General features: G+C 62.5%; 57 protein-coding genes (2 of these 57 only partly in view). 23 read left to right on the top strand and 34 right to left on the bottom strand.

Features of this window, described 5'->3' with window-relative positions; genetic code table 11:
- Together U5782_RS21205 and U5782_RS21210 are read right to left on the bottom strand one after the other, a co-directional pair.
- Positions 1-58 carry the 5' portion of a M20 aminoacylase family protein gene (locus U5782_RS21205; RefSeq protein WP_322045899.1) on the bottom strand. The gene continues 1,109 nt to the left of window position 1, outside the view, so 58 of the gene's 1,167 nt are visible here — the first part of the coding sequence; it begins with the start codon at positions 56-58; its stop codon lies off the left edge, out of view.
- A gap of 38 nt (positions 59-96) precedes the next feature.
- Positions 97-1,314, bottom strand: a complete 1,218-nt coding sequence (locus tag U5782_RS21210; RefSeq protein WP_322045842.1) for a diaminopropionate ammonia-lyase — start codon at positions 1,312-1,314, stop codon at positions 97-99.
- Between the two features lie 157 nt (positions 1,315-1,471).
- On the opposite strand from U5782_RS21210, the gene U5782_RS21215 reads away from it, so the two are divergent.
- On the top strand, positions 1,472-1,966 hold the full coding sequence (locus U5782_RS21215) for an Lrp/AsnC family transcriptional regulator (protein ID WP_322045843.1): 495 nt from the start codon (positions 1,472-1,474) through the stop codon (positions 1,964-1,966).
- 13 nt (positions 1,967-1,979) lie between these two features.
- Positions 1,980-2,393, top strand: coding sequence for a VOC family protein (locus tag U5782_RS21220; protein WP_322045844.1), 414 nt, complete (start codon positions 1,980-1,982; stop codon positions 2,391-2,393).
- Between the two features lie 13 nt (positions 2,394-2,406).
- On the opposite strand, the gene U5782_RS21225 is transcribed toward U5782_RS21220, so the two are convergent.
- The 4 genes from U5782_RS21225 to U5782_RS21240 form a co-directional block, all read right to left on the bottom strand.
- Positions 2,407-3,408 (bottom strand): zinc-dependent alcohol dehydrogenase family protein, encoded by a 1,002-nt coding sequence (locus U5782_RS21225; RefSeq protein WP_322045845.1) that lies wholly within the window; start codon positions 3,406-3,408, stop codon positions 2,407-2,409.
- Positions 3,409-3,442: 34 nt separating this feature from the next.
- Positions 3,443-4,348: a LysR family transcriptional regulator gene (locus U5782_RS21230; RefSeq protein WP_322045846.1), complete on the bottom strand. Its 906-nt coding sequence runs from the start codon at positions 4,346-4,348 to the stop codon at positions 3,443-3,445.
- 88 nt (positions 4,349-4,436) lie between these two features.
- The gene (locus U5782_RS21235) at positions 4,437-6,542 is read right to left on the bottom strand and encodes a pyridoxamine 5'-phosphate oxidase family protein (RefSeq protein WP_322045847.1); all 2,106 of its coding nucleotides are present in this window, start codon (positions 6,540-6,542) and stop codon (positions 4,437-4,439) included.
- Between the two features lie 65 nt (positions 6,543-6,607).
- Positions 6,608-7,222 carry a glutathione S-transferase gene (locus tag U5782_RS21240; RefSeq protein WP_322045848.1) on the bottom strand — a complete coding sequence of 205 codons (615 nt, stop codon included), beginning with the start codon at positions 7,220-7,222 and terminating at the stop codon, positions 6,608-6,610.
- A 270-nt stretch (positions 7,223-7,492) separates the two neighbouring features.
- Between U5782_RS21240 and U5782_RS21245 the strand changes: the two genes are divergently transcribed.
- Positions 7,493-8,383, top strand: a complete 891-nt coding sequence (locus U5782_RS21245) for a TauD/TfdA family dioxygenase (protein WP_322045849.1) — start codon at positions 7,493-7,495, stop codon at positions 8,381-8,383.
- A 45-nt stretch (positions 8,384-8,428) separates the two neighbouring features.
- On the opposite strand, the gene U5782_RS21250 is transcribed toward U5782_RS21245, so the two are convergent.
- Positions 8,429-9,151: a TetR/AcrR family transcriptional regulator gene (locus U5782_RS21250; RefSeq protein WP_322045850.1), complete on the bottom strand. Its 723-nt coding sequence runs from the start codon at positions 9,149-9,151 to the stop codon at positions 8,429-8,431.
- A gap of 119 nt (positions 9,152-9,270) precedes the next feature.
- On the opposite strand from U5782_RS21250, the gene U5782_RS21255 reads away from it, so the two are divergent.
- The 8 genes from U5782_RS21255 to U5782_RS21290 all read left to right on the top strand — a co-directional run bounded on the left by U5782_RS21255 (position 9,271) and on the right by U5782_RS21290 (position 17,877).
- On the top strand, positions 9,271-10,842 hold the full coding sequence (locus U5782_RS21255) for a bifunctional 3-(3-hydroxy-phenyl)propionate/3-hydroxycinnamic acid hydroxylase (protein WP_322045851.1): 1,572 nt from the start codon (positions 9,271-9,273) through the stop codon (positions 10,840-10,842).
- Between the two features lie 54 nt (positions 10,843-10,896).
- Positions 10,897-11,838, top strand: coding sequence for a VOC family protein (locus U5782_RS21260; protein ID WP_322045852.1), 942 nt, complete (start codon positions 10,897-10,899; stop codon positions 11,836-11,838).
- A gap of 52 nt (positions 11,839-11,890) precedes the next feature.
- Entirely contained in the window at positions 11,891-12,760 is an 870-nt protein-coding gene (locus U5782_RS21265; protein ID WP_322045853.1) for a fumarylacetoacetate hydrolase family protein, read from the top strand.
- 51 nt (positions 12,761-12,811) lie between these two features.
- On the top strand, positions 12,812-13,741 hold the full coding sequence (locus U5782_RS21270) for a 3-keto-5-aminohexanoate cleavage protein (protein ID WP_322045854.1): 930 nt from the start codon (positions 12,812-12,814) through the stop codon (positions 13,739-13,741).
- 502 nt (positions 13,742-14,243) lie between these two features.
- A complete protein-coding gene (locus U5782_RS21275) occupies positions 14,244-14,750 on the top strand; it encodes a nuclear transport factor 2 family protein (protein ID WP_322045855.1) in 507 nt (168 codons plus the stop codon).
- Between the two features lie 118 nt (positions 14,751-14,868).
- Positions 14,869-16,119, top strand: coding sequence for an MFS transporter (locus U5782_RS21280; RefSeq protein WP_322045856.1), 1,251 nt, complete (start codon positions 14,869-14,871; stop codon positions 16,117-16,119).
- Positions 16,120-16,258: 139 nt separating this feature from the next.
- The gene (locus tag U5782_RS21285; RefSeq protein ID WP_322045857.1) at positions 16,259-17,365 is read left to right on the top strand and encodes a porin; all 1,107 of its coding nucleotides are present in this window, start codon (positions 16,259-16,261) and stop codon (positions 17,363-17,365) included.
- 158 nt (positions 17,366-17,523) lie between these two features.
- Positions 17,524-17,877 carry a Rap1a/Tai family immunity protein gene (locus U5782_RS21290; RefSeq protein ID WP_322045858.1) on the top strand — a complete coding sequence of 118 codons (354 nt, stop codon included), beginning with the start codon at positions 17,524-17,526 and terminating at the stop codon, positions 17,875-17,877.
- Positions 17,878-17,925: 48 nt separating this feature from the next.
- Here U5782_RS21290 and U5782_RS21295 read toward each other — a convergent pair whose 3' ends face one another.
- Both U5782_RS21295 and U5782_RS21300 read right to left on the bottom strand, forming a co-directional pair.
- The gene (locus U5782_RS21295) at positions 17,926-18,342 is read right to left on the bottom strand and encodes a hypothetical protein (protein ID WP_322045859.1); all 417 of its coding nucleotides are present in this window, start codon (positions 18,340-18,342) and stop codon (positions 17,926-17,928) included.
- A gap of 155 nt (positions 18,343-18,497) precedes the next feature.
- Positions 18,498-18,932: a hypothetical protein gene (locus U5782_RS21300; RefSeq protein WP_322045860.1), complete on the bottom strand. Its 435-nt coding sequence runs from the start codon at positions 18,930-18,932 to the stop codon at positions 18,498-18,500.
- A gap of 378 nt (positions 18,933-19,310) precedes the next feature.
- Here U5782_RS21300 and U5782_RS21305 point away from each other — a divergent pair, with 378 nt between their 5' ends.
- Entirely contained in the window at positions 19,311-19,487 is a 177-nt protein-coding gene (locus tag U5782_RS21305) for a hypothetical protein (protein WP_322045861.1), read from the top strand.
- A 95-nt stretch (positions 19,488-19,582) separates the two neighbouring features.
- On the opposite strand, the gene U5782_RS21310 is transcribed toward U5782_RS21305, so the two are convergent.
- Together U5782_RS21310 and U5782_RS21315 are read right to left on the bottom strand one after the other, a co-directional pair.
- Positions 19,583-21,241: an NRAMP family divalent metal transporter gene (locus U5782_RS21310; RefSeq protein WP_322045862.1), complete on the bottom strand. Its 1,659-nt coding sequence runs from the start codon at positions 21,239-21,241 to the stop codon at positions 19,583-19,585.
- A 56-nt stretch (positions 21,242-21,297) separates the two neighbouring features.
- Positions 21,298-21,438: a hypothetical protein gene (locus tag U5782_RS21315; protein WP_322045863.1), complete on the bottom strand. Its 141-nt coding sequence runs from the start codon at positions 21,436-21,438 to the stop codon at positions 21,298-21,300.
- 1,341 nt (positions 21,439-22,779) lie between these two features.
- On the opposite strand from U5782_RS21315, the gene U5782_RS21320 reads away from it, so the two are divergent.
- Entirely contained in the window at positions 22,780-24,135 is a 1,356-nt protein-coding gene (locus U5782_RS21320; RefSeq protein ID WP_322045900.1) for a carbohydrate porin, read from the top strand.
- 28 nt (positions 24,136-24,163) lie between these two features.
- Here U5782_RS21320 and U5782_RS21325 read toward each other — a convergent pair whose 3' ends face one another.
- The 8 genes from U5782_RS21325 to U5782_RS21360 form a co-directional block, all read right to left on the bottom strand.
- Positions 24,164-24,373: a YXWGXW repeat-containing protein gene (locus U5782_RS21325; RefSeq protein WP_322045864.1), complete on the bottom strand. Its 210-nt coding sequence runs from the start codon at positions 24,371-24,373 to the stop codon at positions 24,164-24,166.
- Between the two features lie 142 nt (positions 24,374-24,515).
- Complete coding sequence (locus tag U5782_RS21330; protein ID WP_415914375.1) at positions 24,516-25,664, bottom strand: DUF1501 domain-containing protein; 1,149 nt, start codon at positions 25,662-25,664, stop codon at positions 24,516-24,518.
- 5 nt (positions 25,665-25,669) lie between these two features.
- Positions 25,670-27,121, bottom strand: a complete 1,452-nt coding sequence (locus tag U5782_RS21335) for a DUF1800 domain-containing protein (RefSeq protein WP_322045865.1) — start codon at positions 27,119-27,121, stop codon at positions 25,670-25,672.
- A 111-nt stretch (positions 27,122-27,232) separates the two neighbouring features.
- Positions 27,233-27,757, bottom strand: a complete 525-nt coding sequence (locus tag U5782_RS21340; protein ID WP_322045866.1) for a periplasmic heavy metal sensor — start codon at positions 27,755-27,757, stop codon at positions 27,233-27,235.
- Positions 27,754-28,233 carry a hypothetical protein gene (locus U5782_RS21345; protein WP_322045867.1) on the bottom strand — a complete coding sequence of 160 codons (480 nt, stop codon included), beginning with the start codon at positions 28,231-28,233 and terminating at the stop codon, positions 27,754-27,756. Before U5782_RS21345 ends, U5782_RS21340 begins: the two co-directional genes overlap by 4 nt.
- On the bottom strand, positions 28,230-28,856 hold the full coding sequence (locus tag U5782_RS21350) for an RNA polymerase sigma factor (protein WP_415914376.1): 627 nt from the start codon (positions 28,854-28,856) through the stop codon (positions 28,230-28,232). Before U5782_RS21350 ends, U5782_RS21345 begins: the two co-directional genes overlap by 4 nt.
- A 270-nt stretch (positions 28,857-29,126) precedes the next feature.
- Positions 29,127-29,426 (bottom strand): YXWGXW repeat-containing protein, encoded by a 300-nt coding sequence (locus U5782_RS21355; RefSeq protein WP_322045869.1) that lies wholly within the window; start codon positions 29,424-29,426, stop codon positions 29,127-29,129.
- A 117-nt stretch (positions 29,427-29,543) separates the two neighbouring features.
- Positions 29,544-30,467 carry a LysR substrate-binding domain-containing protein gene (locus U5782_RS21360; RefSeq protein WP_322045870.1) on the bottom strand — a complete coding sequence of 308 codons (924 nt, stop codon included), beginning with the start codon at positions 30,465-30,467 and terminating at the stop codon, positions 29,544-29,546.
- 88 nt (positions 30,468-30,555) lie between these two features.
- Here U5782_RS21360 and U5782_RS21365 point away from each other — a divergent pair, with 88 nt between their 5' ends.
- From U5782_RS21365 to U5782_RS21375, 3 genes are all read left to right on the top strand, one after another.
- Positions 30,556-31,482, top strand: a complete 927-nt coding sequence (locus tag U5782_RS21365) for a carbon-nitrogen hydrolase family protein (protein ID WP_322045871.1) — start codon at positions 30,556-30,558, stop codon at positions 31,480-31,482.
- Positions 31,483-31,685: 203 nt separating this feature from the next.
- Positions 31,686-33,239, top strand: a complete 1,554-nt coding sequence (locus U5782_RS21370) for a DHA2 family efflux MFS transporter permease subunit (protein WP_322045872.1) — start codon at positions 31,686-31,688, stop codon at positions 33,237-33,239.
- Between the two features lie 531 nt (positions 33,240-33,770).
- Entirely contained in the window at positions 33,771-34,925 is a 1,155-nt protein-coding gene (locus U5782_RS21375; RefSeq protein WP_322045873.1) for a porin, read from the top strand.
- Positions 34,926-35,087: 162 nt separating this feature from the next.
- Here U5782_RS21375 and U5782_RS21380 read toward each other — a convergent pair whose 3' ends face one another.
- Entirely contained in the window at positions 35,088-35,768 is a 681-nt protein-coding gene (locus U5782_RS21380) for a polysaccharide pyruvyl transferase family protein (RefSeq protein ID WP_322045874.1), read from the bottom strand.
- A 55-nt stretch (positions 35,769-35,823) separates the two neighbouring features.
- Positions 35,824-36,279 (bottom strand): hypothetical protein, encoded by a 456-nt coding sequence (locus U5782_RS21385; RefSeq protein WP_322045875.1) that lies wholly within the window; start codon positions 36,277-36,279, stop codon positions 35,824-35,826.
- A 145-nt stretch (positions 36,280-36,424) separates the two neighbouring features.
- Between U5782_RS21385 and U5782_RS21390 the strand changes: the two genes are divergently transcribed.
- Positions 36,425-36,823, top strand: coding sequence for a PPC domain-containing DNA-binding protein (locus U5782_RS21390; RefSeq protein ID WP_322045876.1), 399 nt, complete (start codon positions 36,425-36,427; stop codon positions 36,821-36,823).
- Between the two features lie 90 nt (positions 36,824-36,913).
- Here the strand turns inward: U5782_RS21390 and U5782_RS21395 are convergent, their stop codons facing one another.
- The 3 genes from U5782_RS21395 to U5782_RS21405 all read right to left on the bottom strand — a co-directional run bounded on the left by U5782_RS21395 (position 36,914) and on the right by U5782_RS21405 (position 40,814).
- Positions 36,914-38,086 (bottom strand): porin, encoded by a 1,173-nt coding sequence (locus tag U5782_RS21395; RefSeq protein ID WP_322045877.1) that lies wholly within the window; start codon positions 38,084-38,086, stop codon positions 36,914-36,916.
- A gap of 318 nt (positions 38,087-38,404) precedes the next feature.
- Complete coding sequence (locus tag U5782_RS21400; protein ID WP_322045878.1) at positions 38,405-38,581, bottom strand: DUF1328 domain-containing protein; 177 nt, start codon at positions 38,579-38,581, stop codon at positions 38,405-38,407.
- Positions 38,582-38,723: 142 nt separating this feature from the next.
- Complete coding sequence (locus U5782_RS21405) at positions 38,724-40,814, bottom strand: glycoside hydrolase family 28 protein (RefSeq protein ID WP_322045879.1); 2,091 nt, start codon at positions 40,812-40,814, stop codon at positions 38,724-38,726.
- A gap of 1,058 nt (positions 40,815-41,872) precedes the next feature.
- Here U5782_RS21405 and U5782_RS21410 point away from each other — a divergent pair.
- On the top strand, positions 41,873-42,838 hold the full coding sequence (locus tag U5782_RS21410) for a helix-turn-helix domain-containing protein (RefSeq protein ID WP_322045880.1): 966 nt from the start codon (positions 41,873-41,875) through the stop codon (positions 42,836-42,838).
- 47 nt (positions 42,839-42,885) lie between these two features.
- Here U5782_RS21410 and U5782_RS21415 read toward each other — a convergent pair whose 3' ends face one another.
- The 9 genes from U5782_RS21415 to U5782_RS21455 form a co-directional block, all read right to left on the bottom strand.
- Positions 42,886-43,716: a hypothetical protein gene (locus U5782_RS21415; RefSeq protein WP_322045881.1), complete on the bottom strand. Its 831-nt coding sequence runs from the start codon at positions 43,714-43,716 to the stop codon at positions 42,886-42,888.
- Positions 43,717-43,818: 102 nt separating this feature from the next.
- Positions 43,819-44,406: a tetratricopeptide repeat protein gene (locus tag U5782_RS21420; RefSeq protein ID WP_322045882.1), complete on the bottom strand. Its 588-nt coding sequence runs from the start codon at positions 44,404-44,406 to the stop codon at positions 43,819-43,821.
- A 413-nt stretch (positions 44,407-44,819) separates the two neighbouring features.
- Positions 44,820-45,116, bottom strand: coding sequence for a YciI family protein (locus tag U5782_RS21425; protein WP_322045883.1), 297 nt, complete (start codon positions 45,114-45,116; stop codon positions 44,820-44,822).
- A gap of 14 nt (positions 45,117-45,130) precedes the next feature.
- The gene (catC, locus tag U5782_RS21430; RefSeq protein WP_027819040.1) at positions 45,131-45,415 is read right to left on the bottom strand and encodes a muconolactone Delta-isomerase; all 285 of its coding nucleotides are present in this window, start codon (positions 45,413-45,415) and stop codon (positions 45,131-45,133) included.
- Positions 45,416-45,470: 55 nt separating this feature from the next.
- A complete protein-coding gene (locus tag U5782_RS21435; RefSeq protein WP_322045884.1) occupies positions 45,471-46,796 on the bottom strand; it encodes a short-chain fatty acid transporter in 1,326 nt (441 codons plus the stop codon).
- Between the two features lie 82 nt (positions 46,797-46,878).
- Entirely contained in the window at positions 46,879-47,844 is a 966-nt protein-coding gene (locus U5782_RS21440; protein WP_322045885.1) for a 3-hydroxyacyl-CoA dehydrogenase, read from the bottom strand.
- Positions 47,845-47,846: 2 nt separating this feature from the next.
- Positions 47,847-48,548, bottom strand: coding sequence for an SDR family oxidoreductase (locus U5782_RS21445; protein ID WP_322045886.1), 702 nt, complete (start codon positions 48,546-48,548; stop codon positions 47,847-47,849).
- A 137-nt stretch (positions 48,549-48,685) separates the two neighbouring features.
- Positions 48,686-49,738, bottom strand: a complete 1,053-nt coding sequence (locus U5782_RS21450; protein WP_322045887.1) for a cyclase family protein — start codon at positions 49,736-49,738, stop codon at positions 48,686-48,688.
- 68 nt (positions 49,739-49,806) lie between these two features.
- Positions 49,807-50,550 carry an IclR family transcriptional regulator gene (locus U5782_RS21455; RefSeq protein ID WP_322045888.1) on the bottom strand — a complete coding sequence of 248 codons (744 nt, stop codon included), beginning with the start codon at positions 50,548-50,550 and terminating at the stop codon, positions 49,807-49,809.
- A gap of 224 nt (positions 50,551-50,774) precedes the next feature.
- On the opposite strand from U5782_RS21455, the gene antA reads away from it, so the two are divergent.
- The 4 genes from antA to U5782_RS21475 all read left to right on the top strand — a co-directional run bounded on the left by antA (position 50,775) and on the right by U5782_RS21475 (position 54,852).
- Positions 50,775-52,184, top strand: a complete 1,410-nt coding sequence (antA, locus tag U5782_RS21460; RefSeq protein WP_322045889.1) for an anthranilate 1,2-dioxygenase large subunit — start codon at positions 50,775-50,777, stop codon at positions 52,182-52,184.
- Positions 52,185-52,187: 3 nt separating this feature from the next.
- Entirely contained in the window at positions 52,188-52,685 is a 498-nt protein-coding gene (gene antB, locus U5782_RS21465; RefSeq protein WP_322045890.1) for an anthranilate 1,2-dioxygenase small subunit, read from the top strand.
- A 12-nt stretch (positions 52,686-52,697) separates the two neighbouring features.
- Positions 52,698-53,726: an anthranilate 1,2-dioxygenase electron transfer component AntC gene (gene antC, locus U5782_RS21470; RefSeq protein WP_322045891.1), complete on the top strand. Its 1,029-nt coding sequence runs from the start codon at positions 52,698-52,700 to the stop codon at positions 53,724-53,726.
- A gap of 115 nt (positions 53,727-53,841) precedes the next feature.
- Positions 53,842-54,852, top strand: coding sequence for an AraC family transcriptional regulator (locus U5782_RS21475; RefSeq protein WP_322045892.1), 1,011 nt, complete (start codon positions 53,842-53,844; stop codon positions 54,850-54,852).
- A gap of 31 nt (positions 54,853-54,883) precedes the next feature.
- On the opposite strand, the gene U5782_RS21480 is transcribed toward U5782_RS21475, so the two are convergent.
- The gene (locus tag U5782_RS21480; RefSeq protein WP_322045893.1) at positions 54,884-55,819 is read right to left on the bottom strand and encodes a LysR family transcriptional regulator; all 936 of its coding nucleotides are present in this window, start codon (positions 55,817-55,819) and stop codon (positions 54,884-54,886) included.
- 121 nt (positions 55,820-55,940) lie between these two features.
- Between U5782_RS21480 and U5782_RS21485 the strand changes: the two genes are divergently transcribed.
- Positions 55,941-56,294, top strand: the start of a protein-coding gene (locus tag U5782_RS21485; RefSeq protein ID WP_322045902.1) for an oxidoreductase. It continues 504 nt past the right edge of the window; only the first 354 of its 858 coding nucleotides appear in the window; it begins with the start codon at positions 55,941-55,943; the stop codon falls past the right edge of the window.

Raw genomic sequence — 56,294 nt, forward strand, 5'->3', positions numbered from 1 at the left:
GACGCTGATGCAGATAATGACGCCAGCTTTTTAGCTGGCTTTGCAGCGTGCTTTCCATGAGCGTGTCCTTGGCGTCTTCGTGTATGGTCGATGGGGTCATTGTGCAAGTTGGGCGAGGTGTTCGTCGCGGCGCGCTGCTACTGTGTCAGCCTCAACACCCACCAGCGACGCATAGACCCCTGGCGCGGTCGCGCCTTCGGTGCTGATGAGCAGAACGCGCGAATGCTGGTCGAGACCGGCGGCGTGCGCGAGTTCCGCACGCCCCATGAGTTTGACCAGCGCGGCGAGACCGGCTGCGCCCGATTCGCCCGAGACGATGGGCACGTCGCCATTTTCGCCGGCTGCCAGCGTGCGCATGGCGGCTACTGCGTCGTCGTCTTCGATCAGCATGAAATGGTCCACGCACGCTTCGAGTATCGTCCACGCGAGCGGCGACGTTTCTCCGCAAGCGAGGCCGGCCATCACCGAATCGACGGAACCGGTCGCTTTGGCCGCATGCCCTGCAATGGCGCTCTGGTAGAGGCAATCGGCCTGGCGCGGCTCGACTACGATGAAGCAGGGCCGCGTTTCGCCGTGGATTTCCCACAGATAACTGGCGACGCCTGCCGCGAGCCCGCCCACGCCGCCTTGCAGAAAGACATGGGTGAACGTGCCCACGCGCGTCTGCTCAATGATTTCCGCTGCAATCGTGCCGTAGCCCTGCATCACATCGCGCGGGATTGCCTCGTAACCTTCATACGAAGTATCGGAAACGACATGCCAGCCATTGGCATGCGCAAGCTGGGCCGCATGTTCGACCGATTCGTCGTAATTGCCCGCGATCCGCACGATGCGCGCGCCATAGGCCGCAATCGCCTGCTCGCGCTCGACGCTCACGTTTGCGTGCAGCACGATCACGCACGCGCAGCCCATCGACTGCGCGGCGGCGGCCAGCGCCTTGCCGTGATTGCCGTCGGTGGCGCTGATAACCGTGAGATGCGTGAGCATCTCTCGATAGCGGCCTTGAATCAGCGCCTTGGGATCGAGCGCGTGGTCAGGCCACAGACGCAGGACGAGACGCATTAGCGCGATCGGCGCGCCCAGTGCCTTGAAGCTGCCCAGCGGCGAGCGCAACGACTCGTCTTTCACGCTCACGCTTGCCACGCCGAGTTGCGCGGCCACACCGGGCAGGCCGAAGATCGGCGTGGGCTGCGCGTTGATCGCCTCCCAGTTCGACAGCCACGCGCGGCTTTCATTGCCGCCTGCCACGTTGAGAATGCGTGCGAGCGAGTCGGGATACGAGCGGCGCTGCGCGCGCGAATTGGCAATCAGCATAAGACGATGCTCCAGGGCGACGAGGCCCGATGACGTTAAGCGGCGCGCTGCGAAACGCGCCTTGGGTGTCGAAATGATATTGCGCAGCCCGCGTGAAAAAATCGCATAATCGCTGGGCTTGACGCAAAAAAATCTCGTTTCTCCAGAGGCCTGCTATATGGCGACCAAACTCGACGCCTTCGATTGCAAACTTTTGATGGAGGTGCAGCGCGACGCGCAGACGCCGCAAAACGAGTTGGGCGCGCGTGTCAATCTCTCGACGGCTGCCGTGAACCGGCGCTTGCGCCGTCTCTCGGACGAAGGCGTGATCGATCGTTACGCCGCCATTGTCTCGCCCGAGAAAACCGATCATCCGATCACGGTGATTGCAAACGTCGAAGTGGAGAGCGAACAGATCGACCTGCTCGACGCGATGAAGCGCGCTTTCGCGCGCTGCCCGCAGGTCCAGCAGTGCTATTACGTGGCGGGCGAATGGGATTTCGTGCTGATTCTGGCAGTGCGCGACATGGACCAGTACACGGAACTCACGCGCCAGCTATTCTTCTCGAACAACAACGTGAAGCGCTTCAAAACGCTGGTGAGCATGAGCCGCGTGAAGGTGGGGCTGGAGGTGCCGCTGCTATCTTCCGACGAATCGAACGTCACAGGGTGAAAGGAGGCAGTACATGAGCACGGAAACGCTGACGGCAGGCATCGATCACATCGGTCTGACTGCGAGAGATCTCGCAGCTACGAGTGCGTTTTTCATCGATTGCCTGGGCTGGAAGAAGGTAGGCGAGAAGCCCGACTATCCGGCCGTTTTCGTCTCGGACGGCCATGCGCTCGTGACGCTCTGGCAGCGCACGCAGCCGGATAGCGGCGTCGATTTCGACCGCAAGGCCAATATCGGCCTGCATCACCTGGCGTTGCGCGCTGCCAGCGAAGCGGCGTTCGAAACGATCTTCGAACGCGTCTCGAGCTGGCCGGGCGTGCGGGTCGAATTCGCGCCGGAATTATTGGGCCAGGGCCCGAAGCGGCACATGATGGTGTACGAGCCGGGCGGCATACGGATCGAATTCGACGTCACGCCGGTTCCGTGAAGCGCGTGAAGCATTAACCCGCGATATCGATCACGACCTTTCCTTCGGCCTGACGTGTTTCAACGAGCGCATGCGCGTCGTCCACGTTCGCGAGCGTGAAGCGGCGCGCATCGAGCGTCACGTCGATCTTGCCCTGTTGCGCAAGCTTGCCGACTTCGTGCAGGATCTCGCCGTGCGCCGCGCGGCCTTCGCCGCTTAGCAGCGGCAGCAGCGTGAATACGCCGGAATAGCTGGCGGCACGGAAGGAAAGCGGGGCGAGTGCATGGGTGCCCCAGCCGAGCGCGCTCACGACGTGACCGAAGCGCGCGACGGCATGAAACGCGCGATCGAGACTTTCACCGCCCGCGGTGTCGTACACGACGTCGAAGCCGCGCCCGCCGGTATGTTGCGCGACGATCTCCGCCATATCGAGTGTGGGCGAGCTATCAATGCTTTGTACACCCAGGCGTTCCACGCTCGAGCGACGTGATGCGCCGGCCGTGGCGTATACCTGCGCGCCCAGCGCCTTCGCAAGCTGAATGGCCGCCTGGCCGACCGCGCCGGTGCCACCTAGAACGAGCACGGTTTGACCCGCCTGCACGCGCGCGCGATCGACGAGCCCTTCCCACGCCGTGATGTACGCGAGCGGCAACGTCGCCGCTTCGCGCAGGCCAAGATTGGAGGGCGCGGGGGCGAGCAAACGCGCATCGACTGCAGCGAATTCGGCCAACGAGCCTTGAACACCACCGACCCCGCCCGTCATGCCATAGACCTTGTCGCCCGCCTTGAATGCCGTGACGCCATCGCCCACTTCGGCCACAACGCCTGCTGTATCGATGCCGAGAATCGCGGGCAACGGATGCCGCGCGTGACCTGCCGCGCCGCGCCGGATCTTGGTATCGAGCGGATTCACCGCGCTGGCATGGATGCGCACCAACACTTCGCCCGCACCAGCGCGAGGGCGTGGCACGTCGGTCAGCGTGAAGGCGGCATTGGGCGCGTTGAGCAGCGCGGCTTTCATGGTGTCGAGCGGCATGGGATCTCCTGGGAACTTGCAGAATTCGTGGGGACTACTGACGATTCAACGAAGCATTGGCGCGCAGCCGCTCGATTGCCAGATCGAGAAATGCGCGCACCTTGCGCGTGGCGTGACGGCCCTCGCGATGCAGGACGTGAATCGGTAGCGGCGACGGCTCGTATTCGGCCATCACGATCTGCAACTGCCCGGCTTCGAGCTGCTGCGCGACCTGATACGACAGCGCCTGGGTGAGACCGAAGCCATCGGCAGCGGCCGCGATCGCGGAATCGTTGGTCGTGGTGGACAGGCGTGCACGCTTCTGGGCGGTCACGCGCGGCGCACCCGCGCCAAAGCGCCATTCGGGCAGCGACGACGCGCCGCTTACCGTAATCAGTACATGCCCGTCGAGTTTGTCGGGGCGCTCCGGCACGCCGTGTTTTGCCAGATAGTCGGGCGACGCGCACACTACGCGCCGCACACTGCCCACGCGCACTGCCTGCATCGACGAATCCGCCAGCTCGCCGATCCGCACGCCCACATCGATGCCTTCGTCGATCAGATTGACGACGCGATCGAGAAACCAGCAGCGCACGTCGGCGTCATCGTAGGCGCGCAGATATTCGAGGACGATGGGCGCCACGAAGATCCGTCCGAACAGCACCGAGGCGGTAATGCTCAGGAGTCCTCGCGGCACTTCCAGGCTGCCTGCGACGGCATGATCGGCTTCCTCGATATCGCCAAGAATGCGCCGGCAGCTTTCCGCATAGCCCGCGCCCGCTTCGGTCACGCGCACGATGCGCGTGGTGCGGGTGAGCAGGCGCACGCCCAGTGTGTCTTCCAGTTCGCTCACGATGCGTGTGACCACCGAGGGCGAGACCTGGAGTTTGCGCGCCGCGGCGGCGAAGCCGCCGTTATCCACGACCGAGAGGAAAGCGGTCATCGCCTGCAAACGGTCCATAGCGGGTCGGGGTCCGCGCGAGCGCGGAGCGAGGGTGGCAGATGCCCGCAGTATACAGTGGGGTGTCATCGGAAAGGGGCTCATCTGGCTAGAGATCGAGCACGAGCGGGCTTGCCCCACCGTTATCGCCAGCGGCCGGCACTGCGCAGCAGATCAACGCCTCTTGCTCGCCGTGTGTCGCGGATGGAGGTTGATCCGGGTAGGCAACCGCACCTTCCAGAATGCGCGTGCGGCAGGTTCCGCAACTGCCGCTCCGGCAACTGAATTCCGGTGCGAGTCCATTCGCTTCGGCCAGATCGAGCAGCGTGCCGCTGGTCTGCGGCGTCCACTGCGTTTCCTTGGCGGTGCGCGAGAAGCGCACCGGCACGGCGACGGCGGCAGGTGCGCGCGGTGGCGTGGCGGGCTCCACGCCAGGGTCGGCCCGGCGCTTGAGCGCAGCCGGGCCGAACGCTTCCGCATGAATGCGTGTATCGGCGACATTGAGGCCGCGCAGACCGTCGTAGATCGACTGCATGAAGCCGCCAGGGCCGCAGAGATAGAAGTCGTAATCGTTGAACGGCAGCACTTCGCTCAACATGGCCATGTCGATACGGCCGAGCGCCTGATAATCGCGGCCTGAAATCGCTTCGCTCGAATCGCTGAGCACATTGACGAGCGTAACCGCACCGCCCGCGGCGCGCACGAGTGCCTGTAGTTCTTCGTCGAATGCGCGTTCGGCTTTGCTATGGGCCGCATAGAGAAACCACGTCGGGCGGATACGGCGCGTACGCAAGCCTTCGTAGATGATATGGCGCAGCATCGCGAGCATGGGCGTCACGCCCACGCCAGCCGCAAGCAACACCGCTGGTCTGGTTGCGTGCGCATCGATTATGAAATCACCAGCAGGTGCGCGCGCTTCGATGCGATCGCCCACTTTCAGCGCATCGTGCAGATAGCTCGATACGCGCCCCTCGCGCTTCACGCTGATGCGATACCGCCCATCCGAAGGTGCGACCGAGAGCGTATAAGTGCGCAACGTCGGCTTCGTGTCGCCGGGCAGCGTGACGCGGATCGGCAGATGCTGACCGGCTTCGTGGCGTACGAGGCCGGCGTTGTCGGCGGGCTGGAGATGGAACGAGCGGATCGTGCGGCTCTCGTCGACGATGCGCTCGACCGTGAATGGCCGCCACGCATTCGCCAGCGCTTGCGCCTTGAGACGTTCGGCGGCCTCGGACCAGTCGCCTGTCAGTTGCGCGTTGGGCGAAGCGCCGTTGGCGCGCGAGGTCCAGCGCAACGGCAACGCGCCCGCGCGAAAGACCACGCGCTGAGGCGTGAAACGCCACAGGCGCTCCGCGCCCTGAAACGCGGCGATTTCTGGGGAATCGAGCAGCACCTCGGCCGCGCCGGTCAATTGCAGCAGATCGCCGGTGACGTAGTCGACGAACACCAGACCTGCACGCGAGTTCGCGAGGATATTGCCAAGCGTGTTGAAGAATAGATTGCCCGCGAAGTCGGGTACGGTGAACACGCCTTGTGGGTCCACGCGCACGAAGCCGGGCTTGCCGCCGCGATGCGAGACATCGACCTGGCGGTGGCCGTCTTCACGGTCTACATAGGAGGCGACGAAGAAGGAGTCGGCACGCGCGACGATGTCGCGCGCACGGTCGTCGAGTCGATCGCTCACGGCGGGCGCGATGTCGCTGCGCAGATCGGGATCGCGCACGAATTCGGCATCGCGCTGGAAGATGTACTGCGGGCAGTTTCCGTAGCTATGCTCGACCAGCAGATCGAACCCCATGCCGTCCATCGCACGGCGTACGGTGCCGTTGAGACGGTTGCGTCGGCGCGTCGGCAATTCGATGCCGAGCAGGGCGAGCGCGGCGCCGTCGTGCATGCCGGCGTCGGCGGGATCGTCGGGGTCGTGATCGAGAGAAACGTGCAGGCGCTTTTCGTCGGGCGCCTGCAGAAAACCGGGCCGATGTGCACGCACGGTGGCCCAGACATCGCCCGCAGGATCGACCGCGCCCAGCACGACAAATGGCAACTGCGGGTAGAAAAGCCGATGCTGCTCGATCAGATGGTCGCGCAAGTTGCGCCGCCCGACTGCGTCCATGCGGGACTCGACACCGGCCGCGCGCTGCATCGCCAATTCGCCAGCATGCCAGGGGGAGGGCGTGGCGACGACAGTAGCGGAGGGAGCGGTGGCGGTGTCCATGATCGAATGTCCTTCGGTGAGCGGCGGGTACGCTAGCTCATCGGCGAATTAATAAGGTTTCCAGATTATCTGGCTCGCAGGCCGAGTTCGCTTTGCGGAAACGGTACGAAACGCGGTAATGCTTCGACGCGTTTGAGCCAGGCCTGGATGTGCTCGTAGGCGCTGATATCGACATTGCCTTCAGGAGCGTTCGCGATATAGCTGTAAAGCGCGATATCGGCGATGGTCGGATGCGCGGCGGCGATCCAGTCGCGTTGCGCGAGTTCGGCGTCGATAATCGTCAGGCTCGCGTGTGCGCGGGCGATCACCTCCGGCGCATCGAACGGCGCGTTGACCAGCGTAATGAGCCGCGCGGCACATGCGCCATAGGCAATCTGGCCCGCCGCGACGGACAGCCAGCGCTGGACCTGTGCCGCTCCGGCAGGCGTTTCAGGCAGCCAGTCGGTGCGTTCATACTTATTCGCCAGATAGACGAGAATGGCGTTTGAATCGGCGATTACGATCTCGCCGTCTTCCAGCACCGGCACCTGGCCGAAGCGGTTCAGCGCAAGAAACGCCGGCGTCTTGTGCTCGCCGGCCGCGAGGTCGACCGGCACGAGTTCATGTTCGACGCCAAGCAGCGCCAGGAACAGTTGTGCGCGATGCGCGTGGCCCGACAGCGGTGTGTAGTGCAGCTTCATGAGGCGATGTCCTCGACTGGATCGTGATGGGGGCAAGGCGCGGAATCAACCGCGATGCCAGCCAGTCTAGGCAAGCGCGTGAGGGAACAGAATGGGCCGCGGCGCGATTTCACTATTGCGCAAACGCGAATGGTGGGGCGTATGCGATGGGGGCGTATGCATTAGCAGCGCCTTTATGACCGCAACGGATAAACGTATCCGATTTGCTTGGTTGTCACACAGCGCGGGCGAAAGTAGATTGAAGCCTTCGCTTAATGAAGGGCCATTCGCGTGACTACGACCGCCGCTCCGCTACCCACCCATGCCGCGCAGGACTTCGAGATCCGCGCCTTCGACGCGCCGCTGGGCGCCGAGGTGATCGGTCTCGAACTCGGCAAGCCGCTTGTCGAAGCGGATTTCGCGCGTATCCATCGCGCGCATCTCGATCATCACGTGCTGGTGTTCCGCGATCAGCGCATTACGCCGGGGCAGCAGGTTGCGTTCAGCCGTCGCTTTGGGCCGTTGCAGAAGCACGTGCTGCATCAGTTCGCGCTGGTGGACCATCCCGAGGTGCTGATCGTTTCGAACATCGTCGAAAACGGCAAGCCGATCGGTCTGGGCGACGCAGGCCACTTCTGGCACTCGGACCTCTCGTACAAGGAGAGGCCGAGCCTCGGTTCCTTGCTGCATGCGCAGGAATTGCCATCGGAGGGCGGCGACACGCTGTTTGCCAACATGCATCTCGCGTGGGACAACCTGCCCGCGCATCTGCGCAAGCAGGTGGAAGGGCGTCGCGCCGAGCACACCTATCTCGCGCGCTACGCGGAGTTGCAGGCGCGCAGCCCGTGGCGGCCCAACTTGTCGGCGGCGCAGATTGCCGAGGTGAAACCGGTGGAGCAGCCCATCGTGCGCACGCACCCGGAGACGGGCCGCAAGGCGCTGTTCGTGAGCGAGCACTTCACGACCCGCATCGTCGATCTACCCGATGACGAAAGCCGCGCGCTGCTCGACGAACTGTTTGCGCATAGCGTGCGGCCCGAGCATCAGTATCGCCATCAATGGCGCGAGCATGATCTCGTGTTCTGGGACAACCGCTCGCTCATGCATCTGGCGGCCGGCACGCCCGATCACCTGCGCCGCAAGCTCTATCGCACGACCATCGAAGGCGACGTGCCGTTTTAAGCCGCATTGATCGCGCACGAGCGGGCTGCGTCGCGCGCGGCCCGCTCAAGCATGCGTCTTGAACGACGCCGCCTCCAGCGATTTCAACCCTTCCGGCAACTCGATCTCCGGCAAGGGTTGACGTTCGAGCGCGATGAGCAGCGCAGGCGTCACGGCCAGCGCGCCAAGCGCGAGCTTCATGACGGCGTACGGATGCCCGGCCGGCGCAGCGCCGGACAGCACCGTCTCGATGCTCTGGTGAATCGCCCCAATCAGCAGATCCTTCGCCGCTCGCGTGTTTTCGAAATGCGCGATGCCGCGCGCGCGCGCCGCTTCCAGATCGCGCGGCAGATAGATGTCCGTCAATCGCCCGCTGGCGTCGCCGCGTATGCCCGTACGCGTGATGAACGCCCCCCACGCGGGATGCATCAGCGCCACTTGCACATAGGTCTGGCAGCCGATCCAGATCCGTTCGACCGGATTGTCGATCGCCGCCACGCAGACCTCGATGCCCGCAATCACCTCATCGCTCAGTTCCGACGTCACCGCAGCCAGCAACTCCGCCGGGGTCTTGAAGTAGTTGTAGAACGTGCCCCGCGCGACCCCTGCCGCCGCGATGAAATCGTCGATGGAGGCCGCATCAGGACCTTTTTGCGCGAACACTTCGACCGCCGCGCCCAGCAGCTTGCGGCGCGTGGCCTCCCGCCGCACGGCGCCCGTGCGCACGCGGTGATCTTCCTTGTCGGATGTGAGCGCCGGGTTGGCCGACTTCGCTTGCGTGGCCGTCACGACTGCACCTCGGGTTTCCCCCATTGAATTGATGATCTTATCAAGTTGACAATATAGTCCGAATTGTACAGAAATGTCATTTTTAAAAACGCCTGGGTAAGGCTCGATTCGGAGAACACATGGAGGCAGACCAGACCGTCGACGTCGCGATTGTCGGCTACGGGCCGACTGGCCAGTTGCTCGCGCTGATGCTCGCTCGTGCGGGGCATAGCGTGGCCGTGGTCGAACGTTGGCCCAATCTTTACCCGTTGCCGCGCGCGGTCCACTTCGACCACGAAATCGCCCGGCTGTTTCAGGCCTGTGGCGTCATCCATGATATCAACAGCATCGCGGAGATCACGGACCGCTACCAGTGGCGCAACGCGAACCACGAACTGCTGATGGACTTCAACTGGGGCGGCAACGGCCCGAGCGGCTGGCCGGTCTCGACCATGTTTGCCCAGCCGGAACTGGAGCGCGTGCTCGACCGCCACGTCAAGCAACAGCCTGGCGTGACGGTGCGCCAGGGCTGGTCGGCCACGGCGCTGCACGAAGACGCCGAGGGCGTGTGCCTGGACATCGAGTCGGGCCGTTTCGTCGAAGGCAAGTGGGTGAGCGGCGGCGAGCGCGAGACGATCCGCGCGCGTTATCTGGTGGGCGCCGATGGCGCGAATTCGATGGTGCGCCAGACGCTCGGCATCGAGTTCGAGGATCTGGGCTTTGCGTTCGACTGGCTCGTGGTCGATGTGAAGCCGCGCACAGAGCGCGAGTGGACGCCGAAGACGTGGCAGCTTTGCGATCCCGCGCGCCCGACCACCATCGTGCCGGGCGGCCCGGGGCGACGCCGCTGGGAGTTCATGCTGCTGCCGGGCGAGAGCGCGCAGCAGATGAACCAGGATTCGGTGTCGTGGGATCTGCTGGCGCGCTGGGACGTCACGCCCGAGAACGCGGAACTGGAGCGCCACGCGGTCTATACGTTCCGCGGACGCTGGGCGAAAGACTGGCGCGTGGGCCGCGTCTTGCTGGCGGGCGACGCCGCGCACCTGATGCCGCCATTCGCCGGCCAGGGCATGTGCAGCGGGCTGCGCGACGCCGCCGCATTGGGGTGGCGCCTCGACGCCATTTTGCGCGGCAAGGCAAGCGACTCGCTGCTCGATAGCTACGGCCCGGAGCGCTGTAACCATGTGCGCGAGATCATCGACTTTTCGATCTCGCTCGGCAAGGTGATCTGCATCACCGACCCGCAAGCGGCTGCCGCACGCGACCGCGAGATGCTGGCCGCGCAAGCCATACCGGGATTCGAAGCCCCCGCAGCGCCGCAGCCACGCCTGGGCGCAGGGCTTTATGACGCGCAAGCGCCGGGCAGTGGCTGGCTGACGCCGCAAGGCATCGTCGAATTCAATGGCCGTCGCGGGCTGTTCGACGATGTGTTCGGCGTGAGCTTCGCATTGATCGCCAGGAATAAAGCCGTGCTCGACTCGATTAGTCATGCTAATCGAGTGGCACTGGATGAGCAGGGCGTAATCGTCACGCATTTCGGCGCGGGTGGTTTTGTCGATGTGCAAGGCGTCTATGCCGATTACTTCGCGAAACACGACGCAGTGGCGGTGCTGGCGCGGCCCGACTTCTACAGCTTCGGCGCGGCATGCAGCGCGAACGCGCTCGACGCGCTCGTCGACGCCTGGCGCGAGGCGATGCAACCCGCGCTTTGAGTCTTGCGCACGCAGATACCGGATAACCCGCAAACGCACATGAAGGAGACGAACATGACGCACGCCCGACGGCACGACCGCCTTGGCATCCATTCCATCGGCGAATTCGGCATGACGGTGCCATCGCTCGATGATGCACACCGCTTCTATACGGCCTTTGGCCTCGACGTGCAGCCCGATGGCGCGGGCGGCCTGCTGATACGCACGTTCGGCTCGCCGCACGTGTGGGGCCGATTGCGAGAGGGCGCGCGCAAGAAGTTCGATTCGGTCACGCTCCATTGTTTCGAAGACGAACTGGACGCGCTGAAGACACGCGCGAAAGAAGCCGGCGTGGAATTCATCGCGCCGCCGACGGGGGCGGACGACTCGGGATTCTGGATCCGCAATCCTGATGGCATGGCACTACAGATTCGCCCCGGCGTGAAAACGACGCTTGACGAAGCCAATCATCAGCAACCCGAACTACCCGAGAACGGCGTGCGCTGCGCGCCGTATCGCCGCCACACCGCGAAAGTGCAGCCCGCGCGGATGTCGCATATCGCCTTTGCGACCTCGAACGTACCCGCGCAGATCGCATTCTGCGAGCGCGTGCTGGGCCTGCGCCTGTCCGACCGTTCGGGCGATGGCGTGGCCTTTTTGCATGCACCGCATGGCGGCGATCACCACCTGTTCGCTTTCGCGATGAGCTCGGGCCCGGCGATGCATCACCTGAGCTGGGACGTGCCGACGGTCGAGGACGTGGGGCTCGGCTACATGCAGATGGCCTCGGCGGGTTATCGAAACGGCTGGGGCGTGGGGCGTCACGTGCTGGGTTCGAACTACTTCTACTACGTGCAGGACCCGTGGGGCAGTTTCTCGGAATACAGCGCGACGATGGACTTTATTCCCGCCTCGGTGGACTGGGTGGCGCAAGACCACGCGCCCGAGGACGGCGTCTATCTCTGGGGCCCGGACCTGCCGGCGGTGTTTCTCGCCAATTCCGAACAGGGTGCGTAACGCGCGCGCCCGCCATTTAGCGATTGACTCAATCTGATCCAGAAGGACCGACATGAAACTCGTCACATTCCAAAGCCGTGGTTATTGCTCGATCGGCAAAGTCGAAGGCCAGCAGGTCATCGACTTGCCCGCGAGCGATGCCGCGCTGCCCCGCACGATGCTCGAACTGCTCCAGGGTGGCCCGGCGCTGATGCAGCGCGCGCGCGACGTGCGTATCGACCAGGCGGTGACCTGGCCGCTGGCGGACGTGCGCCTCGATGCACCGGTGCCCAATCCGTCCAAGTTTCTCGCCATCGGCATGAACTATCGCCGTCACGTGGAAGAGGCGCGCGCGGCGGGTATCCAGGTGCCGGACAGCCAGGTGTGGTTCAACAAGCAGGTGTCGTGCGTCAATGGACCGTTCGATCCCGTGCATATGCCGAAGGTGTCCGACAAGCTCGACTATGAAGCGGAACTGGGCGTCGTGATCGGACGCCGCTGCCGTCACGTGTCGGAAGAAGAGGCCGCTTCGGTGATTGCGGGTTACGTGGTCTGCAACGACGTTTCTGTGCGCGACTGGCAGATGCGCTCGCCCACGATGATGCTTGGCAAGTCCTTCAACACGCATGGCCCATTTGGCCCGTGGATCGTCACGCCTGACGAGATCGCTGACCCTCACGCGCTGCAGATGCGCATGATCGTGAATGGCGAATGCCGTCAGGAAGTTCGCACCGGCGAGATGATCTACAACGTCTGGCAGCAGATCGCATATCTCTCGACGGTGATGACGCTCGAACCCGGCGACGTGCTGGCAACGGGCACGCCGTCAGGCGTTGGCGCCGCGCACAAGCCGCCGCGTTTTCTCGGTATCGGCGACGTGTTGCGCGTCGAGATCGACGGCGTGGGTCATATCGAGAATGTGGTTGTGGCGGAGCCGGTCTGAACCGGATACCTGTGTGGGTTGCCATTAAAGGCACGAACGGAGAACAACTCTATGGCACGTAAAGTCATTATCACCTGCGCGATTACCGGCTCCATTCATACGCCGAGCATGTCGCCGTATCTGCCGGTCACGCCCGATGAAATCGCGGAGCAGGCGATTGCTGCCGCCAAGGCGGGCGCGGCGATCCTGCACTTGCATGCGCGTAATCCCGAGGACGGACGACCCGTTTTCGATCCGGCTGCTTATCGACGTTTCCTGCCGCGCATTCATGCGGCTACCGACGCGGTCGTCAATATCACCACGGGTGGGGCGATCAGTATGACGCTTGACGAGCGTCTTGCTGCTGCGATTGATGTGTCGGCGGAAATGGCCTCGTGCAATATGGGCTCGTTGAACTTCGCCGTGTTTCCGATTCTCGATAAGATCAAGACTTTCAAGCATGAGTGGGAGCGCGACTATATCGAAGGTTCGCGGCATGCGATCTTCCGTAATACATTCGCCGATATCGAGGAAGTGTTTACGCGTCTAGGGCAGGCACATGGCACTCGGTTCGAGTTCGAGTGCTATGACGTTGGGCATCTTTATAACCTCAAGCACTTTGTTGACCGTGGGCTCGTTAAAGGGCCGATCTTTCTGCAATTCGTGCTGGGTATTCTTGGCGGTATTGGGGCGGATCCCGAGAATCTCGTGCATATGAAGCGTATTGCCGACAAGCTTTTTGGTGATTCTTATCAGTGGTCGGTGTTGGGGGCTGGGCGTAACCAGATGCCGCTTATTACGCAGGCCGCGCTCATGGGCGGCAATGTGCGTGTTGGGCTTGAGGATTCGCTCTCTATTGGACCTGGGAAGCTTGCTACTTCTAATGCCGAGCAGGTTGTCATGATTCGGGATCTGCTTTTGAAGTTGGGGTTTGAGATTGCTACGCCTGATGAGGCGCGGGTCATGCTGGGGCTCAAGGGGCGCGATAGGACTCGGATTTAATTTTTTTCGGCTTTGGCATTTCCTTGTTTTCTTGTCGGTCTATTGGCGTTGCCCCTGTGCGGGGCGGCACCTACTTTTCTTTGCCGCGGCAAAGAAAAGTAGGCAAAAGAAAGCCGCTCAAACCGCCAGTGTGACGCAGTCGGCGAACCGCCGTTTAGGGGGAATGGTGTAGGAGCGTCTGCCATCTCGCACCACAAGACTTGGTGACAAGGCCGTCATACATCCGGGGGCGCTGCGCGCCCCGTGGGGCATAACGGCAAACCGAAGGTTTGCCAGAATTCGCGAAAATGCCTTTAGTAAAGGGGTTTCCCTTGCATACCCAACCGCCGCGAGCGTAGCGAGCAGCGGGATGAATGAGTCCTTTGTCACATTGTTTTGTGGTGCGAGATGGCAGGCGCTCCTATACCTTTCCCCCTTAAAGGCTGATTGTGGACTGCGTCACACTAGCGGTGTGAGCGGCTTTCTTTTGCCTACTTTTCTTTGCCGCGGCAAAGAAAAGTAGGTGCTGCCCCGCACAGGGGCGACGCTAATAGACCGACAAGAAAACAAGGAAATGCCAAAGCCCAGAGAGCCCCAAAAAGCCATGATCGCCCAACGAAAAAAAGACATCATGATGAGCGAAAAAAATATCACATCTATGATCCGAGAATTGGAAGAACGCCGCCGCAAAGCAATGCTGTTAGCGGACACAAAAACACTGGAAGCACTTTTCGACGAAGCCCTGATCTATATCCACTCAACAGGCACCCGTGACACCCGCGCCACGTACCTCGCGAAACTAGAGAGTGGAGCGATGCGCTACGAAACGATAACCCTCGAAGTGACGGAGATCACAATTCGCGAGCGCTTCGCGATACTAGCCGGCAGGATGACCGCAACAGTACGAACCGCCAACGGAAAGATCGCAATAGCGAGTCGCTACGAGGCCATATGGCACCAGAGCGCGGATAGCTGGCGCGTGATGGCGATACAGGGATTTACACCGGCTCCTGATCACCAGAAATCCTGAAAGCCAGAAATTGATACCCGCCTATCCACCCAATAAACAGAGGAATCCATATAAAACAAAAGAAAGTTCGATGCAAGTCCAAAGAGACACATAACGAACAAACAAGGTTGGAGAGATCATGGAAGAGACGAAAGAGACCGCGTGGGACACACGATACGAATGGCGCATTGTGACACTGCTTGCCATCGGCTTCGGCCTGGTGGGCATGGACCGCTTCCTCATCATGCCGCTGTTTCCGGTGATGATGAAGGACATGGGGCTCGACTATCGTGACTTGGGCTACATCACAGGCGTGCTGTCGGTAGCATGGGGCATCTCCGCGCTATGCACAGGTCGACTTTCCGACCGCTATGGCCATCGCAAGGTCATCATTCCGGCACTGCTGATATTTTCGGCATTGGTGGGCCTGAGCGGATTAGCAACGGGAGTAAGCAGTCTGCTCGTCATCCGGGCGCTAATGGGGTGTGCGGAAGGGGCCTATGTGCCGTCCTCCATTACCGCCACGCTAGACGCATCACGCCCGAATCGCCACGGGCTCAACCTGGGTCTGCAACAGGCCGCCGCACCGTTGTTCGGGTTATGCCTCACGCCCGTGCTCGTCACCCAGTTGCTGCTCTGGATGCCGTGGCATGCCATTTTCGCCGTCGTGGCCTTGCCCGGTTTTGTGCTGTCCTTATTGATGTGGCGCGTGCTGCGAAATACGAAAAGTCGCGAACAGGCCCGCGCGCCGGAGTCAACATCCGCCGAAGCCAATTCCTGGCGCGATCTCCTGCGCGTGCGCAATGTACGCCTGAGCATGGCCGCGATGCTGTGCTGGATGACGGGCATCACGGTCGTCGGCGCTTTCTTGCCGAACTACCTGAGCGATTATCTGCATCTCGATCTACAGCAGATGGGCTACGTGCTGTCCGCAACGGGCGCTGGCGGCGCGCTCGGCACTGCGCTGATGCCGGCGCTTTCCGACCGGATGGGCCGCAAGCCCGTGATGCTGATGTCGGTGCTCGGCGCGCTGACCGCCTTCGGCCTGCTCACGCGGGTCGGCTCCAGTATCGTGCCGCTCTTCGCGTTGATGTTCGCGGCTGTGTTCTTCCTGATGAGTCTGACGACGTTGACGGTTGGCCCGATCAGCACAGAATCGGTTCCGCCGCAACTCGCTACCGCAGCCTCGGGCTTAACGATCGGCGTGGGTGAGATCTTCGGCGGCGGCATCGCACCCGCTTTGGGCGGACATTTCGCGATGCATTTCGGCATTCAATACGTGCCGTATCTCGCCATCGCGGCGCTACTGGCCGGCCTCATCATCACGCTCGCCATCCGCGAGACCGTGCCTCGGAGCGTCGAGGCGGAAGTGCCGTTCACCATTTCCTAAGCCGCATCACGGCACACCCCGCCGCATGCTCATAACGTACGACACACTGTTCGTCATACTAATTAATTTGACGAACAGGATTATCAGGAATTCGCAGATGAACACGCTTATTCGTCATTCCCTTCTCAGGGCATCCCGTATGCAACGTATGCTGCGCGCCATCCCTTTCGCTATCGCGGCTTCGATGATATCCGCCGCTCATGCACAAAGCAGCGTTACGCTGTACGGCATTCTCGATGTCGGTCTCACCTATGTGTCGAACGAGGGCGGTCACGGCAGTTTCCTCGCCCAGGATTCGGTCTATACGCCCAGCATCTGGGGCCTCCACGGCACGGAGGATCTTGGCGGTGGCTACAAGACGATTTTCGATCTTCAGTCGCAGTTCTTCATTAATACGGGCGCGGGCATTCCGGGGCCAAATGCCGATTTCAATCGCGGCGCTTATCTGGGTATCGAAAAGGACGGCCTGGGCAAGATCACGTTCGGCCAGCAGTACAACCTGATGTTCGATTTTCTGTTCTTTCCGCCTGCACGTCTGGACGGCACCTTCCTCTATGGCGGTCTGTTCAGTATGCGGCAAGGACCGTTCTCGGCGCTGGCGATTCCCGGCAATATGACCGGTTCGCTCGACTTCGACGAGACGGCAGGGATGACGCGCGTGTCGAACTCGGTCAAGGTGACGTCGGCGGTATTCGATGGTTTCCGCTTCGGCGCGCTGTATGGCTTTGGCAATACGGCGGGTAGTCTCTCGGCCAACAATACCGTGGGCTTCGGCATGAACTATGTCTACGGTACGTTCGGAGCGGGGGCGGCCTATAACGAAACCCGTTATGCGTCGATGAGCGATGGCCACGACGGCATCCGTAATATCGGTGTGGGCGTGGGCAATACCTTCGGCAATCTTTACGCGAGCGCGCTCTACACCTACACGAAGAACACGCTGACGGGCGGAACGGCACAGGTCGCGCAGATCAGTGGCCTGTATTCCTTTAATTCGTTCTGGCGCGTGGGGGCGAATTACCAGTACATCAAGGGGAATGCACAACTCGACCACAATCGCGCGCAGCAGGTGACGACGGCGGTGCAGTACTCATTGTCGAAGCGCACGATGCTCTACGCCGATACCGCGTATCAATGGACGGGCGGCGATGTGGCAGGTACGCATAACGCGTGGATCGGTGGGTTGTCGCCGTCGAGCAATAATCATCAGTTCGCCGCGCATATCGGCATGCAGACGTTCTTCTGACGGAACGTCGGCTCAGCATCGTCTCGATCGAAAATGGCCGCTTACGCGGCCATTTGTGCATTGTTTGCAAAGCGATGGCCCACGATTGACGACCGGCAAACTCGCTATGCAGTCCTGACGTTATGCTTGTTCGCTTATCATTCAGGATCACAATAATCATGAAAAAATTCACGCTCGCGGCGGCGTTGGTCTTCACGTTGAGCGCCGGCGGCGCCATTGCGCAGACGCCTGCCTCGCCTTCAATCGACCAGGGCGATGGTTTCTATGGGGCATGCCGACAGACGGAAAATCTCGATGCCTGCGCCATGTATCTGGCCGGCTATTCGAACGGCGTGCTGGTGCAGACCCTGATCGACCGGCAGAAGCCGCGCTATTGTCTGCCGCCGAACCTCACGCGCAAGGACCAGTTGCGCGTGGTCCTTGGCTACATGAAAGGGCATCTCGAGCAGATGCTCGACCCGACCGGCGCCATCATCTACAAGGCGCTGCTTGCCACATTTCCCTGCAAATAAGGCGCGCCGCGTTGGCGGATGGCTGGCAACCGGTCGAAGCATCAACGCTCAGACGATCAGATGCTTCGTGATCTGTTCGATGCCACGGCGCATACGGTTGATCGCTTCCGCCGCGTTGACCACCTTGCTGTAGGTGGGGCTGTATTCGGGGCCGCGCGACGGATGGCTATCGAAGCCTTTGATGGTTTCGCTATCGAGTGTCGGCGCTACATGGGCGCCGGTGTTGAAAAGGTGGCGTGGCAGATGCGGCTCCAGCATCTTGAACAGCATGGCGAATTCGTCGTTGGCCAGGCGAACGTTTTCGTGCAGCAGTTCGAATGCGTCGTTGAGCTTCGGGATCGACGAGGCCGGTGCGGCGCCGGCCGGCGCGTCGGTCTGGAGGCCTGCCTGTTGCAGGCGCTCCATCGCTATTGCAGCGGTCACGCTCGAAGCCGTGGGACGGCCATCGCTCTGGGTGGTTTCCATACAGACAGTTCCTGTTGCAGTGGTTCAAGGTTGGGGCGACGTGAGCCCGGTCGCAAGGCACGTGGCACGCATCGCGCGCGGGATTCTAAGGGGGGGCGCGTCGCCTTACATCCTGAAAAAAACTCACTGCGTAGCCGGGAACGTTATCTGAAACTTCACGAGCGGCGAACCAGCATGCAGAGGTTGCGGAACTGGCGGCGCTCTTCGTCGTAGCCGGTGAGTGCGCCCTGACACCACCAGTTGCGCTGCCTCAGCCTCGCCTCGTGGGCCAGTTGTTCAGCGGTGGGTATCCAGTAACGGTTGTCTGCCGATCGTCCGGCTTCGCGTAACGCGCCTGTCTGGACGGCCTGCGAGAGCAGCGGATTCAAGGCCGGTGCCCGGATGCCGATAAGCTTTGCGAGTTCGCGAGCGCTATAGCGCTCGCCTGCCCTCATGGCGGCGATGAGGTCCGGTACGCCGGATGCGCCCTGGAGCGGCTCGCTGCGCGGTTCGACAAGCGCTTCGCTTTGAGCGTTTGGCATCGTGTTGTGCTTCGCGTCGTTGCCCTTCGTTCTTATATTCTCAGCGACTTCCGCATGCTCGATCGACATGGATACCTCCTGCGATGATTTTCGCGTATCTTCGATGGTGTAATTGGAAAGTCGTGGCGTTTGCTGTTTAATTGGCGCGCCGCGTCAATCCGTTCGTGACTATAGACGCCTCGTTTCATGACGAAATGATGCTGGTCAAGACTCAGGCGTGGCATGATGAGCGAATCGCGCAGGAGATGATCCAGTCACTCCGAAACAGCTTCGGTGAAGTTTAAAAAGGGTCAGCGAAGTGCGCGACGTCCCGAACTGCGCGACGATCAATCATGCAGCAGGCAGACTTCGGGTAAGATGCGCGGCTCGTTTGATTGGGCGGCATGGCCGCAGGGTGCACGAATGGATCAGAGGAAAGCCGAGAGCCTTCTTGTCGACGCGGACAGAATGGCCGATTTCGTTCTTCAATGCTTCGAACTCACGCTGGAGGCGCCGGCGGGGCGCGAGTTGTACGAACGCGCGTTCGGCACCTATATCCGTAGCCAGGTGGGCGATATGCCGATGGCCGATATCTACGACGCGCTCAAGACCGAGCCCGTTCACGATCCGGAATGGGATGCTTGACCCGTGTTTGAAATCCTCAAGCGGGTTTGACAAAAAGCGGCGACATGTTTTCATGTCGCCGCTTTTTTGTTGTTGCTGTAATCAAAAGACGGGAATCAGGCAAAGAACGTCATCTGCACGACCTTCACGATCACGAGTATCACGGCCAGCAATAGATAGCCGCGCAGCACGCCCATCCATGCCCGCTTGGCGAGCGTGAGGTTCGAGGGCGGCAATTCCGCGAGCGGCGGCATGCGCCACATATCGCGCGCGCCCTGCGGCCAGCTTTGCGTCGCGACAATGGGTTCGCATCGCAGCTTGCGCAACGCGAGTGTGGCCGCGTAGCCCGTGACAGCGAGCACGGTGCCGCTAGCGAGTATCGTCACGATGGTTGCGCCGCTCATATCCGGGTACATGACTGAGGCTGTCAGCACGATGGACAGCATCACCAGCACCCACACCACCGCACCTGTGAACAGGTTAAGCGCCTTCGAATTCACCCACGGTCCGAGCACGGCCTTGTCGTTGCAGAGCAGCAGGAGGAATACCGTGGCGCTTGGCAGCAGTACGCCTGCGAGCGTTTGTACGGCTTCCGTCAGCAGGCCGAGCGGGCTGCCCGGAATCAGCACGATGGCCGCGGCGAGAGCAACGATGCCGAAATACACGAGATAAAAACCCTTTGCATCGGACACGCCGCGATGCAGCGAATGGCGGATCTTGAACACATCGCCTATCGCATAAGCCGTCGAGAGCGAGACCGCCGCTGCGCCGATGATGGCCGCGTCGAACAGCGCGATCGCGAACAGCACCGCCGAGGTATGGCCCGCGTATTTCTCGAGACCGGCGATCACACCACCAGCATCGCTGAAATTGCCGGCTTCCGGCCTGCCCGCATAGAGTTGCGCGCAGAAAGCAATCATCGCCACTGCACCGATCAACACGAACAGGATGCCGATCCACAGATCCGCTTTTTCGTACTTCATGAAGCGCGGCGTGATGCGCTTGTCGATCACATAGCTCTGCTGGAAAAAGAGCTGCCACGGCGCGACGGTCGTGCCGACTATGCCAATCACGAGCAGCATGACGTCAGAGAGCCTGGCGTGTGCGGGCCAGTTGGGAACGAAGAAGTCGCGCGTCATCTGGCTAACGGGTGGGTGGATCGACACCAGCACGGGCACGAGCAACAAGCTCAGCACGCACAATCCCACGGCGAAGCGCTCGAAGCGCCTAAAATTGCCGGTGCTCACCGCCGCCATTGTCAGCGCGGCGGCGATGCACACACCCGCAATCTTTGGTAATCCGAAGAAATCGAGCACGAACGTGATGCCGATGAACTCGGTCACGATTGTCAGCGCGTTGAGAATGAAGAGATCGATGACGCTGAAGGCGCCCCAGAACTTGCCGAAGCGCTCGAAGATCAAGCGCGCGTGGCCGACACCCGTGACCGCGCCGAGTCGCAGGACCATTTCCTGGTTCACGTAAAGCACCGGCACGAGCAGCAACAGGGTCCAGAGCAGCGTGGTGCCGTAGTTCTGGCCCGCCTGGGTATAGGTGCCGAAGGCGCCCGCGTCATTGTCGCCCACCATCACGATCAGGCCGGGACCGAGGATCGCAAGCAGCGTGCGCAGACGCGCCCACCAACCCGTGCGCGGGGCGAGGTCATGGCGCGAGATGGTGCCGAGCGCCCCTTGAATATCGCCCAGATGGGCTTCGTCCAGCACCGCGCTGCGTGGTGGCGAGACGTTGGACTGCGGAAAGTTGGCTGGCGTGGACATGATGGATCCGTTTTGTCTGTGTTGTATTGGGAAAGAGCGGGCGCGTGCCGTTTCACTCAGGAAAAGCGGTGCGTGATGCGTTGCCAGAGGAGGGCAAAGTGTCCCGGTGCACGTTCGTGCAGCGCGAGCATGCGGTCATAGTGGCCGCGTGCTTCATCGACGTGCGGAAGTCTGGAGAGAAGGAGTGCGAAGTTCATTATGTTGCTCCGGGCGTCGGGATCGACGCGTTCGCGGGAAAGCCAGCGGACCGGAGCGGCCGTATGCGAGGCACAGGCGGCGAACGTCTACTCGCTTCCCCCGTTCGGGAAAGGTGGGCTCAAAAACAGCTTACGTAAGGGGTAACTGTCACTGCCGGGCATGGCGGCTCCTTTATCGTCGGCGCGCAATGTCAGGCGATGCGCGTACGGGTCCACGCGTTCGTGTGCGACCGGCTTTTCGAAGGAAAAGGCAGGCGCGCACGAACGCAGTCGCGAGCGCGGGCTCGCAACCGATGCCATACGGACGTGCGAAAACGAGCGTCCAGATGGCGCGAATCAAAGGTGCACGGAGAATTTGCTGCGGCGCGCACCGTCTGCCTGCTGGCAGGACGGCGGCTTCAGGAAGGGAGCGCGGACGTCGAGCCGGTCAGGCGGCGAAACAGTTCGAAGATCGACTACTGCTGGTGTCCAAGGCGTCAGCCCCCTTTGTGAAGATTTTTAAATTCTAGGCAATCGGCGTTTGGGGCGTCAACACGTTTTTAGCATTCCCTGCAAATGAAATGGTGATCGAAGAGGGATGAAGAAAAATGAAAGGCATATGGCGGGTAATTGATGGCAGGAAATTGCATAGGAAAACTGTATATCTCAACCGACACCTTCGCCGCAGACGGCCGAAAACAACACCCTGTCTTTTGATGTGATTTTTACTTGCGGTTTTTCACGAGGGCCGAATACAATCCGCCCGTCTTATCGAAAGGAGTCCCTCGTGGACACATGCTCTAGCAGTGGAAGTTGGATGCCGGCCTGCGCCGGCGTCGCATCCGCGAGTTAGGCGTCGCAGGTTTTTTCCTTCGCCGCTAACTCGCCCTGGTCGGGTTGGCGCGCTTCTTTGCAGCACGCTCCCTCTGTTGAACCGTCTTTCGCAGGCACGCCTGCGAGGCGCTTGCACGTCTTTATTCGTCGTCCGCTTCAAGCGGGCGGGCGGAGGTGGGCTTATGTCTGTTAAATTCATCGTTACTTCATGCCTTGGCGGGCCGCGTCCGCCATGCCCTCGCATCGGGCTTGCGTTGCTCACGCTCGCATTGACCGCAGCAGTGATCGCGCTTGCAGTGGCGTTGTGCGCATCGCCCGCCGCCAGTGAGATCGATCGCGCGTTGCGCGTGAGTTGGTGGTTTTCCTAGGCGCGTCACGCGCTACGCCCGCATAACGGGCCTTCACCGAATCGAATCCTTTTCGCAATCGCCTGGGCTATTGCGCCGGGCACGCTCGTCCCCAAAAAACATCATGAAAAAGAACCGCACACCCACACCGTCGTTCCGGGCTTCTCGTCTTGCCGCGGCCATGCTATTCGCCTTCGGCCTCTCGCCCGCTGTGTTCGCCCAAGCCAGCGATGCCGCCCCGCAGGGCCTCTGGGATCGCGCGACGCTATTCGGCGATATGGCCGGCCTGCGCCCGTGGCTCGGCGATCGCGGGATCTCGTTCGGTCTACAGGAAACCAGCGAGTATCTGAACAATCTCTCAGGCGGGACCGATCGCGGCGGCGCGTACGACGGGCTCGCGGAAATGAGCCTGGGTGTGGACACGCAAAAGGCGTTCGGCTTGGCCGGCGGCATTTTCAACGTGTCGGCCTTGCAGATTCATGGGACGAATCTCACGCAGCGCAATCTGTCGGCGTTGCAGGCGGCCTCCGGAATCGAGGCGGATGCCACTACGCGGCTCTGGGAACTCTGGTATCAGCAGAGTTTCGCGGGCGGCAAGGCCGACGTGAAGATCGGTCAGCAGAGTCTCGACCAGGAGTTCATGACGAGCCAGTACGCGAATACGTTCATGAACGCGACGTTCGGTTGGCCTGTGCTGCCGTCCGTCGATATGCCAGCGGGCGGTCCCGCCTATCCGCTTTCGGCGCTCGGCGTGCGGCTGCGTGCCATGCCGACCGATAGCTGGACCGTGCTGGCCGGCGTGTTCGACGGCAACCCAGCTGGCAACGGCACGGGTGATCCGCAACAACTCGACGCGCACGGCACGAATTTCAATTTGCACGATGGCGCGCTCTTCATCGGCGAGGTGCAATACGCTCTCAATCCTGCACCATCCGACAAGACAGCGGAAAAACCATCAGGATTGCCAGGAACATACAAGCTGGGATTCTGGTACGACACGACGCATTTCGCCGACCAGCGTTTCGACAACGCCGGCCTCTCGCTGGCGAACCCGGCAAGCACGGGCGTGCCGCAGTCGCACTCGGGCGATTACGGCTTCTATGCGGTCGCCGATCAGATGATCTGGCGACCCGCAGCGGACAGCCCGCAATCGCTCGGCGTATTTGCGCGCGTGATGGCCGCGCCCGGCGATCGAAATCTCGTGGATCTCGCCGTGAATGCGGGCGTCAGTCTGAAGGCGCCGTTCAAGGGGCGCGACAACGACGTGGTGGGACTTGCGGTGGGCTACGCGAAGATCGGCTCGCATGCGCAAGGCCTGGCCAGCGATACTGCCGCGCTTACGCCGGGTTATCCCTCGCGCAGCGCGGAAACCGTTCTCGAAGCGACGTATCAGTATCAGATTGCGCCGTGGTGGCAGATGCAAGCCGACTTCCAGTACCTCTTCAGGCCGGCGGGCGGCATTCCCGATCCGCAGAACGCCACACGCCGGGTAGGGGACGAAGCGATCGTCGGCGTGAGAACGACGATCGCTTTCTGATGTCATCCCGCGCGGGATGCCAGCGTGCTTACCAGGCGGCGGCCCAGTGTCCGGGCACCCACTCCCAATGGTTGCCTTCCCAGCGGTAGTGGCCCTTGACCCAGTGATAACCGGGTTGGGGGGCGGGCGGCACGACTTCGACGCGCGGTGCTGGCTCGGGCGGGCGCGCGGGTTCGACCACGCACGCAGAGAGCGCGGCGGCACAGCCAAGTACTACGAAGTAAAGTTTCGTTTTCACGGTGGATCCTCCTTGATGACGGTTTTATCGTTGCTTGAGTCGTGGTGCGAGGCTGCGCTCGGAAGAGCGCAGCATGAGGTCTCCTCGCACGGATTCCGTCTTTGGCTTATGCGATGCGGCGCGCGTCTCTCTTTTGCGCGCTTCAAGTCCGCATCAATCCCGTGATGGGCCGCGTCGTGCCCGCCTGCTCGAACAGCGCCGCAGCGGTGCGCTGCGGATCGAGCCGCAGGCTTTCGGCGGCCGCGCCCGCGATCAGCGAATCGAGCGCGGCCGTGGGTTTGAGATCGCGCGATTCGTAGAGATCGCCCGGGCGCAGACCGGGCCAGTCGGCGATCACGCGTCCACCGGCGACGGCGCCGCCGAGCAGCATCGCAACGGATCCCTGACCGTGATCGGTGCCGCCGGTGCCGTTGGCTGCCGCCGTGCGGCCGAACTCGGTGGCGACGAGCACCGTCGTGCTGTCCCACGCGGGCCCAAGGTTGTCGCGCAGCGCGGCGAGCATCGTATCGAGCGCCTTCAGCTGGTTCGACAGCCGCGCGTTTTGCGCGCTATGCGTGTCCCAGCCGCCGGTCTCGATCATGGCGATACGCGGGCCGTCCGGGCGCGCGAGAAAGTCCGCCGCGAGCTTGCCGAGACTCGCCGGGTCCTGACGCGCACTCGCATCGCCCGCGAGACCGCGCGCCGTCATCGCCGAGTTCCAGAGGCCGTGCAACTGCGCGTCGCCTTCATAAAGTGCGGAGACACGGGTGAGCAGATCGTCGGAGGCGGCGGGCAACGCCGAGGGCGCGTAAGAGGTCGCCCGCGCCGCACCGCGCAAGGCCAGCGGTACGGTGGGCGCGAACGCAATGGCGTTTTCGCGCGTGCCGCCGACCTGCGCGACGAGCCGATTGAGCCAGCCGTCCTTGACCTGGTACGGTGCGCGTCCGCCGGTCTCCAGCACGTTCTGGCCGTCGAAGTGCGAACGATCACGATACGGCGAGGCTACTGCGTGGACGAAGAGCGCCTGCCCCGAGTGGTACATCTGCGCCGTCTGCGCGAGCGCGGGGTGTAGCGCGAAAGTGCCGTCGAGCTTGCTCGCTTTGTCGGTATCGATGGCGAGCGCGCCGCGCAGTCCCGCGTAGGCCGGCTCCGCATAGGGGACGACGATGTTCAGGCCGTCGGCTGCGCCGCGCTGGATCACGAACACGAAGCGGCGGTCAGTGGCGGCGCTCGCGAACACGATGTGCGGCGCGACGAGCATCGCGCCCGCGCCCGCAGCGGCGACGCGCAGGAAATGGCGACGGGAGAGCATGGCGATTATCTCCTCAGGAAATCAGGCGAAACGAGTAGCAAGGCGATGGCTGTAGGCGCGCTTTCCGCATGCGCGATGGCCGTGGCGGTGTTCGGCGTGAGCGTGCCCGGCAGAACGGCAGGTGCGAGCGTGCGCGGATCGAACCGGTCGCCCACGCGCGCCGCGAAACGTTGCGCGACTTCGACGCGCCGCACCAGCGCATCGGGCGCGGCCCAGCTTGCGGCGATGTCGTCATAGCCGGCGGGCGAACCGGGCCGCCACACCGGCTGACCCAGTTGCGTGAGCAGGGGCGCGGCGTTCAGGTCGCCGCGCTCGCGCCAGCCCAGCGCGCGCATCGACGACACGGTCCATTCCCACGGCGTCTTGAACTTGATGTCGAGCGCGGCCCAGGCTTCGGGCGCCGTCACCAGTGCGCGATAAACCGTAGGCAGATCGCCGCCGCTTTGCTCGAAGGCCTGGGCGAGGCGCCCGGTGAGCGCGGGCGGCGGATTATCGGCGACGAAGTGGCGTCCGAGCTGAAAGGCGATATGGCGGCTTGTGGCCGGGGCGCGGGCGAGGTCGTGCAGGATCGCTCGTGCTTGTTGTTCGGCATCCTGATCATATTGTCGACCCATTACCGTGCGCGTGCCCGGTTCGTGCAGCGCGGGGCGGAACACGAAGGCGCCCGGCTGCGCATTACCCGGCTGCGGGCCGCGCGCAGCGGCCACGCTCCAGCCCGTGAGCGCGCGCGCGAACTCGGTGACGTCGTTCTGCGTGTAACCCGTACGCACGCCTAGCGTGTGCAACTCCATGATTTCGCGCGCCAGATTCTCGTTCAGGCCGCGCTTGTGCGCGGGATCGCGCTGATCGGCGCGTAAGGCCGCACGGCTATCGGGGCCGACCGAGCGCGTCTGGTCGAGAAAGAGTTGCATGGCTGGGTGTTGCTCGACGGCCACCAGCATGTCTTCGAAATTGCCGAGCACGTGCGGACGGATTGCTTCCATTTCGAACGCGCCGGCCAACCCGGCAATAGCGGCCTTGTCGACAGAAACGGCGAAATGGTTCGACCAGAAATGGACGAGGCGCTCGACGAAAGGCGTCCCGGTTTGAAGGGCGCTCGTCAGGCGTGCGTTCACCGCACTGCGGTAGATATCGATAGCTTCGTGCCGGATCGTGCGGTTGATGGCCTGGCGAGCGGCCTGTTGTGTCGATGCGGGTGCGTTGTTCGTGGCGGATGCCTGCGTGCCGCTAGCGGCGGCCTGATCGGCCATGCCTTGCTGACGTTCCTCGCCGAAGCGGGTCGCCAACGCAACCGCGCCCGGTTCGTCGCGCCACGCAGCGGGCAGCGGCTCGTAGCGCGCGAATTGTTCGAGCAGCCAGCGCTGCGGATCGGCGGGCGGCGTCTCATCGGCACGCGCGCCCAGGCCGAAGCGATTCATCGCGATCGCGGCGGTGCGGGCGGTGGGCTGGCTGTCCATGCGCGGTCCCTTTCAGGTGAGGTGGCGTTCAAGGTGTTGCGTACTGTCCTTAAACGCCGTCCGCGCGTGAATCCGTCGCTGCTGCGCTGAATTATTTTTTGACGGCTTCGCTTACTGCGTCGTGTTCGCTTGTGATGCGGCCTTGCGCTGCTGCGGCGGCAAGCGCCATTGACCGCTGCGCTCAAGACCTTCGACGAACTTCACGCGCTCCTCGGGCGTGAGCGTCGCAGCATAATCTGCCACGCCGCTTTCCACTTTGGCGCGCAACGCGATATCGGCTTCACGCGTGTGCGCGAGCGCGGCGTCGAGCGCGGCGCGGTCGAGTTGCGGCGCGGCCAGCAGGTCGAGCACGCGACGACGGTCGTCGCGGCCCGCGCGGGCATCGTCGCGGCCTTCGCGGCGCGCGGCCTTCAATGCATCGACGAATTGCTGCTGCCGCTCGGGCGAGAGATTGTCGGTGGCGAAGCGCAGCGCGGCGCGTTGCGCGGGCTGTGTCTGGGCCTGCTGTTGCGTGCGCGCCTGCAAGGCGTCGCGTGCTGCGAACCAGCGCCACGCACCGCCCGCGATTCCACCGAGCAGGAACACATTGAGCAGCACCGATCCCACAATCAGCACCTTCCACGAGCGTGCGTTCATTCATCACCCCAATCGGCGCTCGAACCGCCGAAACCTGTTCCCAGATAGCTGCTTTCGTGCGCTGCGTCGTGCAGCGTTTCATGCAGCGTGTCTTGTTGCTCGCCATAGCCGCCAGGCGGCGCATTGCCGAGCAGCATGATCGACATCGTCAAGGCGCCCGCGAGCGCACCCGCGAGGCCCACGCCCGCGAACGCGGCACCCGACCACCAGAAGCGCTTGCGCTTTGATGTAGCGGGCTGCACCGGCACGGCCACCGGCGCGCTCGCCACGATCTGCTCGAACAGCGCGCGCGAGGGCGGCGCGACCATGTCGCGAGCGAGCCAGGCGTCGAGTGCCAGGGCTTCTTCGAGCACCGCGTCGGCCTGCTCGCGATGCGCGCGCGCCCAGGCGAGCGCATCGGCGCGCTCGTGCTCTGGCCAGCGGCGCGGATCGGCGCCGTAGGCTTCGACGAGTGTGTGGAATCGTTCGGGTGTCATGCTCGATCCTTGCCGGCCCCTTCGCCGGCCAGTTGTGCGCGCAAGGTGCGCCGGGCGCGCGCCAGCAGGCTTTCGAGCGCGTCGACGGTGATGTCCATCAGGCCGGCTGCCTCGGCGTTCGAAAGCTCTTGATAATAAGTGAGCACGAGGGCTTCGCGCTGACGCACGGGCAACGCGGCAAGCGCCGCGCGCACGCGTTCGTCGCGCGTGCGCGATTCCATGTGTTCGTCGGGCCGTGCGGCGGGATCGGCTTCTTCGGGTAGCGCGTCGGCCGTTTGCGCGGGCGTCTCGCGACGACCCCGCAGCCGGTCGTAGCAGAGATTGAGCGCGACGCGGTGCAGCCAGGTGTCGAATTTCGCCTCGCCGGTACGCCAGTGCGGCGCCTGTTTCCAGATGCGCATGAACGCCTCCTGGGCCACGTCTTCGGCCTCCATGCGGTCGCCCAGCATGCGCGTGGCGATCGCGAGCAGGCGTGGCAGCTTGTTCATGACGAGCGTGCGCACCGCACCGGCATCGCGCGTGCCAACACGGGCGATGAGGTTCGCGTCGGGGTCCGCTTCGCTCGAAGCAGAAGCAGAAGCCGAAGCAAAGTCGCGCGGCGGTTCGTGCTCTTGATCGCTCAAGGCGCGATACCGTTGCGGCGCAATCTGCGCGTGCGAATCGACAGCGGCGTGTGCCGCGCGAATCTCATCGTCGTCCCCTCCCAGGGCTTGCGCGGGCTCGGGCCGTGCTGCCGTGGCGGCGGCGTCGGCCGGTACGCGAGTGTTCAATATACGACGACCGCGGGCCGGTAATACGCGGGACGCGCCGGTGTCACGATGCAGCCGGTGAGGACCACGGCGGCGAGCGCGATGAGCAACAGTGTCTTCATGATCGGACTCGTGAGCGTCGTATCAGGCCCAATGGCCCGGCACCCAGTGCCAGTTCGGGCCGTGCTCGATCCAGTGGCCCGGCACCCAGCGATGACCCACGCGCACCGGTTGCCAGTGACCCGGCGCCCAGACATACGCGCCGTGGTCCCAGCGCCAGTGGCCGGGGTCCCAGGCGTAGCCCGCGCGCGCGGGCGGCACGCTCTCCATGCGCGGTGGCGGCGGCGCCTGCGGCGCGATGATGACGGTCTGCGCGAACGCGCTGGCGCCCGCGAGCGCCAGCGTGGCGGCGACGAGCATGGATTGAAGCGGCTTGCGAAGCATGGCATTCCTCCCGTTGTTCGTGATGGAGGCACGGCCTTCGTGCGTCCTTGTTTCTCTTGAACGGGGCGGCGCTCGAAATCCGTCGCTGCCCGGCGAAATTTTTTGTGCGCTCGTGCTTCAGGCGCTCAGGGCCTGCGCGCAAGCGCCGATGGCGTCACGCACGCGAGCCACGGCCACATCGCGCAGCGCATTGGCGCGCCAGCCAAGCTCGATCGGATAGCCCGGCAGCGCGAGCGGGCATTCGACGAGGCGCAGCCCCGTGAGCGCGGCAATCGCGCGGGCAGCGTGGCGCGGAATGGTGGCGATGGCCTGGGTGCCTTTGAGCAGATGCGGCAGCGCGGCGAAGTGCGTGGTCGAGGCGATCACCGAACGCTTCAGACCTTGCGCCGCGAGCGCTTCATCGACGATGCCGACCACACCGCCCGAGGAAACGAGAATATGCCCACGCGCGACGAACGCATCGAGCGTGAGCGCGGCACTATCCTGAGCCGGGAGCGTCGCCGCATCGACAAGACAGGCGTAATCGCCCTGACCGAGCGACTGATGACTGAGCCCGCGCGCGCCAAACCCGCCCGCCGCGATGGCCAGATCCACCTCCTGAGTGCCGAGGCTTTCGCTCACGATCTGGCTGTAAGTCTGACGAAAGATCACGCGCAGTCCCGGCGCGTGCCGTGCCACTTGCGCGATGATGGGCTGGCCCAGCGCCAGTTCGAAATCGTCGGACAGGCCGATGGCGACGGCGCGGCCGTGAAAGCTGGCAGGATGCGGCGAGGCGATGGCAAGACTCTGGCGCACACGGTCGAGCGCATCGCTCACCACGGGCTTGAGTTCGCGCGCGCGCGCCGTGGGCGCGAGGCCGCGCCCGGTCGGCGTGAAGAGGCGATCGTCGTAGAGCACGCGCAGGCGCTTGAGCGCCGCGCTCACGGCGGACTGCGTCATGTCGAGCCGGATCGCCGCGCGGCTTGCGCCGCCTTCTTCGAACAGGGCTTCGAAAATCTTCAGCAGATTCAGATCGACGCCGGAGATATCACGGGCATGCATAGCAGAAAGTGGCGGCGCACGTGGGCGCGAGGTTGCGACCCCGCCATCATACGGATTCGCCTCGTTACCCGGATCACGGAGAACCTTCATGCCGAAATCGACACTCGCCGCCTTGCAGATCGGCTCCTTGCCGCAAGGCAAGGCCGCTACGCTGGACCATATTCTCTCGTTCGAAGCGGATATCCGCGCCTCGGGCGCCGCGCTCGTCGTCATGCCCGAGGCGCTGCTGGGCGGCTATCCGAAGGGCGAGATCTTCGGCACGCGGCTCGGCTACCGCCTGCCTGAAGGGCGTGAAGCGTTCGCGCGCTACTACGAAAACGCCATCGACGTGCCGGGCCCGGAAACCGATGCGCTCGCCGCGCTGTCCGCGCGTTGCGAAGCGTCGATCGTGATCGGCGTGATCGAGCGCGCGGGCAGCACGCTCTACTGCACGGCGCTCTTTTTCGATCCGCGCGCGGGGCTCGTCGCGAAGCACCGCAAGCTCATGCCCACCGGCACCGAGCGGCTGATCTGGGGGCAGGGCGACGGCTCGACGCTGCCCGTGGTGCAGACCGCCGCGGGCGTGGCCGGCACGGCCATCTGCTGGGAGAACCATATGCCGCTGCTGCGCACGGCCATGTACGCGAAGGGCGTGCAGATCTGGTGCGCGCCCACGGTCGACGAACGCGAGATCTGGCAATGCTCGATGCGCCATATCGCGCACGAGGGGCGCTGCTTCGTCGTGAGCGCGTGCCAGGTGCAGCCGTCGCCTGAGGCGCTCGGCATCGAGGTGCCGGACTGGGACCCGGCGCGCCCGCTTATTAATGGCGGCAGCGTGATTGTCGGGCCGCTCGGCGAGATACTCGCGGGACCGCTGCATGGCGAAACGGGGCTGGTGACGGCAGAGATCGACACCGACGAACTCGTGCGCGCCCGCTACGACTTCGATGTCGTGGGGCATTACGCGCGCCCCGATGTGTTTTCGCTGACGGTGGACGAACGGGCCAAACGTACGGTGCACTTCACGGGCGAGTAAGCACGTTGCCGCAATCGGCATCAATAATACGGATGACTGATTAATGCTTGTGGCAGAATGAACGGCGGCAGGTAAGCCCGGATTATTGTCGCCAGTGTCAGACATTAGTGCGTGTCTGGACATTGATCGTAGCGCCTGGTTCTGCCACGCTCACGCATGGCCCGCGCTTTGTCGCGGGCCCTTGTCCATTTCTCGCGCAATCCATGTCTGCTCCGCAATCCCTCCCGCCGCTCAGCGGCGGCAAGCTCGCACTCGGCACGGTGGCCGTTTCGCTGGCGATGTTTATGAACGTCCTGGATTCGTCGATCGCCAACGTGGCGATCCCGACCATCTCGGGCGACCTCGGCGTGTCCGTCGATGAAGGCACGTGGGTCATCACCATCTTCGCGGCGGCCAATGCCGTCTCCATTCCGCTCACTGGCTGGCTCACGCAGCGCTTCGGCACGGTGAAGCTATTCGTCAGTTCGATCCTGCTGTTCGTGATCGCCTCCTGGCTGTGCGGTATCGCACCGAACCTGCCCACGCTGCTCGGCGCGCGTATTCTGCAGGGCGTGGTGGCGGGCCCGCTCGCGCCGCTCTCGCAGGCGCTGTTGCTCGGCTCGTGGCCCAAGCAGAAGTCGTCGACGGCGCTCGCGCTCTGGTCGATGACCGCGCTGGTCGGGCCGATCGCCGGGCCCTCGCTCGGCGGCTGGATCACCTACGACTACAACTGGTCGTGGATCTTCTATATCAACATCCCCGTGGGTCTTTTCGCGGCTGCGGTCACCTGGTCCATCTACCGCGAGCGCGAATCGGCCACGCGCCGTTTGCCGATCGACGGCGTGGGGCTGGCGCTACTGGTCGTCTGGGTGGCGTCGTTGCAGATCATGCTCGACAAGGGCAAGGATCTCGCGTGGTTCGATTCGCCGCTGATCGTGGCGCTTGGCCTGATCGCGCTGGTGGGCTTCGCGTTCTTTATCGTGTGGGAACTCACCGAGAAGAATCCCGTGGTCGATATTCGACTGTTTACGCAGCGCAATTTCGCGGGCGGGACGATTTCGATCTCGGTGGCTTATGGCATGTTCTTCGGCACGTTGGTGCTGCTGCCGCAATGGATGCAGGGCTATCTCGGCTATCGTGCGGTGGATTCGGGTCTTGCGACCGCGCCGCTGGGCGTGTTCGCGGTGATTCTCACGCCCATCATCGGCCGTCTGTTGCCGCGTAGCGACCCGCGCTACATCGCCACGGTGGCGTTCGTCGGCTTCGCGGTGGTCTTCATGATGCGCACGCAGTTCTATACCGATGTCTCGCATTGGGACATCGTGCTGCCTACGCTCCTGCAAGGCATTCCAATGGCGATGTTCTTCGTGCCGCTTACCTCGATCATTCTGTCGGGCTTGCCGCCCGAGAAAATTCCGGCGGCAGCCGGGCTGTCGAATTTTGCGCGCACGTTCTGCGGCGCCGTGGGCACGTCGCTGATCGGCAACGCGTTCAACAATCGCACGATCCTGCATCACGCGCGACTCACGGAGCAGGCGAACCCAACCAATCCGGTGTTCACGCAACAGATGGATACCGTGCATCAATCGCTGCATCTGAGCGGCAATTCGGCTTATGCGCTCTTCAATACCTCGGTCGATTCGCAAGCCGCGGTCATGGGCCTGAATGACATCTTCTATATCTCGGCGATCATCTTTATCGCCATCATTCCGCTGATCTGGATTACGCGGCCTTCGCGCAGCGCGGCCGATGCTTCGAGTGCAGCGGGCGCGCATTAATACCCGTTAATGCCGATTAATGTCCGGTCATTGCGCGTAACACTATGTAAATAGACTGGCGGATTTCCCCGCGCGCTGGCGTACCGATTAACGGTGCGCCAGCTTTCGCCCATCCGTAGCCAAAACACAGCACAAATGAAAATGGGGTGGCCGCAGACACGGCCACCCCATCTGTCCTTGGCAACTGTTCCGGAGCTACCTCAGACGGCGAAATATTAGCATGCGGGTCAGAGTCTAATTGCCTTGATTTTGACAATAATCAAATTCACTAACTTGACAACAGCGTCGCGTGATTGCCACACGTCTGTGACAGCACGATGACGCGGACAGGTGGAATTTTCCCTTTCGGTACAAGGTTTTAAGCACCAAAAACTGGATATTTCCATATTTCGCAAATATCTGTTCCAGGTTGCACATTGGTCGTTTGTACGTCTGTGGCACTTAAACTTCGCCAGAGATTGCGGGATGGCCCCCATACCCGGGGCTATTTCAGCGCGGTCTGCAAGTCAAGCAAGTTTATTTAGGAAAGTCATGAAGAACACTCTGATCATCGCGGGCGTCCTGAGCGCGTTCGCAGTTTCGGCTCACGCACAAAGCAGCGTCACGCTGTACGGTTCGCTGGATGCGGGTATCGTCTACGCGAACAACGCAGGCGGCCACGCAGCATGGAATCAAGGCAGCGGCTCGCTGTCGGACACGTACTTCGGCCTGAAGGGCAGCGAAGACCTGGGTGGCGGTCTGCACGCGATCTTCACGTTGGAAAACGGCTTCAACCTGAACAACGGCAAGGACACGGAAGCCAGCACGATGTTCAATCGTCAGGCATTCGTCGGTCTGCAAAGCGACCGCTTCGGTACGCTGACGCTGGGCCGCCAGTACGACTCGATGGTTGACTACCTGTCGCCGCTGTCGGAAGCAGGCGCTGGCTACGGCAACAACCTGGCCGCTCACCCGTTCGACAACGACAACCTCGACCACTCGTTCTCGATCAAGAACTCGGTCAAGTACACGAGCGTCAACTACGCTGGCTTCAAGTTCGGCGGCCTGTACGGCTTCAGCAACGACGCTGGCCAGTTCGCGAACAACCGCGCATGGAGCGTTGGTGCTTCGTACAACAACGGCCCGCTGAACGCATCGGCAGCTTACCTGCAGATGAACAACTCGCGTACCGGCAACACCAGCGGCGCGAACTCGGCAGGCGCAGGCAACAACACGAACCTGTCGGCTGAAACGCAACGCACGTTCGGCGCTGGCCTGAACTACACGTACGGTCCGGCAACGGTCGGCTTCGTGTGGACCCACACGCAATACGAAGGCCTGATCGCTGAATCGCAAGGCGGCAGCACGAACTTCACGATCCCGTCGAACACGAACCTGCACCTCGACAACTTCGAACTGAACGGCCGCTACGCGCTGACCCCGGCTCTGAGCCTGGACGCATCGTACACGTTCACCGACGGCAAGCTGAAGAACACGGCTGGCTCGACGGATCCGAAGTGGCAGACCGTTTCGCTGCAAGCTGACTACTCGCTGTCGAAGCGCACCGACGTGTACGTCGAAGGCGTCTACCAGCACGCTTCGGGCTCGCTGGGTGGCACGGCTAACGTCGCTATGATCAACACGCTGTCGCCGTCGACCACGCCGAACCAGGTCGCTGCTACCGTTGGTCTGCGTCACCGCTTCTAATCGAAGCCTGACGGTTTGATCGCTGACTGAATAGCGCGCGCGGCGGATCGGCCGGTTCGCCCGCGCGTTCGACAGGCAAGCATCAAGGCTGGCCCGTCGCGCGAAATGTGCTCGCAAGGCACGTTTCGCGCGGCGGGCCAGTTGCCGTTTACGGGCCTTGTTTTATGGCGGCGATGTCGCAAAGGCCGTGCGATAACGGCGCACGAGATCGTCGGCTGTGTGGCGCAGCAATGCGTCTGGCAGATTCAGCGCGGCGCTTGTTGCCTGCGCAACTTCCTCTATCGTCGTTGTCGCGGCGATGCCATCGGGCTCCCATGTCGCCGCAAAGGCGGCTTGTTTGGGCGGCTGCCGTTTTTCATCCCCGTGCACGACGTTGATGCGTGGCCGTGCGAACGCCATCGCCACGATCCGCCCGTGCAGGCTGCTGCCGATATAGATGCGGCTCGCAGCGATCAGCGCGCAGATGTCCCAGATATCGAGCGAGTCGAAGAGCAGCACGTTCGCGAGCATGCGTTGCTTGAGTCGCGCGTAAATCGCGAGGTCGTCATGCCACGGCGCGGCGCCCGCACGAAATAGCACGATGCCGAGGCGCTGTTCCTTCACGACGCGCGAGAGTTCGCGCGCGAGGATGTCGAGCGTGGCATCGTCGCCGAAGCTCGCATCGAACTGGACCGCGGCATAGCCTTGCGCAAAGGCATTGGATATCGCCTGAAGGGGCGCTTGCCCGGCGCGTGTGCGTATGCGCCCGCCAAACAGTGCGGCCGCCATCACGGCGGGGTCGGGGGCGAGTCGTGCTTCGATGCCGTGTGCGTGCAGATGCGTTTGCGTTACGCGATCACGCACGCTGACTTCATCGGCATGCCGAAGCCGATCGACGACTTCTTCACGAAAGGGTGCGTCAAGGCGCAAGGCTCGCGCCGCCCATGGCATGAAAGACGATGCGTCTGATCCGCAGTTCCGGCAACGCGGATTTCGATAGCACGTAGGGCGCGCGAGTTGCCCTGCCGAGGTGGGTTCTCGACCACTCAAGAGGATCGGCTTCCCATGCGCTTTGCTGGGCGATGACCGATTGCACGTGCTCTGGCGGTGAAAGCATCACCGTTGCTTCCCACGCATCGCAAGTCAACAGTTCGCCGCCTGCGTGGATGATATCGACCGGTTTGTCGTTGGCTGCGATCTCTGTGATCGCGTGTACACGATGCCCCCCGAACGCTCGTAGATCACGCGTCGCAAGTCCCGCAAACAGCAACGCCCGCAGCGCGAGCATACGGGCGAGTACATGCGCAAACAGCAGATCGCCAAGATTATGGCGATCGAATGCGCTGAACAGAACCGTGTGTGCGGCAGAGGGCATGAGCGAGCCTCGTAGCGTATGTGCGAGCCGAACGGAATCCGCACGAAACCGATACTACGCCTGGCGTACGCGTTGCATTGCGCCGCGTTGCAAGCCGTCGCGAACGGCTTTAACCTGTCATGCCCGAACCCGCGAGGAGCCGACGATGCAAGCGCTACCCCTGAGGCTGTCGCCTGGCGACGATCTGCGTGATGCGCTGGGCGCGGTGCTCGCCGAACAGGGCGTGCAGGCCGCCTGGGTCGTGCAGGGAATCGGCAGCCTGAGCGCGGTCGAATTGCGCTTCGCGGGCGTCGATGTCCCCACGTCGTTGCGCGGCGACTACGAAATCCTCACGCTCGCCGGTTCGTTGTCGCCCGATGGTCCGCATCTGCATATGAGCGTGTCCGACTCGCAGGGCCGAGTCCAGGGCGGCCATGTCGCGCCCGGCTGCATCGTGCGGACCACGGCCGAAGTGCTGCTCATGCTGCTGCCCGATTACCGCTTCTCGCGTGAGCACGACGCACGCTCGGGATTTCCTGAGCTTGTCGTGCGCAAAACGACATAACGAGAAGCGTCGTCACAAAGCGAAGCGGCGGCGCGCCGGTCATCGAGACCGGACGCGCCGCCGCGTTCATTCAGGCGCGTGCCCGAATCATCAGAACTTCAAGCGCATGCCCGCTGCGACGACGGCCTGCGTGTTGCTCGACGAAGCCGCCAGGTTGTAGATCGACGCATTGCCGAGCACGGAGATGCCGTTCGCACCCGAGACGCGCTGATACACGCCTTCGAGGTACAGGTCGGTGCGCTTGGAGACCGCGTAATCGGCTTGCAGCATGAACTGGTTCCAGTGCGGCGACGCATTGCCTGCCGCGCGGCTCAGCGAGCCGTCGGTGTAGACGTACGAACCGCCCAGGCTGAATTGCGGCGTGAGTTGGTAGCGGCCGTTCAATTCGAAGTTGTTGAACGTGAGGTAGTCCGCGTCGAACGTGTTGAGCGAGCCGCCTTGGGCGATTTCCGTGGGCGAGGCGATCATCGTGCGCGTGAACACGAGGCCGACCTTGGCCGCGCCGAGCGTGTAGCTGCCGCCCGCGCCCAGCGTGCGCGTGCGTTCGGAGACGAACATCGGGTCGTTATCGGTGTTGGTGCCCGCCGAGAGCGCGCCGCTCGTGGTCGAGCCCGGATTGTTGGCCTGGAAGTACGCGACCGCGAGGTTGATCGGACCGCTGTTCCACGACGCGCCGAACGTATAGGCGCTGTTTTCCGCGAAGCCGCCGCCCGTATTGCTGAATGCGAAGGCCGCTTCACCCTGGAAGCCCGCATACGTTGCCGTGCGGAACTTCACCGAATTGTTCATGCGGACATCGTTGTTGAGGTTGTCGTTGTCGAACGGGTGCTCGGCGATATTGCCGCCGAAGCCCGAGCCCGTCGCCGACATCGGCGCGATCAGGTCCACCAGCGCGTCATACTGACGGCCCAGCGTGAGCGTGCCGTACTGATTGCTCGACAGACCCACCCATGCCTGGCGGCCGAACATGTAGCCGCCGTTCGAACCCTTGCCGTTGACGACCGAGAAGCCGTTCTCCAGGTCGAAGATTGCCTTCAGGCCACCACCCAGGTCCTCGGCGCCGCGCAGGCCCCAGCGGCTCGTGCTGAGATTGCCGGACTCCACGCCCCAGGTGGTGCCGTGACCCGTCGACGACTTCTGGTTGCTGATGTAGTCGAGCCCCGCGTCAACGGTGCCGTACAGGGTGACGCTGCTTTGCGCGTGCGCCATCGACGACGCCGCCAGGGTGGCGAGGGCGAGAGTATTCAACAACGCTTTTTTCATGTCGATTCCGTAGTAGAAAGATAAGTCCCCATGCGCACGGACGAGCGTGTGGTTAGTAGTCCGATATGCATTGTTTGCAGCGATGCAGCAGGAGACGAGAATTTAAGGAAATGCAATTACAGGTACATGTCGAAAATGGCCTGCAAAATGAAACTTGTTTTAGATTTCGGACAGGAAAGAGTTAAGCGCGCGTGAAAGCCGGGCTTGGGAGGAGGGAAACTGCAGGGGAATGGCGCGCTGGCGGACGCCGCGCGGCGGGGATAAACAGTATTCGAGGCCGGGCGGGCGCCGCCTTGCTGGCCGCGCCCGCCCGCACCGCTAATCGACGATCTTCTTCGCGACGAACACCCCGAGCAGCAGGAAGGCGACGCACAGAACGAGGAAGATGAAGAACAGGATCTTGGCGATGGCGGCCGCACCCGCCGCGACGCCGGTGAAGCCGAACAGGGCCGCGATGACGGCCACGATAGCAAAGAACAGAGCCATTTTGAGCATGGTCGATTTTCTCCTCGTGTGGGCGGCCTTAAGCGGACGCCGGTACTGGGCTGATTTGACGCTTTATTGGAGGAGCAATCGGTGTGCCTGGGGGAACGCGCCGCCGGGCGACCCTTTCGAATCGCCCGGCGGCAGGGAGTAATCAGCGCGCGGCACGCGCCCCCAGACTCCCCGGAAACGGCACGAACGCCAGACTGCAATCGACCGGCGGATTCGCCGCACCGCTCGCCAGCTGAGTCAGCACCACGCTATTGCCCAGCCCTTGCAGCGGCAGCGTCGTACCTCCCGCACCTATACCGACCTGCGCATCGGCGGCCGTCATCGAGGACGGCGCGGCATCCGCCACCACATTGTTCAGCGTGATCTGCAACGGATTGACGACCGCCGGATTCGGCAGGCCGATCGTGCCGGCCGACCAGCCCTTGCCCGCGAGGATCGGGCTCGTCGTATTGAAGCCCTGGAACGTATAGCCCGACGCATTGACGATGCGGATACCGTCGAGGTTGATATTGCGGAAGTTGGGATAGAGGCCGGCGTTGGTCGTCGGGCTGTAGTAGGGCGAGAAGATCAGCGCCTGCGGCTTGAGCGAAGCCGTCTGCGCCGCCGTGCGGATGCACACGTTCTGGTAGTTGATATTGGCGATCAGCCCGCTGCGGCTCCAGTCCGACTTGATGCGCAGACCGTTGTCGGTGCCATCGAGCGTGAGGTCGTAGACGTTCACGTTGCTCACGCTCGGATAAACGCCGTCCAGAGCGGTGACGTCGGTGTTGACGGCGCCGTTGTCCGAGCCCGCCGACTCGCTGCCGATCGACATGCCGTGGCCTTCGTAGAAGTGGCTGTGCGCGATCGTGACGTTATAGGTGCGGCCGTTGACGGCACCCGTGCCGCCCTTGATGGCGATGTTGTCGTCGCCGGTGCGGATCGAGGTGTAGGCGATGAGGATATTGCTGGCGTCGCCGGTGAGCTTGCCGGGGTTGCCCGGGTTGCTCGTGATCGGGCCGGAGCTGGCCGGGTCGATGCCGTCGGTGTTCTTGGCGTTGAGCGTGCTGTAGGGCACGTCAAGGTAATTGTTCATCGACTCGTAAGCGGCAGTCGGCGTGAAGATCTTGACGCCCCAGGCGACGAAGCCGTCGATACCGCTTGGCACCACGTGGAATTTGGGCGCGTTCTGCAGCGTGATGCGATAGAGCGTGAAGTTGCGGCCGTTGTTGATCTGAATGAGGCGCGGGTTGTTCTGCGAGGCGTTCTGCACGACGTTGCCCTGCCAGCCGATATCCCACCAGCTCATGGCGGTGCCGTTCGGGCGCTTGAGGAGCGCCGGGTCGCCGGGAATGCTGCTGACGAGTTGGCTGCCGCCGCGTCCGTCGATGGTGCCGTCGCCCATTACCGCGCTGTTGCTCGTCTTGGCGGCGGTGATGAGCGCGTTGCAACCGTTGTCGCTTGCCGTGATCAGGCCGCAGCTTGCCGTGCCCTTGGTCTTGTCGTATTGGCGCGGGTCGCGCGAGGCGAACAGCGTGACGCCGCCGTCGATCCAGAGCGTCACGCCGCTCGGCAGCGTGAGCGGGCCGGAGAGGAACGCGTTCGCGCCGCCGGGGCCGGCCACGAGATGCACGGCCTTGTTGGTGGCGAGGCCCGTGCTCGCGGCGTTGGTGCAACTCGTGAGCGCGGCCTGGATGCGCGAGGTGTCGGGTGCGGTGTTGCTAGCGTCGGCGCTGTCGGGCAGCAGGCCGTTGGCTTGCGCGGTGAGGCCGGCGTTCAGCGTCGCGCAAACCTGGCTGGCGGCGGGCAGCGTGGGTTCGGGCGGCAAGGCGCTGTCCGAGGTCGTCGTGCCGACCGGGTAGCCGGGGGGCGTGGGCGTGGTGCCGCCGCCGTTCGTATCGTTGCCACCAGATGAGGTATTGCCGCCCGATGCGTCGCTTGCGGGCGTGATATCGCTCGCGGGGGGAGTCGGTGTGACGGGCGTAACCGGCGCGAGCGAGCTATCGCTCGCGGAGGCCGGACTGTCCGCGCTTTGGCTCGCCGATGCAGGTGTGACAGCGGAGGTCGTGTTCTCGACGTTCCCGTTGGTCGCCGAGGGCGAGCCCGAGCCGCCACACGCGGCGAGCAACAGCGTGGCCGCCATCGTGCTGATCAGGCCGGGCCGCGCGAGGCGGGGCTGTGTGCGTGCGTCTCGCGTGTGTGACGCGTGAGCGGCATCAGAAAGGGGGCTGTCCTTGTCGGGGCTGGGTGCCATGTGTGATCCCATCGGAGTGCGTTGAGCTGCGCGGATATCGGCAAGCCACTCATCTGGCAACGTGCTTGCCGTTGCTTTGTTGTCTTACAACGCCGCGTAGTGTAGTGATCCGATGAAGTGACATCACACCTGGTGAATGCCCTGGCGGTTTTTCAGGATTAAGTGGTCAGGATTCCTTCCTTATGCGCAATGACAACGCTGGATGCCGTAAAGCAAACGGACTGTATCGAGCGAGATATTGACGAAAATCAAGGCGGATTCGATATGACGCCAGCAAAACCTGCTTGCACGATTGATGTTGAACAAGAGAGCGCGCATCGGCGCAGAAAATTGTGATGAAGCGCGCCATCGCGTAGACGTACTGGATCTGTAGCGTATTCGTACAGATCGACAGGAAGAGGAACGCGAAGATTTCTTGATTTGGCGCAAATTCTGGAAAAATCCTATCCTGCAGGATGGGCGCGCGACTCGTCGAAGCGGCGTCGTCCGAGGATGAGGCTGCGGGCGATATTGTTAAACTGGAAGGGAAGGTAATTGAGGTCGTGGAATTCGATTGCCTTCGCTGAATTCGCAGAAAATTCTATCGATACGGTTAATAAAAAATTCTGACCAACTTCGATTTCGTGAAATTATCTGCAATTTAAAAGGAAACTCTGGGCCATCCTCTAACGCCTGAAAAAAGCAGATCCTTGGGTTTCAATCCCACTCTCCCGCACGCAAGCGCCACGCGTGAAATCAAATTATTTTTTCAGAATTCACTTATGGTTGCTGATGCAACGTTAATGAAAAGTATCGATTCGCGACGGTGATCGTCGTTCGACGTAGTGAACAAGACGAAGGCGACCCGCATGACTTCTTGATCGCTCGCGCGAACGATTTATCAATGATAGGGAAATGGCATGGGGCCATGATCCATAGTCGCCATTGCCGGCGATACGCCGCACCACGTCACCATACAGATGAATGGATCTCGCCCTGAAAAACGGACGTATTGCTTTTCTACCGAATACGCGCCGCCTGCCGAACGATTCGACGCATGGCGATCGGATAGTGGCGCCTTGTTCGATATCGACGGACTGGTAGAGCAGCAGAATCCGTACGATTCCAGCTTCGACTTTTCCCTGCTCGGCCAGATGTTGATCGGGGGCCGCCAGTGGCTGTGCCCATCACACGTTGCCGTTCACGCCATGAGTCGCTCGCCGCGGCGCATTCGGGCCGACGGTCTCGACGGCTATTACGTGCAATTGCAGATCAGCGAGACATTCAAGGGCTCAGCCGGGTCGCAGGTCGTCAACGTCGGGCCTGGCGAACTCTGCGTGCTCGATCTAACGTCGCCATTTGCGCTGCAGGTGACGACTGGCGATACCATCTGCATGGTGATTCCGCGCACTCTGCTGCCTGCGCAAGCCGCCCGGCTGCACGGCCATGCGCTGCACGGCGGCATGATCCGTTTGCTCGCCGACTATTTGCGCTCATTGCGCAGGAACGTCACCGGATTGACGCCACAAGAGCTCCCTAACGCGCAGCAGGCGACGACGAACGTGTTGCGGGCCTGCTTTGCGACGACGGATGACACATTGCATGAAGCCACTGTCGAACTGGACGCGCTGCTCGTGAACCGGGTAAGCGGCTACATCGACCGGCAATTGCTGTCGCCGGATCTGAGTCCCGATCGTATTTGCAAGGACGTTGGGATCTCGCGATCCCGGCTGTACCGCCTGTTCGAACCGACCGGCGGCGTAATGCGGCGGATCCAGCAGCAGCGGCTGATTCGTGCACGGGATGCGTTGCTTGACCCGTTCGGTCCACACCGAAAACGCATCGGCGAGGTGGCATGGCGACATGGATTCATCAGCGAAAAGCACTTCAGCCGGTTGTTCAAACATACTTTCGGTTGCACGCCGAGCGAAGCTGCCGCGCAAGCGCGGCATGAGCAAGGGAGCCGCGGGCCGGTGTTCGATACTGGCAACCCACCGGGGCATTCCTGCTTCGGCGATTGGATGCGCGAGGTTGCATTGCGATAACTCGCGTATCGAGCGATAGGGCGGCCGCACGGGCCGCCGCTTGCGCGTCAGTTCACTTTCAATTGACCACCACGACCAAGGCCGCCCTTCACGTCCTGCGCCTTGTAGCTGCGCAGGGCTACTACCATTTTGTTGTACGCGTCGATAAACGCCACTACCGTTGCCTTGCCTTCAGGCGTCGCGGAAAAGCCGCCGAGTGCGCCGCCCGCACCGCCTCCGAATCCAGCGAGCGCCGCGCCATAGTTCGTGGAGGTCGAACTGCCTTCCGCCGCGGAAATCTGCACGGCTGAGCGTACGTCGAACAAGGTCAGGGTCACCACCGACGCTTTCACCTGCAGGCTCCCAGCCGCCATCGCCAACGCCCGGTTGCCAACCATGCCGCCGAGTGCCCCAACGAGACCGCCGATCGCCGAATCGCTGACGACGATCTGCGGCTCCATGTAGTAATCTGCGGCGACCCGCTGACCCTTTTGCTGCTTCGAACCTGCGCGGTATTCACCGGAGTTGCGCTGCATGTCGGTGATCCGCGACAGACGCGCGTCCGCTTTCTGGTTGCCGACGGAAGTAATCACGAAGCAATTGGACTGCTGGACGGCGAGACGCAGCAGCGGCTCGATGGTGGTGATCTTCGTGGCACTGCCGAACTGCCCCCACCAGTCTGCGTTGCGGCCGTCGTCGACGGCAATCGTTCCTAGCGGCGACGCACAGCGCTCCAGGCCTGAATCCGCGCCAGCACTCGTGGCGCCCGCTGCCGCTCCCGTTGCACCCATGTTCTGGCCTCCCGGTTTGACGATACCGCCGCAGGCGGCAAGGGAGGCGGCCAGCATGACTGCAGCCGCAGAGTGCAGGCTGATAGGGTTTGAAAAGAGGTTCTTCATGCGATGAAGTGTTGTGTGATTGAAAACGATCGCCGCAGGTGCGTCAGTGCATATGACGTCTTATTTCCGTGATGCGATCTGGAGTCCTGATTATCTGGAAAATTAATACCCAAACCACGCCGTTTGCCGCCAGACGCCGACATACGGATAGCCTGATCGCCAATAGCCGTCGTAGACGTCACGCCATTGCTTGCGCCAGCGGTAGTCTTCTTCGTCGGATGACCTGGCCGCGCGTGCCTGCTGAAGCAGGGTCTTCGATGCCTCGTCGCCCCGGCTTACAGCGATCGACAGCCACTTTTCAGCCTCACCGGGATCGCTGCGCATCTCCTCGAGGCCGAAAAGGTAGAAGCTGCCGAGCGCCTTTTGCGCTTGCAGATTGCCGTTTTCGGCTGCAGTTCGCATCCAGACCAGCGCTTGATAGCTATCCTGCGGTACGCCATCGCCGCGGAAGTAGCGCAAGCCAAGGTCATAGGCCGCTTTCGGCTCTGTTTTCGCCACATCCTTCAGCGCAGTGATGCGTGGATCTTCGTCCTGCCGCGTCCCTTCGTTTTGTATAGAGGATGACTGATTAATTGGGCGATCGTGACAGCCCGTGTCGTCGCAAATGCGGAGGGTGTCGCTAACGGGAGGGGCTTGCACGCAAGCCGACAGGAAAAGCAGCAGGCACGTGGTGATCGGACGGAGCGTCATGAGGATCTTTAGCAGGCAAAGGTGAGCGCAGATAGCAGTAACGCGCGATTGGGAGCGCTCTTATGCGAGCGGGTAATCATAGCGATGCGCTTTGGAGGAGAGGTGCCTGTGCGTCCTGGTTTGGTGACGATGAATCCCAGGCTTGCCGCGATGAGAGGGGGGCGCCGCAACGGTGGTTTTGTTGATGCGGTACGCCGCGTGCGGTGGCGACGGTCTGTGGCGACGGCTGCGCCGCTATCGGTCGGTGCTAAAACCGTGGATACCGACGAAATCGTCGCATGTGGGGTGGGAATAAAGGGGGCGTCGCATCGGGGTGCGAGTCGCCATTTGGTAAAAATCCCACAAGGCTTGCGCCCTGTGGGATGTAGAGATCCGTCTCCGGCGAGGAGATCGTCAGGCGAGGCAATTCCCGCTCAGAGGTAACAGGTGCCGTCCACGTAGGCCTTGCGCCAGCGAACGATACTCACGCGCTCGAACAGGTCGACGCGCGAGAACGGGTCCTGAGCGATGAACTGCTCCGCTTCCTCGCGCGTTTCGACATCGACGATATAGATGCCGCCGCCCGCACTCGAACCGTCGTCGTTGAGCTTGGCGCCGCAGGCAAGCAGCAGCGTCTTGTGTTGCGCGAGAAAGTCCAGGTGCGCGTCGCGTTCGCGCGCGCGCACGTGGCCGTGCTCCGGTTTGTCGAAGGTCTCGATCAGAAACGGCATGCGGTGCTCCGTGTTCAGTTCGGCGCGATCGCGGAGGGATGCTGCGCGAGCGGCGTCACGCTGATTTTCATGAACGGAAACAGCGGCAGCGCCGAAAGCAGCGTGTGCAGTTCGTCGTTCGATTCCACGTCGAATACGCTGTAATTCGCGTACTCGCCCGCCACGCGCCACAGATGACGCCACTTGCCTTCGTGCTGGAGCCGTTGCGAGAAGGCTTTTTCTTCGGCCTTGAGCTTGTCGGCATAGGCGGCGTCGGTGCCGTGGGGAATCTGCACTTGCATGTGGACGAGATACAGCATGGTTGATCTCCAGTGAAAATCGGGTTCAGAAAAAGCCGTTGGGCGGGCCGCTATATCAGCCCCACGCGAGGATCGCGACCGAATAGACGATGCCGATCCAGAACATCATGATGACCGTATAGCCCATGATGTCCTTGAGTTTGAGCTTGGAAAGCGCGAGCGCCGGCAGGATCCAGAACGGCTGCACCAGATCGTTCCACGCATTGCCGAGCATCACGGCCGTGGACGTATGGCCCACCGAGGCGCCAATCGTCTTGGCGGCTTCGATCATGAACGGACCTTGAATGACCCAGTGGCCGCCGCCTGAGGGCGCAAAGAAGTTGATGACGAACGAGCTGATCAAACCCCAGAACGGCAGCGTGCCGGGCGTGGCCACTTTCACGAAGGCTTCGGAGAACGTATTGACGAGACCCGACGATGCCATGATCGCCATGATGCCCGCATAGAACGGATACTGGAGGATGATGCCGCTGATCGTACGGATGCCTTCGTTGAGCTTCTCCACATAGCGGATCGGCGTACCGAGCAGCAGGATGCCGAGGAACAGAATAAAGAAGTTGATGAGGTTCAGGTCGATCGAGCCGCCTTGCACGAAGTGCAGCGCCACATAACCCATGCCGATCGCACCGATCACGTAGCTCAGCACGCGACTGTTGTTCAGGCGATTGGCGAGCGTCTTGCCATCGTCGATGTCGATGGCGGGTGCAGCTTTGGGAGCCTCTTCCATCGCGCGGTCGATTTCCTTCACCGGCTGGCCTGCCTTCGGATGCAGCCACGCATTGAGCAGCGGCAGCGTGACAATGGTCACGAGGCTCGTGATAAGCATGGTGGGCGAGAAAATCGTTTCGGAGAGCGGAATAACGCCCATCTGGCCTTCGAGCGGATGGCCCTTGGTCGAGATCAGCACTGGAATGCTGGCGGACAGACCGAGCCCGTACAGCGTGAATCCGCTATACGCCGACGCGATAATGAGCGGGTAGTGTACGCCCTTGACGCGCAGCGCGAGCTTGCGCGCGACGATACCGCCGACCACGAGGCCGAAGCCCCAGTTCAGATAGCTGCCGATGCCGCCCACCAGCGTCGCGACGATGATGGCCATGCGCGGCGAGTCGACGTGTGCGACGAGGCGGTTGAGAAAGCGGTCGGTGAGCGGCGCGGTAGCGAGTACATAGCCCATCGCGAGAATCACGGCCATCTGCGTCGTGAACGCGAGCAGCGCCCAGAAGCCCTTGCCCCAGCTCGTGGTGAGCGCGGTGACGGTCTGGCCTTGCACGAATACGGCCAGTGCCATCGTGAGCAGGGTGAGGCCGATCGCGAAGACGAAGGGATCGGGCAGATACCGGCGCATCAGCTCGGTAAAGAAGGCAGTGACTCGCTGCATGGTTGTGTCTCTTTCAGGTCGTAATAGTTCTTGGGTCTCTCTCGCGGTTGGGCGAGTGAATGGACTGCTAAAGGGTCTTGAATCAATCGTCCGTCTGGGCGCTGTTCCTGCGATGCCGCGCGAGTTTCATCAGTTGCCGGTCGCGCCAGGCCACGCGCGCGTCCCATCGGTCGAGCGGAAGGGCGGTGCGCCGCGCGGCTTCCACCTGCGCGACGAGTTCGGGCGTCCACGGATCGTGCTGACCGCGCTCGGCGCCCATGCGTTCGTAGGACGGCCCCATCTTCTGCGCGTGCGAGGCGATGCCGCCGCGCGTGTTCAGATCGACGGTCTCGAACGGGCCGATCACCGACCAGCGCGGCGCAAGGCCTTCGCGCATCACTGTGTCGATATCGTCCACGGAAGCTACGCCATCGCGCACGAGGCAATACGCTTCGCGCAGCACCGCGCCTTGCAGACGATTGAAGATGAAGCCGGCGACTTCCTTCTTCACGCGCACGGGCATGAGGCCCGCTTCGCCGTAGAGCGCGATGGCGCGCGTGGTGGCGGCGGTGGATGTGAAGGGCGCGGGCACGATCTCGACCACGGGCACCAGATAAGGCGGATTGCCCGGATGCGCGACGAGGCAACGCGCGTGGCCCGGCAAGGTTTCATCGACGAATTTCGATGCGGCGAGGAACGACGACGCGCTCGCGAGAATCGCCTGCGGCGGCGCGTAGCGGTCCATCTGCGCGAACAGATCGCGCTTGAGTTCGGCGCGCTCGGGCGCGCATTCCTGCACGAGATCGGCATCGGCGACGGCGGCTTCGAGCGTCTCGACAATCGTCACGCGCGCCGCGATCTGCGCGGCGCTTTCGTCGATCAGCGCGAAGCGCGTGAGGTCATCGAGGCGCAATGCGATTTCGGCAGGCGCGGCTGCGCGCCGTTGCGCGTCGGGATCGAAGAGGCGCACGCGCCAGCCTGCGCGCGCGAACACCACCGCGAAGGCCACGCCGATGCTGCCCGCCCCGACAATGCCCGCGCGCCGCGCGGCAGTTTCCGTGGCTTGCATCGTCAGACTCCCGCAACGCCGACCGTCATGCCGCCGCACACATAGAGCACCTGGCCCGTGACGAAGCCGCTGCGCGCGTCGAGCAGATACGAGGCGGCGTGCGAGATGTCTTCGGGCGTGCCCACGCGCTTGACGGGCACCGCGTCGATGATGGCTTGCGTGCGCGGCGCGCCGGGCGGATTGGCGCGATCGAACAACTCGGTGCGGATCGGGCCGGGGCCGATGGCATTCGCCGTAATGCCGAACGCGCCGAGTTCCAGCGCCCACACGCGCGTCATGCCGATCAACGCCGCCTTGGTGGCCGAATAGGCCGTGCGCAGTTCCTTGCCGAGCGCCGCGCGCGACGACATATTGACGATGCGCCCGAAGCCCGCCGCCTTCATACCCGGCAGCAACGTCTGCATGCACTGCTGCGCGCAGCGCACGTTGAGAGCCCACGCCTGTTCCAGCTCTTCGAGCGTTTGATGCTCGGCATCGTTGGGCAGCACGATGCCCACATTGTTGACGAGGCGCGTGATGGGGCCGCCCGCGAGCGCCTGTTCGAGCGCGGCCGCTGTGGCCTGCGTGTCGGAGAGATCGGCGAGGATGCCGTCGCCCATGCGGTCGATCACGATCGCCTCGTAACCGTCCGCCTCGCAGCGCGCAGCGCACGCGGCGCCGATGCCGGCAGCGCCGCCAGTGATCAAAACTCGTTCTTTAGCCATGTCGATGATACGGATCGCAGTTGCGGAGGAGCTGCCAGATAAACGGCTAGATCGGCAGGATTGCTTATCGAATTCGTACCAGATCGAGAACGGGAAACACGGCCTCGATCGGGGACCGGATCTACATCAAACTGGTTTCAAACCGTGGCGACGGGCGTAACCGGCGAGCCCATTGCGCCAGGCAAACGCAGCGGCGGCGCGGTCAGCATGAAACGCGAACGTTGATGCGCGCGCAACCAGTCGGCGAGATCGCGCAGATACCATAGCTCGCCCAGCGGCAGGCCCAGTTTGAAAAGACAGTGGTGGTGCAGCGGCATCAAGGGGTGCTCGCCGGGCGTCGCGGGTGCGCGTGCAGGGTAGCGCTCGACCGCGTAGTTGTCGGCGGCCAGCGCGGCGATGCCGGAATCGCTGATCCATTGCAGCAGCTTGTCGTCGCGGCCATCGAGCGCGCTGCAATGGCGCGCGAGCACTGCTTCGTCAGGCTGCCGGTTCATCTCCAGTACCATTTCGGCGAAGCCGGTGCGCAGCAGCAGCATGTCGCCGCGCTCGACCTGCACCTTGTCGGCTTCCATCACGCGCATGAGGTCGTCGTAGCCGACCGTACGGCATTCACGCCCGAAATGCGCGGCGAAATCGACTAGTACGCCACGGCCTTGCATGCCCTTGACGGCGAGATTTTCGATCCCCAGCACATCCGCGTGGCTATGCTCGCCGCCGCAGGCGTGCGGCGCAAAGCCCTCGTCTGCGCGATATTCCATCGGGCCGACGATGTCGTGGTTCGCACGATAGCCGTTGTAATAGACGCTTTCGGCCACGCCGTCGCCGTCGGCATCGAAGCGCGCGCCCACATGCGCGAGCGAGTCCCATTGCGTCGAATACTGGAGCGAGAGCAGCACCTGGTCGTCGCTCACGATGTCGGTGGCGCTCGGCTCGTTGCGCGCGAACGGAAAATTCACATAGGGCAGGCCGTCGCGAAAAGTCGGGCGCAGCACAGGCGGATGGCGGCGCACGTTGAGCTTGCTGTCGCCCGGAAAATCGAGCGGCAACGACAAGGTGAAGGTCAGACCCGCACGGATCTCGCGCGCGCCCTTGAGCACCTGGTCGGCGCCAATGAGATTGGGGCGGCCCAACTGATCGTCGGGACCGAAGTCGCCCCAGTTCGAGCCTTCCGGCCGGTTCTTCCAACGCATGCTGTCTCTCTCCACATCCCGGCGCGCTGGCTTGTGCGCCACGCGCGCCGCCTTCGCTTCAAGCGCCGTCAGGCGGCGAGCAGCGACGGCGGAATCTGTGCGTACACATCGAGCAGCGCCTCTACGGCTTGCGGCTCGTTTTTCAGCAGACGCGCCTTGGGCGCGCCGATGACGAGCGCGAACGCCTCGCCATGAATCAGGAAACCACGCGCGAGACCGGCTACGTCTTCGACGCTTTCGCCTGTCGAGCGATGCCAGCCATCCACCACGCCTTGCTCGATCTCACGTTCGAGCTTCGCGCGGTCGAGCAGGGAACCGTCGGCGGCAAGCGGCATCGGCTCGCTGTTGTCCAGCAGCTTGCGGCGCGCATCGACGCTGAGCGCGCCCAGCAGCGCTTTGCCCGCGGCGCTCGCGATCGACATGAATCCGCCCGGCTCGTCGCTATAGCGAATCTTCTGGCGCGACTCCACCACGTCGAGATAGACGACGCGATTGCCCGCGAGCGATGCCAGGCCGGCCGTTTCGCCGGTGGCGTCGCGCAGCGCGAAAAGCAGCGGCTGGAACATCAGCGTGAGCGGGTCCTCGCTGCAAATGTCGCGCGCGACGTGCAGCAAACGCTGCGTAGGGTAATAGCCCGCCTTCACGCCTGGCGCGTAGAGGTAGCCCTTGGCCACCATCGTCTGCAAGAGGGCGTGACAGCTCGAAAGCGGGATCTCGGTTCGACGCGCAATTTCGCTGTAGATCATCGGCTGCCGGACTTCGGCAAAGAGGTTGATCACATCGAAGACGCGGACAGCAGTTTTCACATCCATGACAGCATTATCGGCATAGTGATAACGTTCTGACAATATGCTTACGGGTAAACACCTAAGTTGCGCGTGTCGACGCCTGCACTTCGGGCTTCCCGGCCAGGCCCGGCCACTCTCGAATCGCCCCTCCGAATAAACGGATAGCGAACGGCGAGTAGCCGGATAGCTCCGGCTTTATTGCAGGTATCCAATGCTCTCAATCCCCAACCCCACAGACAGGACCTGTCATGTCGACACAAGAGAGCATGGCGAGTACGGCGGAAAGTCCGGCTCAATGGCGCGAGTTCATCGACGGCTGCATCGATTTCCGGCCTGCGGAAGGCGTCTATCGCATCGCCCGCGAGATGTTCACGGAACCGCAACTGTTCGAGCTCGAGATGGAGTTGATCTTCGAGAAGAACTGGATCTACGCCTGTCACGAGAGCGAGATCGCGAAGCCGCACGATTTCCTCACGATGCGCGCTGGCCGTCAGCCGATGATCATTTCGCGCGACGGCAACGGCGAACTCAACGCGATGATCAATGCGTGCCAGCATCGCGGCGCCACGCTCACCCGCATGACCAAGGGCAACCAGTCGACCTTCACGTGCCCGTTCCATGCCTGGTGTTACAAGAGCGACGGACGCCTCGTCAAGGTCAAGGCGCCGGGGGAGTACTGCGAAGATTTCGACAAGTCGACGCGCGGTCTCAAGAAGGCGCGTATCGCGAGCTACAAGGGCTTCGTGTTCGTCAGCCTCGATACCGAGGCGACCAACACGCTCGAAGAGTATCTCGGCGATGCCCGCATTTTCTTCGACATGATGGTTGCGCAGTCACCGACCGGCGAGTTGGAAGTGCTGCCCGGCAAATCGACGTATAGCTACGAAGGTAACTGGAAACTGCAGAACGAGAACGGTCTGGACGGCTATCACGTCAGCACGGTTCACTACAACTATGTCGCGACAGTGCAGCGTCGTCAGGAAGAGAACGCGAAGAAGGGCGGCGAGGACAGCGCAACGCTCGACTACAGCAAGCTCGGCGCTGGCGATGCCGAAACCGACGATGGCTGGTTTGCATTCCGCAACGGCCACACGGTGCTGTTCAGCGATATGCCCAACCCGGCGGTGCGCCCCGGTTACGCGAGCGTGATGCCGCGCCTCGTCGAGGCCTATGGTCAGGAGAAGGCCGAGTGGATGATGCATCGCCTGCGCAACCTGAACATCTATCCGAGCCTGTTTTTCATGGACCAGATCAGCTCGCAACTGCGCATCGTGCGTCCGGTGGCCTGGAACAAGACCGAGGTCATCAGCCAGTGTATCGGCGTGAAGGGCGAATCGGATGCGGATCGAGAGAATCGCATCCGCCAGTTCGAGGACTTCTTCAACGTCTCGGGCATGGGTACGCCTGACGATCTCGTCGAATTCCGCGAGCAGCAACGCGGCTTCCAGGCGCGGCTGGAGCGCTGGAGCGATATCTCGCGCGGCCATCACAAATGGCAGGAAGGCGAAACCGCGAATACCCAACTGCTCGGCATTAGTCCGGTCCTGACGGGCACCGAATTGACGCACGAAGGCCTCTACGTCAATCAGCACGGCGCATGGCGGGACTATCTGCTCAAGGGGCTCGACAAGCAAGGCGGCAACGGCGGGGAGAAGTAAATCATGCAAGCACAACAACATTCGGTCGAGCAATTTCTCTATCGTAAATCCGAGCTTTGCGACGAACAAAGCTGGGATGCGTATCTCGATCTGTTCGACGAAAACAGCGTCTTTCACGTGCCGCAATGGGATTCCGAACATGCGTACACGACGGACCCAAAGCGCGGCATGTCGCTGATCTATTACGCCAATCGTAGTGGCCTTGAAGACCGCGTGTTCCGGCTGCGCACGGGTAAATCGGCCGCTTCAACGCCGATGCCGCGCACGATGCACGCCATCAGCAATGTGCGCATCGAACCGGTTGAATCGGGTACGCCCGGCGAGATCGAGGTGAAGACCAACTGGACCACGTTTTATGCGCGGCACGGCGTGGCGGAACACTTCTTCGGTCGCGCAACCTATCGGCTGCGGCCCGACGGCGAAAGCTGGAAGATCACGCGCAAGCACGTATTGCTGCTCAACGACACCATCAACGCGGTGTTGGACTTTTATCATCTGTAAGAGAGACGTGCGATGAGCTACAAGATCGCCTTCAATTTCGCCGACGGCAAGACCGCGTTTTTCGGTATCCGGCCCAATGAACTCCTGCTCGATGCCGCGTTGCGAAGCGGCATCAATCTTCCCCTCGATTGTCGCGAGGGCGTGTGCGGGACGTGCCAGGGTCGCTGTGAATCGGGCGCCTACACGCAGGATTACGTCGACGAGGAAACCCTCTCCGCCGAAGATGTGGCGCAGCGCAAGATCCTGTCGTGCCAGACGCGTGTGCAATCCGACGCGTCGTTTTATTTCGACTTCGATTCGAGCCTGTGCAGTGCCGAGGCGGCGAGCCTCACCTCGGGGCGCGTCACTGAAATTCGTCAGGTTTCCGAAACGACGGCGATCCTGCATCTCGATGCCAGCTCGCACGCACAAGCGCTCGAATTCTTGCCGGGCCAGTATGCGCGGCTGAAGATTCCCGGCACCGACGTCTGGCGCTCGTACTCGTTCGCCAACCGGCCCAGCGCGGACAACCAGTTGCAGTTCCTGATCCGCCTGTTGCCGGATGGCGCCATGAGCAACTATATGCGCGAGCGCTGCGAAGTCGGCCAGACCATCGAATTCGAAGCGCCGTTCGGCGCGTTCTACCTGCGCGAGGTCGAGCGCCCGGTCGTCATGGTGGCGGGGGGCACGGGGCTGTCGGCGTTTCTCGGCATGCTCGACGACCTTGCCGAGCGCGGCGGTTGCGGCCAACCGGTTCACCTCTACTACGGCGTGACGAATGCCCGCGATCTTTGCGAGGTCGAGCGCATCGAAGCCTACGCGTCGCGAATTGCGCAGTTCAGCCACGATATCGTGGTGATGAACCCGGCACCGGAATGGACGGGCCGCACGGGGCTGATTCCCGACCATCTGCCGCGCGAGCAGCTTGCGGCCACCCCGTTCGATATGTACCTGTGCGGGCCGCCGCCGATGGTTGAAGCGATCCGGGCGTGGTTCAAGGAGGCCGGAATTGTCGATCACCGTCTTTACTACGAGAAGTTTGGCGACAGCAATAGCCGGTAGTGACTGCCGACAGTAAATAAATCCGGTCAGAGGGCTAGCCAAACCCTGACCGGATTTCTTTTTCGCGTGGCTTCGGATTACCATGTGGCCTTAGTCAAACCGTGCTCATCGCGTCATGCACTCCCATCCTTCCAGCGAGATCAATGGTATTCACGCGTCGCGTCACGACTTCGAGGGCGCGCGTGACTGGATGGCCGCGATCTGCGGGCCACACGGATTGCAGGTACAACGGCCTCGGCAGATCCAGTTCAACCATTCCGGCACCGTGCTGCGCGCGATGGCCAGCACGCTGGGCTATGTCGAATACGGGACCGATGTCACGGTCTCCGTGAGCGATAGCGAGCCGCTGAACTGCTACAGCTTGAGCCTGCCGTTGAGCGGCGAGCAGGAACTCTCGGCGCGTGGCCAGCTTTGGCAATCGGATCAGGACAAGGGTCTGATCGTTTCACCGCACGAGGCGCAGGATCTGGCGATCAGCGGCAATTGCCGGAAGGTGATTGTGTCGATTCCTCGGCAGGCGCTGCAACACGTGCTGGAATCGCTGCTGCAGCGTCCAGTCGACGCGCCGATCGCGTTCGAGCCCCACATGGATGCGGCCAGCGGCCAGCAGGCTGCGTGGTGGCGCATGGTGAAATTTTTCGCGGGCGAACTGGACCGCTGTGGCGACTGGCTCAATCATCAATTGATGGCGCCCGATCTGGAGCAGACCCTCCTGAAGGGTTTATTGCTCGCGCAGCCACATAATTATTCCGAGGCGCTCGCTGAAACGATGCGCCCAGCCTGTCCCCACTATCTCGTGCGCGCGCGTCAATTCATTCACGATCATGGCCGCGAGGATATTGCGCTTGAGGATATCGAACGAGCGGCCGGTGTATCGCGCTACAAGCTGTTCGAGGAATTCAGGCAGTATTTCGGCCAGACGCCGATGGCTTACCTCAAGCGCTATCGGCTCGAGGCGGTTCGACGGGATATTCTCGCGGATCTCGCGGCAAGCAGTGTCTCTGCGATTGCCTTGAGCTGGGGCTTTTCTCACCTTGGCCGGTTTTCGGGGGACTACAAGGCGCTTTTTGGCGAAACGCCTTCCGAAACATTGAAGCGGGCCAGCGTGCGCGTGAGTGCGAAGTAAGGGCATGACTCGCTGCACATCTCTGCCGCAACTATTGCATTGCCAGAAGCTCCGACGAATCGAGAAAAAACTTTCGGTTACCTGCCATGCGTTCAACCATGAAGTCGATGAATGTCTTCACGCGCAGCGATTGTTCGGTTCGATGTTTGTAGTAGATATAGAGCGTGCCGTATTCCGTGACGTGATTCATCAGTAACGGAACGAGCCGGCCGCTTCGGATATGCGTCGTCGCATTGAAGCTCCCCAATTGCCCGATGCCGAGACCTGAAAGCACCGCCTGCGTTTCCAGTTCCGTATCGTTCACGCAGATGGCAGCGGGCACATCCAGATAGACGATTTCATCGCCGACACGAAACTGCCACTGCGCGAGTTTGCCCGTATTTGCGCGCCGATACCCTGTGCAACGATGTTGCGCGAGATCTTCAATGGTTCGCGGCGCGCCGTTGCGCTCGATATAGTCCGGCGACGCGCACACGATCAACTGAATCGGCACCAGCCTGCGCGCAATCGAGCCGCCCGAAGGCGGCGGCCCGCCGCGAAATCCCACGTCTGAGCGGTCGCTCACGAGATCCGTGAATTGATCGTCGAATTGCACTTCGAGTTGCACGTTCGGATAGTGCTTCTGGAATTCCTCGAAGTACGGCCAAAGCACCGGCAGTCCAAAAGCGCGCGGCGCACTCACGCGCAGCATGCCACCCACGTCGTCATTCGAGCGCCGGGCCTCATCGAGCGCTGACGACAGCGTGGCGAGCGCGGGCTCCACGCTGTCGAGCAGCCGTTGACCCTCCTCGGTCAGACTCAGCTTGCGCGTGGTCCGATGAAAGAGCCGCACGCCCAGTTCCTTCTCCAGTTGCATCACAGCATGGCTCGCGGCCTGCGGCGAGATGCCTTGATCGACGGCTGCGCTGCGCAGACTTCCGAGCGCGGCGGCACGCACGAACGTGGTGATCGCTCGAATTTCGTTCATCTCACTCGCCCCCGATTCGCAAATAAACCTGGATTATCTCTCCAGCAATATACGGCTAGTGTGTGTCAATGGCTGCGCCTACCATGACATCACTTCATCACCCACACGTAGGAGAGACATGATGGCTAACGTTCAACAAGGTAGCTTCAAGCGCGTCTGGTTCATCACCGGTGCGTCGCGCGGGATTGGTGCATTGATTGCCGAAGCCGCGCTTGCAGATGGCAACGCGGTTGTGGCCGCCGGACGGAACGTCCCGGCTATCGTCGAGCGTCTGGGCGAGTCGCCGTTGTTGCTGCCGGTTGCGCTGGACGTGACCAATGAGGCGCAGGCGAAAGCGGCCGTGCAGTTGCCAATCGAGAAGTTCGGTCGCGTCGACGTGCTCGTCAACAACGCTGGCTTCGGTCTGCTCGGCGCAGTGGAAGAGTCTGCCGACAAGGACGTCCGTCGCATGTACGACACGAATGTGTTCGGCTTG

The sequence above is a fragment of the Paraburkholderia sp. J67 genome (assembly GCF_905220265.1).
Taxonomy (GTDB): domain Bacteria; phylum Pseudomonadota; class Gammaproteobacteria; order Burkholderiales; family Burkholderiaceae; genus Paraburkholderia.

Bases quoted from the DNA above. Each gene is read 5' to 3' on its own strand.
- U5782_RS21210 (WP_322045842.1), bottom strand. From the start codon at position 1,314: ATGCTGATTGCCAATTCGCGCGCGCAGCGCCGCTCGTATCCCGACTCG.
- U5782_RS21215 (WP_322045843.1), top strand. From the start codon at position 1,472: ATGGCGACCAAACTCGACGCCTTCGATTGCAAACTTTTGATGGAGGTG.
- U5782_RS21220 (WP_322045844.1), top strand. From the start codon at position 1,980: ATGAGCACGGAAACGCTGACGGCAGGCATCGATCACATCGGTCTGACT.
- U5782_RS21225 (WP_322045845.1), bottom strand. From the start codon at position 3,408: ATGCCGCTCGACACCATGAAAGCCGCGCTGCTCAACGCGCCCAATGCC.
- U5782_RS21230 (WP_322045846.1), bottom strand. From the start codon at position 4,348: ATGGACCGTTTGCAGGCGATGACCGCTTTCCTCTCGGTCGTGGATAAC.
- U5782_RS21235 (WP_322045847.1), bottom strand. From the start codon at position 6,542: ATGGACACCGCCACCGCTCCCTCCGCTACTGTCGTCGCCACGCCCTCC.
- U5782_RS21240 (WP_322045848.1), bottom strand. From the start codon at position 7,222: ATGAAGCTGCACTACACACCGCTGTCGGGCCACGCGCATCGCGCACAA.
- U5782_RS21255 (WP_322045851.1), top strand. From the start codon at position 9,271: ATGGAGGCAGACCAGACCGTCGACGTCGCGATTGTCGGCTACGGGCCG.
- U5782_RS21260 (WP_322045852.1), top strand. From the start codon at position 10,897: ATGACGCACGCCCGACGGCACGACCGCCTTGGCATCCATTCCATCGGC.
- U5782_RS21265 (WP_322045853.1), top strand. From the start codon at position 11,891: ATGAAACTCGTCACATTCCAAAGCCGTGGTTATTGCTCGATCGGCAAA.
- U5782_RS21270 (WP_322045854.1), top strand. From the start codon at position 12,812: ATGGCACGTAAAGTCATTATCACCTGCGCGATTACCGGCTCCATTCAT.
- U5782_RS21280 (WP_322045856.1), top strand. From the start codon at position 14,869: ATGGAAGAGACGAAAGAGACCGCGTGGGACACACGATACGAATGGCGC.
- U5782_RS21285 (WP_322045857.1), top strand. From the start codon at position 16,259: ATGCAACGTATGCTGCGCGCCATCCCTTTCGCTATCGCGGCTTCGATG.
- U5782_RS21290 (WP_322045858.1), top strand. From the start codon at position 17,524: ATGAAAAAATTCACGCTCGCGGCGGCGTTGGTCTTCACGTTGAGCGCC.
- U5782_RS21295 (WP_322045859.1), bottom strand. From the start codon at position 18,342: ATGGAAACCACCCAGAGCGATGGCCGTCCCACGGCTTCGAGCGTGACC.
- U5782_RS21300 (WP_322045860.1), bottom strand. From the start codon at position 18,932: ATGTCGATCGAGCATGCGGAAGTCGCTGAGAATATAAGAACGAAGGGC.
- U5782_RS21305 (WP_322045861.1), top strand. From the start codon at position 19,311: ATGGCCGATTTCGTTCTTCAATGCTTCGAACTCACGCTGGAGGCGCCG.
- U5782_RS21310 (WP_322045862.1), bottom strand. From the start codon at position 21,241: ATGTCCACGCCAGCCAACTTTCCGCAGTCCAACGTCTCGCCACCACGC.
- U5782_RS21315 (WP_322045863.1), bottom strand. From the start codon at position 21,438: ATGAACTTCGCACTCCTTCTCTCCAGACTTCCGCACGTCGATGAAGCA.
- U5782_RS21320 (WP_322045900.1), top strand. From the start codon at position 22,780: ATGCTATTCGCCTTCGGCCTCTCGCCCGCTGTGTTCGCCCAAGCCAGC.
- U5782_RS21330 (WP_415914375.1), bottom strand. From the start codon at position 25,664: ATGCTCTCCCGTCGCCATTTCCTGCGCGTCGCCGCTGCGGGCGCGGGC.
- U5782_RS21335 (WP_322045865.1), bottom strand. From the start codon at position 27,121: ATGGACAGCCAGCCCACCGCCCGCACCGCCGCGATCGCGATGAATCGC.
- U5782_RS21340 (WP_322045866.1), bottom strand. From the start codon at position 27,757: ATGAACGCACGCTCGTGGAAGGTGCTGATTGTGGGATCGGTGCTGCTC.
- U5782_RS21345 (WP_322045867.1), bottom strand. From the start codon at position 28,233: ATGACACCCGAACGATTCCACACACTCGTCGAAGCCTACGGCGCCGAT.
- U5782_RS21355 (WP_322045869.1), bottom strand. From the start codon at position 29,426: ATGCTTCGCAAGCCGCTTCAATCCATGCTCGTCGCCGCCACGCTGGCG.
- U5782_RS21360 (WP_322045870.1), bottom strand. From the start codon at position 30,467: ATGCATGCCCGTGATATCTCCGGCGTCGATCTGAATCTGCTGAAGATT.
- U5782_RS21365 (WP_322045871.1), top strand. From the start codon at position 30,556: ATGCCGAAATCGACACTCGCCGCCTTGCAGATCGGCTCCTTGCCGCAA.
- U5782_RS21370 (WP_322045872.1), top strand. From the start codon at position 31,686: ATGTCTGCTCCGCAATCCCTCCCGCCGCTCAGCGGCGGCAAGCTCGCA.
- U5782_RS21375 (WP_322045873.1), top strand. From the start codon at position 33,771: ATGAAGAACACTCTGATCATCGCGGGCGTCCTGAGCGCGTTCGCAGTT.
- U5782_RS21385 (WP_322045875.1), bottom strand. From the start codon at position 36,279: ATGCCCTCTGCCGCACACACGGTTCTGTTCAGCGCATTCGATCGCCAT.
- U5782_RS21390 (WP_322045876.1), top strand. From the start codon at position 36,425: ATGCAAGCGCTACCCCTGAGGCTGTCGCCTGGCGACGATCTGCGTGAT.
- U5782_RS21395 (WP_322045877.1), bottom strand. From the start codon at position 38,086: ATGAAAAAAGCGTTGTTGAATACTCTCGCCCTCGCCACCCTGGCGGCG.
- U5782_RS21400 (WP_322045878.1), bottom strand. From the start codon at position 38,581: ATGCTCAAAATGGCTCTGTTCTTTGCTATCGTGGCCGTCATCGCGGCC.
- U5782_RS21405 (WP_322045879.1), bottom strand. From the start codon at position 40,814: ATGGCACCCAGCCCCGACAAGGACAGCCCCCTTTCTGATGCCGCTCAC.
- U5782_RS21415 (WP_322045881.1), bottom strand. From the start codon at position 43,716: ATGAAGAACCTCTTTTCAAACCCTATCAGCCTGCACTCTGCGGCTGCA.
- U5782_RS21420 (WP_322045882.1), bottom strand. From the start codon at position 44,406: ATGACGCTCCGTCCGATCACCACGTGCCTGCTGCTTTTCCTGTCGGCT.
- U5782_RS21425 (WP_322045883.1), bottom strand. From the start codon at position 45,116: ATGCCGTTTCTGATCGAGACCTTCGACAAACCGGAGCACGGCCACGTG.
- catC (WP_027819040.1), bottom strand. From the start codon at position 45,415: ATGCTGTATCTCGTCCACATGCAAGTGCAGATTCCCCACGGCACCGAC.
- U5782_RS21435 (WP_322045884.1), bottom strand. From the start codon at position 46,796: ATGCAGCGAGTCACTGCCTTCTTTACCGAGCTGATGCGCCGGTATCTG.
- U5782_RS21440 (WP_322045885.1), bottom strand. From the start codon at position 47,844: ATGCAAGCCACGGAAACTGCCGCGCGGCGCGCGGGCATTGTCGGGGCG.
- U5782_RS21445 (WP_322045886.1), bottom strand. From the start codon at position 48,548: ATGGCTAAAGAACGAGTTTTGATCACTGGCGGCGCTGCCGGCATCGGC.
- U5782_RS21450 (WP_322045887.1), bottom strand. From the start codon at position 49,738: ATGCGTTGGAAGAACCGGCCGGAAGGCTCGAACTGGGGCGACTTCGGT.
- U5782_RS21455 (WP_322045888.1), bottom strand. From the start codon at position 50,550: ATGGATGTGAAAACTGCTGTCCGCGTCTTCGATGTGATCAACCTCTTT.
- antA (WP_322045889.1), top strand. From the start codon at position 50,775: ATGTCGACACAAGAGAGCATGGCGAGTACGGCGGAAAGTCCGGCTCAA.
- antB (WP_322045890.1), top strand. From the start codon at position 52,188: ATGCAAGCACAACAACATTCGGTCGAGCAATTTCTCTATCGTAAATCC.
- antC (WP_322045891.1), top strand. From the start codon at position 52,698: ATGAGCTACAAGATCGCCTTCAATTTCGCCGACGGCAAGACCGCGTTT.
- U5782_RS21475 (WP_322045892.1), top strand. From the start codon at position 53,842: ATGCACTCCCATCCTTCCAGCGAGATCAATGGTATTCACGCGTCGCGT.
- U5782_RS21480 (WP_322045893.1), bottom strand. From the start codon at position 55,819: ATGAACGAAATTCGAGCGATCACCACGTTCGTGCGTGCCGCCGCGCTC.